At 71.2% G+C, this 56,172-nt stretch carries 48 protein-coding genes, 7 pseudogenes and 1 riboswitch (2 of these 56 only partly in view); of the genes and pseudogenes, 30 read left to right on the top strand and 25 right to left on the bottom strand.

The features are described from left to right. From amaB to ACTWP9_RS10600, 3 genes are all read left to right on the top strand, one after another. Positions 1–919, top strand: the 3' portion of a protein-coding gene (gene amaB, locus ACTWP9_RS10610) for an L-piperidine-6-carboxylate dehydrogenase (protein WP_443245786.1). The gene continues 611 nt to the left of window position 1, outside the view; only the last 919 of its 1,530 coding nucleotides appear in the window; its start codon lies beyond the left edge, outside the window; the stop codon is at positions 917–919. Between the two features lie 502 nt (positions 920–1,421). Next, positions 1,422–1,597, top strand: a riboswitch (cyclic di-AMP (ydaO/yuaA leader). Between the two features lie 4 nt (positions 1,598–1,601). Further along, complete coding sequence (locus ACTWP9_RS10605; RefSeq protein ID WP_443245785.1) at positions 1,602–2,378, top strand: transglycosylase SLT domain-containing protein; 777 nt, start codon at positions 1,602–1,604, stop codon at positions 2,376–2,378. A 424-nt stretch (positions 2,379–2,802) separates the two neighbouring features. Further along, positions 2,803–4,755, top strand: a complete 1,953-nt coding sequence (locus ACTWP9_RS10600) for a glycosyltransferase (protein ID WP_443245784.1) — start codon at positions 2,803–2,805, stop codon at positions 4,753–4,755. Between the two features lie 23 nt (positions 4,756–4,778). Here ACTWP9_RS10600 and ACTWP9_RS10595 read toward each other — a convergent pair. Beyond that, positions 4,779–5,138 (bottom strand): annotated as a pseudogene (locus tag ACTWP9_RS10595) (DeoR/GlpR family DNA-binding transcription regulator); the annotation flags it as partial. Positions 5,139–5,173: 35 nt separating this feature from the next. Continuing rightward, the gene (locus ACTWP9_RS10590) at positions 5,174–6,061 is read right to left on the bottom strand and encodes a helix-turn-helix transcriptional regulator (protein ID WP_443245783.1); all 888 of its coding nucleotides are present in this window, start codon (positions 6,059–6,061) and stop codon (positions 5,174–5,176) included. A gap of 212 nt (positions 6,062–6,273) precedes the next feature. Here ACTWP9_RS10590 and ACTWP9_RS10585 point away from each other — a divergent pair, with 212 nt between their 5' ends. The 3 genes and pseudogenes from ACTWP9_RS10585 to ACTWP9_RS10575 form a co-directional block, all read left to right on the top strand. Continuing rightward, positions 6,274–7,290 (top strand): zinc-dependent alcohol dehydrogenase family protein, encoded by a 1,017-nt coding sequence (locus tag ACTWP9_RS10585; RefSeq protein ID WP_443245782.1) that lies wholly within the window; start codon positions 6,274–6,276, stop codon positions 7,288–7,290. Positions 7,291–7,315: 25 nt separating this feature from the next. After that, positions 7,316–7,540, top strand: a pseudogene (locus ACTWP9_RS10580) ((R)-mandelonitrile lyase); the annotation flags it as partial. Then, positions 7,476–7,844, top strand: a pseudogene (locus ACTWP9_RS10575) (SDR family NAD(P)-dependent oxidoreductase); the annotation flags it as partial. The pseudogenes ACTWP9_RS10580 and ACTWP9_RS10575, both read left to right, overlap by 65 nt. On the opposite strand, the gene ACTWP9_RS10570 reads toward ACTWP9_RS10575, so the two are convergent. Then, positions 7,845–8,075, bottom strand: coding sequence for a hypothetical protein (locus ACTWP9_RS10570; RefSeq protein ID WP_443245781.1), 231 nt, complete (start codon positions 8,073–8,075; stop codon positions 7,845–7,847). It lies immediately after the preceding pseudogene. Here ACTWP9_RS10570 and ACTWP9_RS10565 point away from each other — a divergent pair. Both ACTWP9_RS10565 and ACTWP9_RS10560 read left to right on the top strand, forming a co-directional pair. After that, a complete protein-coding gene (locus ACTWP9_RS10565; RefSeq protein WP_443245780.1) occupies positions 8,068–8,415 on the top strand; it encodes a cyclophilin-like fold protein in 348 nt (115 codons plus the stop codon). The two genes, ACTWP9_RS10570 and ACTWP9_RS10565, sit on opposite strands and share 8 nt — an antisense overlap. A gap of 33 nt (positions 8,416–8,448) precedes the next feature. Further along, positions 8,449–8,646, top strand: a pseudogene (locus tag ACTWP9_RS10560) (SDR family oxidoreductase); the annotation flags it as partial. A gap of 201 nt (positions 8,647–8,847) precedes the next feature. Here the strand turns inward: ACTWP9_RS10560 and ACTWP9_RS10555 are convergent. The 4 genes from ACTWP9_RS10555 to ACTWP9_RS10540 form a co-directional block, all read right to left on the bottom strand. Then, the gene (locus tag ACTWP9_RS10555; RefSeq protein WP_443245779.1) at positions 8,848–9,222 is read right to left on the bottom strand and encodes a hypothetical protein; all 375 of its coding nucleotides are present in this window, start codon (positions 9,220–9,222) and stop codon (positions 8,848–8,850) included. A 78-nt stretch (positions 9,223–9,300) separates the two neighbouring features. Further along, positions 9,301–9,810: a roadblock/LC7 domain-containing protein gene (locus tag ACTWP9_RS10550; protein ID WP_443245778.1), complete on the bottom strand. Its 510-nt coding sequence runs from the start codon at positions 9,808–9,810 to the stop codon at positions 9,301–9,303. Between the two features lie 38 nt (positions 9,811–9,848). Further along, entirely contained in the window at positions 9,849–10,736 is an 888-nt protein-coding gene (locus ACTWP9_RS10545; protein ID WP_443245777.1) for a transcriptional regulator, read from the bottom strand. After that, the gene (locus ACTWP9_RS10540) at positions 10,736–11,176 is read right to left on the bottom strand and encodes a hypothetical protein (protein ID WP_443245776.1); all 441 of its coding nucleotides are present in this window, start codon (positions 11,174–11,176) and stop codon (positions 10,736–10,738) included. Before ACTWP9_RS10540 ends, ACTWP9_RS10545 begins: the two co-directional genes overlap by 1 nt. A gap of 358 nt (positions 11,177–11,534) precedes the next feature. Here ACTWP9_RS10540 and ACTWP9_RS10535 point away from each other — a divergent pair, with 358 nt between their 5' ends. Together ACTWP9_RS10535 and ACTWP9_RS10530 are read left to right on the top strand one after the other, a co-directional pair. Next, positions 11,535–12,494, top strand: a complete 960-nt coding sequence (locus tag ACTWP9_RS10535; protein WP_443245775.1) for a helix-turn-helix domain-containing protein — start codon at positions 11,535–11,537, stop codon at positions 12,492–12,494. Between the two features lie 492 nt (positions 12,495–12,986). After that, the gene (locus ACTWP9_RS10530; protein WP_443245774.1) at positions 12,987–13,742 is read left to right on the top strand and encodes a dienelactone hydrolase family protein; all 756 of its coding nucleotides are present in this window, start codon (positions 12,987–12,989) and stop codon (positions 13,740–13,742) included. Positions 13,743–13,772: 30 nt separating this feature from the next. Here ACTWP9_RS10530 and ACTWP9_RS10525 read toward each other — a convergent pair whose 3' ends face one another. The 3 genes from ACTWP9_RS10525 to ACTWP9_RS10515 form a co-directional block, all read right to left on the bottom strand. Continuing rightward, on the bottom strand, positions 13,773–14,972 hold the full coding sequence (locus ACTWP9_RS10525) for an MFS transporter (protein WP_443245773.1): 1,200 nt from the start codon (positions 14,970–14,972) through the stop codon (positions 13,773–13,775). A 179-nt stretch (positions 14,973–15,151) separates the two neighbouring features. Further along, a complete protein-coding gene (locus ACTWP9_RS10520; RefSeq protein WP_443245772.1) occupies positions 15,152–17,428 on the bottom strand; it encodes an SUKH-4 family immunity protein in 2,277 nt (758 codons plus the stop codon). A gap of 63 nt (positions 17,429–17,491) precedes the next feature. After that, positions 17,492–17,911 carry a CBS domain-containing protein gene (locus ACTWP9_RS10515; RefSeq protein WP_443245771.1) on the bottom strand — a complete coding sequence of 140 codons (420 nt, stop codon included), beginning with the start codon at positions 17,909–17,911 and terminating at the stop codon, positions 17,492–17,494. 259 nt (positions 17,912–18,170) lie between these two features. Between ACTWP9_RS10515 and ACTWP9_RS10510 the strand changes: the two genes are divergently transcribed. Both ACTWP9_RS10510 and ACTWP9_RS10505 read left to right on the top strand, forming a co-directional pair. After that, positions 18,171–18,524, top strand: a complete 354-nt coding sequence (locus tag ACTWP9_RS10510; protein ID WP_443245770.1) for a hypothetical protein — start codon at positions 18,171–18,173, stop codon at positions 18,522–18,524. A 17-nt stretch (positions 18,525–18,541) separates the two neighbouring features. Further along, positions 18,542–19,153 (top strand): archease, encoded by a 612-nt coding sequence (locus tag ACTWP9_RS10505; RefSeq protein WP_443245769.1) that lies wholly within the window; start codon positions 18,542–18,544, stop codon positions 19,151–19,153. A 28-nt stretch (positions 19,154–19,181) separates the two neighbouring features. Here the strand turns inward: ACTWP9_RS10505 and ACTWP9_RS10500 are convergent, their stop codons facing one another. After that, entirely contained in the window at positions 19,182–20,594 is a 1,413-nt protein-coding gene (locus ACTWP9_RS10500) for an RtcB family protein (protein ID WP_443245768.1), read from the bottom strand. Positions 20,595–21,559: 965 nt separating this feature from the next. On the opposite strand from ACTWP9_RS10500, the gene ACTWP9_RS10495 reads away from it, so the two are divergent. Continuing rightward, positions 21,560–22,129 (top strand): transglycosylase SLT domain-containing protein, encoded by a 570-nt coding sequence (locus ACTWP9_RS10495; protein WP_443245767.1) that lies wholly within the window; start codon positions 21,560–21,562, stop codon positions 22,127–22,129. An 83-nt stretch (positions 22,130–22,212) separates the two neighbouring features. Here the strand turns inward: ACTWP9_RS10495 and ACTWP9_RS10490 are convergent, their stop codons facing one another. The 4 genes from ACTWP9_RS10490 to ACTWP9_RS10475 form a co-directional block, all read right to left on the bottom strand. Next, positions 22,213–22,644: a lasso peptide biosynthesis B2 protein gene (locus tag ACTWP9_RS10490; protein ID WP_443245766.1), complete on the bottom strand. Its 432-nt coding sequence runs from the start codon at positions 22,642–22,644 to the stop codon at positions 22,213–22,215. Continuing rightward, complete coding sequence (locus tag ACTWP9_RS10485; RefSeq protein ID WP_443245765.1) at positions 22,641–22,895, bottom strand: lasso peptide biosynthesis PqqD family chaperone; 255 nt, start codon at positions 22,893–22,895, stop codon at positions 22,641–22,643. The genes ACTWP9_RS10490 and ACTWP9_RS10485 overlap by 4 nt, the downstream gene beginning before the upstream one ends. Continuing rightward, the gene (locus ACTWP9_RS10480) at positions 22,895–24,823 is read right to left on the bottom strand and encodes an asparagine synthase-related protein (RefSeq protein ID WP_443245764.1); all 1,929 of its coding nucleotides are present in this window, start codon (positions 24,821–24,823) and stop codon (positions 22,895–22,897) included. The genes ACTWP9_RS10485 and ACTWP9_RS10480 overlap by 1 nt, the downstream gene beginning before the upstream one ends. A gap of 112 nt (positions 24,824–24,935) precedes the next feature. After that, a complete protein-coding gene (locus ACTWP9_RS10475) occupies positions 24,936–25,052 on the bottom strand; it encodes a keywimysin-related RiPP (RefSeq protein ID WP_443245763.1) in 117 nt (38 codons plus the stop codon). A 271-nt stretch (positions 25,053–25,323) separates the two neighbouring features. Here ACTWP9_RS10475 and ACTWP9_RS10470 point away from each other — a divergent pair, with 271 nt between their 5' ends. Both ACTWP9_RS10470 and ACTWP9_RS10465 read left to right on the top strand, forming a co-directional pair. Continuing rightward, positions 25,324–26,400: an ATP-binding cassette domain-containing protein gene (locus ACTWP9_RS10470; protein WP_443245762.1), complete on the top strand. Its 1,077-nt coding sequence runs from the start codon at positions 25,324–25,326 to the stop codon at positions 26,398–26,400. Beyond that, entirely contained in the window at positions 26,397–27,332 is a 936-nt protein-coding gene (locus ACTWP9_RS10465) for an ABC transporter permease (RefSeq protein ID WP_443245761.1), read from the top strand. The genes ACTWP9_RS10470 and ACTWP9_RS10465 overlap by 4 nt, the downstream gene beginning before the upstream one ends. 11 nt (positions 27,333–27,343) lie before the next feature. Here ACTWP9_RS10465 and ACTWP9_RS10460 read toward each other — a convergent pair. The 3 genes and pseudogenes from ACTWP9_RS10460 to ACTWP9_RS10450 all read right to left on the bottom strand — a co-directional run bounded on the left by ACTWP9_RS10460 (position 27,344) and on the right by ACTWP9_RS10450 (position 30,936). Further along, positions 27,344–28,580: pseudogene (locus ACTWP9_RS10460) on the bottom strand (threonine synthase). Between the two features lie 89 nt (positions 28,581–28,669). After that, on the bottom strand, positions 28,670–29,860 hold the full coding sequence (locus ACTWP9_RS10455; protein WP_443245760.1) for a hypothetical protein: 1,191 nt from the start codon (positions 29,858–29,860) through the stop codon (positions 28,670–28,672). Positions 29,861–29,922: 62 nt separating this feature from the next. Beyond that, on the bottom strand, positions 29,923–30,936 hold the full coding sequence (locus ACTWP9_RS10450) for an FAD-dependent oxidoreductase (protein WP_443245759.1): 1,014 nt from the start codon (positions 30,934–30,936) through the stop codon (positions 29,923–29,925). A gap of 247 nt (positions 30,937–31,183) precedes the next feature. Here ACTWP9_RS10450 and ACTWP9_RS10445 point away from each other — a divergent pair, with 247 nt between their 5' ends. From ACTWP9_RS10445 to ACTWP9_RS10415, 7 genes are all read left to right on the top strand, one after another. Further along, positions 31,184–33,238, top strand: a complete 2,055-nt coding sequence (locus ACTWP9_RS10445) for a prolyl oligopeptidase family serine peptidase (RefSeq protein ID WP_443245952.1) — start codon at positions 31,184–31,186, stop codon at positions 33,236–33,238. A 148-nt stretch (positions 33,239–33,386) separates the two neighbouring features. Then, the gene (locus tag ACTWP9_RS10440; RefSeq protein ID WP_443245758.1) at positions 33,387–33,584 is read left to right on the top strand and encodes a hypothetical protein; all 198 of its coding nucleotides are present in this window, start codon (positions 33,387–33,389) and stop codon (positions 33,582–33,584) included. A 324-nt stretch (positions 33,585–33,908) separates the two neighbouring features. Then, positions 33,909–35,012, top strand: a complete 1,104-nt coding sequence (locus ACTWP9_RS10435; RefSeq protein WP_443245757.1) for a phytanoyl-CoA dioxygenase family protein — start codon at positions 33,909–33,911, stop codon at positions 35,010–35,012. Further along, positions 34,994–36,319 (top strand): DUF6271 family protein, encoded by a 1,326-nt coding sequence (locus ACTWP9_RS10430; protein ID WP_443245756.1) that lies wholly within the window; start codon positions 34,994–34,996, stop codon positions 36,317–36,319. Before ACTWP9_RS10435 ends, ACTWP9_RS10430 begins: the two co-directional genes overlap by 19 nt. Continuing rightward, positions 36,316–37,605 (top strand): type III PLP-dependent enzyme, encoded by a 1,290-nt coding sequence (locus ACTWP9_RS10425; protein WP_443245755.1) that lies wholly within the window; start codon positions 36,316–36,318, stop codon positions 37,603–37,605. Before ACTWP9_RS10430 ends, ACTWP9_RS10425 begins: the two co-directional genes overlap by 4 nt. After that, entirely contained in the window at positions 37,598–38,230 is a 633-nt protein-coding gene (locus ACTWP9_RS10420; RefSeq protein WP_443245754.1) for a GNAT family N-acetyltransferase, read from the top strand. The genes ACTWP9_RS10425 and ACTWP9_RS10420 overlap by 8 nt, the downstream gene beginning before the upstream one ends. A 4-nt stretch (positions 38,231–38,234) precedes the next feature. Next, a complete protein-coding gene (locus ACTWP9_RS10415) occupies positions 38,235–39,416 on the top strand; it encodes an MFS transporter (protein WP_443245753.1) in 1,182 nt (393 codons plus the stop codon). A 7-nt stretch (positions 39,417–39,423) separates the two neighbouring features. Here the strand turns inward: ACTWP9_RS10415 and ACTWP9_RS10410 are convergent, their stop codons facing one another. Then, on the bottom strand, positions 39,424–39,963 hold the full coding sequence (locus tag ACTWP9_RS10410) for a hypothetical protein (protein WP_443245752.1): 540 nt from the start codon (positions 39,961–39,963) through the stop codon (positions 39,424–39,426). A gap of 211 nt (positions 39,964–40,174) precedes the next feature. Beyond that, positions 40,175–42,265: a SpoIIE family protein phosphatase gene (locus ACTWP9_RS10405; RefSeq protein ID WP_443245951.1), complete on the bottom strand. Its 2,091-nt coding sequence runs from the start codon at positions 42,263–42,265 to the stop codon at positions 40,175–40,177. Between the two features lie 644 nt (positions 42,266–42,909). Here ACTWP9_RS10405 and ACTWP9_RS10400 point away from each other — a divergent pair. From ACTWP9_RS10400 to ACTWP9_RS10380, 5 genes are all read left to right on the top strand, one after another. After that, entirely contained in the window at positions 42,910–43,518 is a 609-nt protein-coding gene (locus ACTWP9_RS10400; RefSeq protein ID WP_443245751.1) for a hypothetical protein, read from the top strand. Positions 43,519–43,574: 56 nt separating this feature from the next. Continuing rightward, positions 43,575–44,192 (top strand): hypothetical protein, encoded by a 618-nt coding sequence (locus tag ACTWP9_RS10395; RefSeq protein WP_443245750.1) that lies wholly within the window; start codon positions 43,575–43,577, stop codon positions 44,190–44,192. Between the two features lie 190 nt (positions 44,193–44,382). Beyond that, on the top strand, positions 44,383–44,568 hold the full coding sequence (locus tag ACTWP9_RS10390) for a hypothetical protein (protein ID WP_443245749.1): 186 nt from the start codon (positions 44,383–44,385) through the stop codon (positions 44,566–44,568). A 573-nt stretch (positions 44,569–45,141) separates the two neighbouring features. After that, positions 45,142–46,527 (top strand): hypothetical protein, encoded by a 1,386-nt coding sequence (locus ACTWP9_RS10385; protein ID WP_443245748.1) that lies wholly within the window; start codon positions 45,142–45,144, stop codon positions 46,525–46,527. Positions 46,528–46,654: 127 nt separating this feature from the next. Next, the gene (locus ACTWP9_RS10380; protein ID WP_443245747.1) at positions 46,655–48,157 is read left to right on the top strand and encodes an MFS transporter; all 1,503 of its coding nucleotides are present in this window, start codon (positions 46,655–46,657) and stop codon (positions 48,155–48,157) included. A gap of 227 nt (positions 48,158–48,384) precedes the next feature. On the opposite strand, the pseudogene ACTWP9_RS10375 reads toward ACTWP9_RS10380, so the two are convergent. The 3 genes and pseudogenes from ACTWP9_RS10375 to ACTWP9_RS10365 all read right to left on the bottom strand — a co-directional run. Then, a pseudogene (locus ACTWP9_RS10375) lies at positions 48,385–48,486 on the bottom strand (hypothetical protein); the annotation flags it as partial. Between the two features lie 150 nt (positions 48,487–48,636). Continuing rightward, positions 48,637–49,836 carry a low temperature requirement protein A gene (locus ACTWP9_RS10370; protein WP_443245746.1) on the bottom strand — a complete coding sequence of 400 codons (1,200 nt, stop codon included), beginning with the start codon at positions 49,834–49,836 and terminating at the stop codon, positions 48,637–48,639. Between the two features lie 130 nt (positions 49,837–49,966). Then, positions 49,967–50,149, bottom strand: a pseudogene (locus tag ACTWP9_RS10365) (SDR family oxidoreductase); the annotation flags it as partial. Between the two features lie 413 nt (positions 50,150–50,562). Between ACTWP9_RS10365 and ACTWP9_RS10360 the strand changes: the two are divergent. Continuing rightward, positions 50,563–52,338 carry a 2-isopropylmalate synthase gene (locus ACTWP9_RS10360; protein ID WP_443245745.1) on the top strand — a complete coding sequence of 592 codons (1,776 nt, stop codon included), beginning with the start codon at positions 50,563–50,565 and terminating at the stop codon, positions 52,336–52,338. A 69-nt stretch (positions 52,339–52,407) separates the two neighbouring features. On the opposite strand, the gene ACTWP9_RS10355 is transcribed toward ACTWP9_RS10360, so the two are convergent. Then, entirely contained in the window at positions 52,408–53,316 is a 909-nt protein-coding gene (locus ACTWP9_RS10355; protein WP_443245744.1) for a universal stress protein, read from the bottom strand. 285 nt (positions 53,317–53,601) lie between these two features. Between ACTWP9_RS10355 and ACTWP9_RS10350 the strand changes: the two genes are divergently transcribed. Beyond that, the gene (locus ACTWP9_RS10350; RefSeq protein ID WP_443245743.1) at positions 53,602–53,997 is read left to right on the top strand and encodes an STAS domain-containing protein; all 396 of its coding nucleotides are present in this window, start codon (positions 53,602–53,604) and stop codon (positions 53,995–53,997) included. 211 nt (positions 53,998–54,208) lie between these two features. Here ACTWP9_RS10350 and bla read toward each other — a convergent pair whose 3' ends face one another. Continuing rightward, the gene (gene bla / locus ACTWP9_RS10345) at positions 54,209–55,162 is read right to left on the bottom strand and encodes a class A beta-lactamase (protein ID WP_443245742.1); all 954 of its coding nucleotides are present in this window, start codon (positions 55,160–55,162) and stop codon (positions 54,209–54,211) included. Positions 55,163–55,400: 238 nt separating this feature from the next. Between bla and ACTWP9_RS10340 the strand changes: the two genes are divergently transcribed. Continuing rightward, positions 55,401–56,172: the 5' portion of a B12-binding domain-containing radical SAM protein gene (locus tag ACTWP9_RS10340; protein WP_443245741.1), read on the top strand. It continues 602 nt past the right edge of the window; only the first 772 of its 1,374 coding nucleotides appear in the window; the start codon lies at positions 55,401–55,403; its stop codon lies off the right edge, out of view.

Here is a 56,172-nt window from a genome sequence, read left to right as displayed (position 1 = left end):
CGCGGACGAGGTCGGGGCGCCCCGCGATGTCCACCGGCTGCTGCTCGGCGATCGTGTCGTGGGTGAGCAGTTGGTGGACGACCCCCGCGTCGCCCTGGTCAGCGCCACCGGCTCGACCCGGATGGGCCGGGAAGTCGGTCCCCGCGTCGCGGCCCGCTTCGGCCGCAGCCTGCTGGAACTGGGCGGCAACAACGCCGCGATCGTCGCCCCTTCGGCCGACCTCGACCTCGCTGTCCAGGGCATCGTCTTCGCCGCGGCGGGCACCGCGGGTCAGCGCTGCACGACGCTGCGCCGCCTGATCGTCCACCGTGATATCGCGGAGACGCTGGTCGAGCGGCTGACCAGCGCCTACCGCAAGCTGCCGGTCGGCGACCCGTTCGACGAGAACACCCTGGTCGGCCCGCTCGTCTCCACCGCGGCCCTCGACGCGATGAACAGCGCACTGACCCGGGTCCAGGCCCAAGGCGGCAAGATCCTGGCGGGCGGCAACCGGCGGCTGTCCGAAACCGCTCCGAAGGCCGCCTACACCGAGCCGGTCCTCGTCCGCGTCGACGAGCAGAACGATGTCGTACGGGAAGAGACCTTCGCCCCCATCCTCTACGTACTCACCTACGACACCCTCGACGAGGCGATCGCGCTGCACAATGACGTCCCGCAGGGGCTGTCGTCCAGCATCTTCACCCGTGACCAGCAGGAGGCCGAGATCTTCCTCTCGGCCGCGGGCTCCGACTGCGGCATTGCCAACGTCAACATCGGCACCTCCGGTGCGGAGATCGGCGGGGCGTTCGGCGGGGAGAAGGAGACCGGCGGCGGACGCGAGTCCGGCTCCGACGCCTGGAAGTCCTATATGCGCTCGGCCACCAACACGATCAACTACTCCAGCGAGCTCTCCCTCGCCCAGAACGTCAGCTTCCTCTGAACGGACGCCGGGCGCACGGAAGAACGCACCGAAGACGCACCGAACAACGCCCGGGAGCCCGCGCCACCTTGCCGGTGGTTGCGGGCTCCCGGGCGTTCCCGGTGAGGTGGTGGCGCGTATGCCGAACAATCCACCGCCTTTACCGGTTCTCGGCACGTAATGTCCGGATATAGACGACTTACCGCTCCCACGTGGGCACTTCATAGTCGCTGTGTCAAGAAACACATCACCGCTTCGAGTGCGCGCGCAAGATCTTCTGTCGGGTCGTCAAGAGACTCTCCACGGCGAGCTTTTCGAAAATCCCGCCGGTTCGCCGCTTTACGCTCAGAAAATGATCCACAGCATAGCGTTGAATAATTCAGAGATCATTCTCCGCGGATACCCGGCATTTGAATCCGGCATCTTGCTCCCAACAATCCGGTGTGTTTCTGTGTCTTCGCTCCGGCCTCCGTAAACGGCCGGAGTTCCCGCTGCCGGGGCGCCGAATCCTGCCGCCCGGTGAGGGATATTCGCACCAGACCACGCCGGCAGGAGCGGGGGACCCAAGTAAGCGCCGTGCCGCATCCAGCGGCCCGGCTAGGGGTGAAGTCATGCCCGTTGCGCCTCGCGCACGGGTTATGGCCGGGCAACTCCAGCCCGAATCCGACAGCTCACCTCGCAGGCGCTAGGAGAGGACACCCCCATGTCACGTGGCCGTCATGCCCGTAAATCGCGCAATGCCCGCCGCTTTTCCCGGCTTTCGCTTGCCCTCGTCGCCGGCGGTGCGGGAATCGCCGCTCCCCTGCTGACCGCAGGTAGCGCGCACGCCGCCCCCGCGCCGGCCAAGGTGCAGGACCAGAAGCAGGCCACTTCCGCCAAGGCCGCCGCCCCGAAGGCGAAGACCGAGGAGAAGGCCGACTCCTACACCGTCGTCACCGGCGACACGCTGTACCGGATCGCCGTGGATCACGACATCAAGGGCGGCTGGTCCACCCTCTACAAGGCCAACAAGCAGACTGTCGGCAGCGACCCGGACCTGATCCGTCCCGGCCAGAAGCTGACCCTGGACGCCACCCCGGCGCCCGCCGAGCGGAGCAGCAAGCCCCAGCGGGCCGACCGCAGCACCGCCGAGCGGACCACCAGCGTGCACAAGACCCAGTCGACCAACCTGGACGGCTGGATCAAGGAGGCGCTGACCATCATGAAGCAGCACGGCATCCCGGGCAGCTACGAGGGCATCCACCGCAACATCATCCGGGAGTCCGGTGGCAACCCCAACGCCATCAACAACTGGGACATCAACGCCCAGAACGGCACCCCGTCCATCGGTCTGCTCCAGGTGATCAAGCCGACCTTCGACTCCTTCCACGTCAAGGGCACCGTCTACGACCAGCGCGACCCGGTCGCCAACATCGTCGCGGCGTGCAACTACGCCGCCAACCGCTACGGTTCGATCGACAACGTCAACGGCCCGTACTGAGCCGACGACCCGCAACGCGGCGGCTGCCCCTCACCATGCCGGTGACGGGGCAGCCGCCGCGTTCTGGGCACTCCGGGCACCCGCGGCCCGGCCCGTCGGCAACCCGTGGCCCGGCCCCGTCGGCCAGCCGCATTCCGGCCGGTCGGCCGCCCGTGGGCGTAACCGGCTGGCGACGGGCGTAACCGAGGACCAGCGGCGGGCGTAACCGAGGAGGACCTTGGCGTCTCCCTTGTGGAACCCGGTCGTGTAGTCGGTGTCCGCGCCCGCGCCGCAGGCCCGCATCTTGTGGTGGTAGCGACGATCTCCGCAACTCAGAGTGTGCAAAGACCTACTCTCCGTTCGAAATCTGTCGAGCGGAGCGCCCGATTCACCCGAACGCGGCACCCCCGTGGCAGGGGTACGTCCCGGTGGGCACCGTCTGTCCATGGATGACTCGAAAAATCTCGTAAGCGTCATAACTCCCGCCTACAATGCGCTCCCCTATCTCAAGCGCTGTATCGCCTCGGTCACACACCAGTCTCTCGACCCCGGTCGGATAGAGATGATCGTCGTGAACGACGGTTCCACGGACGGCACCACAGCCGAACTGGATCTCTTGGCCGAACAGCACCCGCGGCTGCTGCGGGTGCTCCATCAGGAGAATTCCGGCGGTCCCTCCGGCCCCCGCAATCGCGCCCTGGACCTGGCGAGCGGGCGGTATGTGTTCTTCCTCGACGCGGACGACTATCTGGCACCCGAGGCGCTGCAGCGGCTCACCACCACCGCCGAGGAGAACAGGGCCGATGTCGTACTCGGCAAGATGGCCTCGGTGGGACGCGGGGTGCCGCGCTCGATGTTCCGGGCCAACCAGCCCGACGCCGACCTGTTCACCTCACGGGTCTACTGGGCGCTCTCCGTTCAGAAGCTCTTCCGCAGAGAGCTGCTCGACCGGTTGCATCTTCGCTTCGACACCAGTCTGCGGATCGGCGAGGACCAGCCCTTCACGGCGCTCGCCTACTTGCGCGCACGCCGCATTTCCGTGGTCGCGGATTACGACTGCTACTACCTCGTGCGCCGCCCCGACGGCCAGCATCTGACCCTCACCAACAAGACCGAGCCGGTCCTCGACTCGCTCCACCGGGTGTGTGAGCTGCTGCGGACCGAGCTGGAGCCGGGACCGCGACGCGATGCCCTGCTGGAGCGGCACTTCCAGGTGGAGTTGAAGGGCGCCTTTCGATTCCTCGGCAATGAGACGGAATCCACGGTCCAGCAGCGCGAGTTCAGCCGCATGCAGAAACTCGTCACCGATCACGACTCGGACTCCTTCTGGCCCCGGCTCTCCCCGGTCCAGCGCCTGCGCTGTCATCTCACCCAGCACGGCGATCTGGAAGAGCTCCTGGACCACACTCACCGGGCCGACAGCCATATGCCGTTCCGCATTCATATCTCCCAGGGGCGGGCGCTGGCCCACTATCCCGTGGAACGTGAAGCCTGTGCCACAAGCCCCGCCGCATGCTTCGACGTAACGGAGCATCTCGCCGTCATCCACTACCTGTCCTCGATTTCCTTCACCGGCACCCGACTCCGGCTGCGCGGTCATGCGGGATTGAGCGAGGCCCAGCACATCGGCGGGAGGACCGTAGAGGTTTTTCTGGAGCACCGCGGAAAGGACAGCAGGACCCACCACGCCGATATCCGCGTCGAAGGGGATTCCTTCGAAGCCGACTTCGATCTCCTCGGCGGCGACGGGACCGACGAACCACTGGCCGACGGTTTCTGGGATCTGTATCTGCGCTACACCGTGAACGGGCTCGCCAAAACCGTACGGCTGGGCAATCAACGCGACCCCGACGCCGGTGAGTGCCCGGTCAGCTGCCTGTCCGACGACGGTACGGGCGGCATACGGACGGCCAGGCTCTACTCCACCGCCTTCGGCAATCTCACCGTGCGCCTCCAGCATGGCTCAGCGGCCCAACTCGGCGAAGAACTCCGCCTCGAACCGGAAACGGCTGCTTGGCGCGGCCCGGCCCTGCACATACACGGGACGACGAACCTCATCGCTCCGCCACCGGGAACCGCCGTCGTACGTCTGGAAACCGCCGATGCCACGTGCGACTTTCCCGTGGTCCTCCAGGACGACGGCCGGTTCTCGGCAGAACTGCCCCTCGACTCCCTGCCCCCGGGCCGGTGGACAGCAACACTCCTGATAGCCGCCGCCAATTGGCGCCGCGCCCTTCCCCTGGAGGACTCGGTCGTACCGCCCGGTGGGACACGCTGGCGACGCGGCCTGATGCAGATGTACGCCAAGCCCGAGTCCGGCCCCCCGCTCCTCCTCCACGTGGACCGGGTACGCCTCACCCGCGGCCTGCGCCGTAGACTCTTCCGACGGAAAGCCTGATGCCCGCCGCCGTCCGTGACGAGGGTCCAGCCGGACGGCAGGGACGCCCACGCATGGAACGGGGCCCGGCCCAGCTTCGCCGCGTGTGCCAGTACGTAGGTGTGCGCCGCCCGGCGCACCATCAGTTCCTTCAGCCGGGTCCGGCGCAGATCGGCCTCGCAGATCCCGTCCTCCGCGGTGACGCCGTCGGCGGACAGGAAGACCCGGTCGAACGTCATCCGCTCCAGCGCCGCCTCGGTCAGCGGGCCCACGAACGCCTGGCTGACCTGTCGCAGCGTCCCGCCCAGGCACTCCACATGGACGCTCTCGACATCGGCCGGCTCGTGCAGCGCCGTCAGTCCGGTGGTGGCCAAGCAGCAGCAGGACCTGGCCCGCCGCGGCACCCGGGCGCCTCCGCCCTTCCCTGTGCCCGGGGCAGTCAGTCAGCCGCCTGGTGGGAGGGACGCTCGGCTTTTGCGGTGGCGGCCCAGGAGGAGAGCAGGCGCAGCCCTTCCTCGGAGGCCGAGCCGGGTTCCGCGGTGTAGATGGTGAGCGTGAGGCCGGGTTCGGCGGCCATCTCCAGGCCCTCGTAGGCGAGGGTGAGGTCGCCGACGGCGTGGTGGTGGAAACGCTTGGTGCCGGTGCCGTGGTGGCGGACGTTGTGGGCGCCCCAGCGGGTGCGGAAGTCGTCGCTGCGGGTGGACAGCTCGCCGACGAGGTCGTGGAGTTCCTTGTCGTGAGGGTTGCGGCCGGCTTCGGTGCGCAGGATGGCCACGGCGATGTCGGCGGCCAGATCCCAGTCGGGGTAGAAGCGGCGCGAGGCGGGGTCGAGGAACTGGAACCGGGCCAGGTTGGCCTGGTTGCCGACCGAGGCGTAGACGTCGTCGTAGAAGGCGCGGGCGAGCTGGTTGGTGGCGAGAAGGTCCATGCGGCCGTTGCGGACGAAGGCCGGGCCGACGGTGACGGCGTCCAGCACCCATTGCAGGCTCCGGTGCGCGGTCCAGGTCCGGGTGGTGCGGCGGCGGGGCCGGGTGAGGGCGTCGGAGCCGTCGGCGGCCTGCGCCAGGTTCATGAGGTGAGCGCGTTCGGCGTCGTCGAGCTGGAGGGCGCGGGCGACGGCTTCGAGGACGGCCGGGGAGGCTCCGGCGAGGTTGCCGCGCTCGAGCTTGGCGTAGTACTCCACGCTCACATCGGCGAGCGCGGCGACCTCGCTGCGGCGCAGGCCGGGCACCCGTCGGCGGCTGCCGGAGGGCAGGCCCGCCTGCTCGGGGCTGATCTTCGCCCGCCGCGAGGTGAGGAACTCGCGGACCTCTGCCTGGTTGTCCACGCCTTCGACGGTACGTCCTGCCCGGCGTCCATAGGGATGTACTGGCAGTACACCCCTTGATGGTGTCTCGCTGCACTCGCGAAGTGCGGGTTACCTGGCTGACGTGGTGCTTTCCGCCCGCCCCGGCACGACGGGCGTGCACCCCGCCCTGCACACGGCGACGGTCCCGGATCCGGCGGCCGCACGCCTCGGCACGCAAAGGAACCCCACTCATGCGCGGCGCAGTGATCCACGCTCCCGGCGACGTCCGGTTCGAGACCGTGGACGACCCCAAGATTCTTCACCCGACCGACGCGGTCATCCGGACGGCCGTGACATGCGTGTGCGGCTCGGACCTGTGGCCCTACCGCGGCGCTGAGCCGATCGGCGACCCGCATCCGATGGGGCACGAGTACGTCGGCTTCGTCGAGGAGGTCGGCTCCGAGGTGACCTCGGTGCGGCCGGGACAGTTCGTCGTCGGCTCCTTCGCCACCTCCGACAACACCTGCGCGAACTGCCGCAACGGTTTCCAGTCGAACTGCCTGCACCGCGAGTTCATGTCGACCTGCCAGGCCGAGTACGTGCGCATACCCAACGCCCAGGGCACCCTGGTCGCCACCGAGGAGGTTCCGGGCGAGGAGTTCTGGCCGGGGCTGCTGGCCGTGTCCGACGTCATGGGCACGGGCTGGTGGGCCGCCGATGCCGCCGAGGTGCAGCCCGGCTCGACCGCCGTGGTCGTCGGCGACGGCGCGGTCGGCCTGTGCGCCGTGATCGCGGCCAAGGAGATGGGCGCGGAGCGGATCATCACCATGTCCCGGCACGAACCCCGCCAGAAACTCGCCAGGGAGTTCGGCGCCACCGACATCGTCACTGAACGCGGCGAGGAAGGCGTCGAGCAGATCAAGGAGCTGACCGGCGGGATCGGCGCCGACAGCGTGCTGGAGTGCGTCGGCACCGCCGAAGCGATGCAGCAGGCGCTGCGGTCGGCGAGGCCCGGCGGGAACGTCGGCTTCGTCGGCGTCCCCCACGAAGTCGCGATCGACGGACAGGAGCTGTTCTTCTCCCACGTCGGCCTGCGCGGCGGCCCCGCCCCCGTACGCCGCTACCTGCCCGACCTCATCGACCGTGTGCTCGCGCGCCGGATCGATCCGGGCAAGGTCTTCGACCTCAGCCTGCCCCTGGACCAGGTCGCCGAGGGCTACAAGGCGATGGACGAGCGCCGCGCCATCAAGACCCTCCTCAAGCCCTGACCGCCCACCGCCCGAAGGAGCGATCATGCAGATCACCCGCAGTTCGATCGACACCGCCAAGGGCCCGGCCGACTGGTTCACCGGCGACGTCTACATCGACGCCGTCGCCGCCGCACCGGCCCCGTCCCGGGTCACCGCATCCCTGGTGCATTTCATGCCCGGCGCCCGCACCCACTGGCACCGCCACCGCCCTCATCCTGGACGACCCGCCGGCCTTCTCCGTCAAGGGCCCGGTGACCTGTGTGAACGCTGTCCTGCCCGGGATGCGGGAGCTGGGCCGGGGCACGCTGCTGTTCGTCAACGGCGGCAGCGCCGTTCGCCCCCACCCCGAGCGGGCCGGCACCTCGATCGCGTTCGCCGCCGAGAGCGCCTACGCGGCGATGCTCCACGACGCGCTCGCGCCGGAGGACATCCACGTCGCACAGCTCATCGTTCCCGGTGCGATCCGCCCGGACTCTCAGCACTCCAGCCCCGACGCGCCGGCCGAACGGCTGTACGCCATCCATGCCGAGCGCGGCGCCTTCCGGTACTACGCCGAGCCCATGCCCACCTGATCACTCCGGGACGCCCCTCATGAACTGTGCGGTTCGCCGCCGTCTGATCCGTGCCGCTCCGGCAGCCGCCCTGCTGCTGGCCGTGACCGCCTGCTCCAGCGACGCGCAGGAAGCCGACTCGGCCGCCACGTCCTCCGGCTCCGCGTCTTCCGCTTCCGCGTCCCCGGGGCAGCAGGAGACGGCGGCCACCACCCCGTCATCCACCTCCGAGAGGAGCACTGCCATGGACATCCGGGTCACCCTCGACGGCCACCCCGTCGGGGTCTCCTTGAACGACAGCCCCGCCGCCCGCGACTTCACCGAGCTGCTCCCGCTCACCCTGGAGCTGAAGGACTTCCACAGCATGGAGCGGGTCGCCGACCTGCCGCGCAAGCTGGACACCTCCGGCGCTCCCGCACCGGCTGCGGCCAAGGTCGGCGACATCGCCTACTACGCGCCCTGGGGCAACCTGGCCCTCTTCTACCAGGACGGGCCCGCCCCCTCCGCCGACCTGCTCGTCCTCGGCCACCTCGACGTCAGCGCCGACCAGCTCGGCCGGGCGACGCGCATCACCATCGAAGCCGCTTCCTGACCCCTGCCTGGGCGAACGCCCAAGTCCCCGCCCCTCGCCCGCAACCCGAACCGGATCGTGGCCCAGCGCACCGCCCCGGCCCGCGTACCCAAGCACGGCGTGATCGGCCTGACCAAGAGCGCCGCCCTCGAATACGGCCCCCGCGGCGTGCGCGTCAACGCCGTCTGCCCCGGCGCCGGCTACGTCACGGGCATCGCCCTGCCCGTCGACGGCGGCTACACCGCCCAGTGACCATCAGCTGCTGAACACGCTCGAACCCGTCATGGCTGCGCCACGCGGAAGCCCTCAGCACAACTGCCCGGCGGAGCCGACCGAACGGCACCGAGGCCCGTGATCAGGTAACCGCCACGGGCAGCACCGACTCCGCCGTACGCGCCGCGCGCCTGAGCCGCGGCGCGTACGGCTGCCTGTGCCGGTTCACCCGCGAGTGGCTCACACCTCCAGGCTCGCCTCGATCTTGCGCAACTGATGCCGTGCCATGGCGAGGTTTGCCTTGGCGGAGTCCAACGCGATGTAGAGGAACAGGCCGTTGCCGCTCTTGGCCCGCAGCAGGCGGATCAAGTGGTACTGCCTGCCCAGGGTGATCAGGATGTCCTCGATCTCGTCCTTGAGACCGAGGAGCTCCATCGTGCGCAGCTTGGCGCGTACGACATCGGTGTTGCCGGCCGCTGCGACCTCCAGATCGAAGTCCTTGCCGCCGCCGAGCGTTCCCAGCGCCATACCGCTGGTGTAATCGACCAGGGCGACCCCGATCGTGCCGTCGATGCTGCTCATCGCTTCCTTGAGGGAGGCGTCGGTGTTCGACATGGTGGCGTGCTGTCCTTTCGTCGATACGTTGTCCGGCCTGGTGCGGTCGTTCGGTGGCCGTGCTCCGGGGCGGAGGGCTCACTCCGGGGTCGGAGAGCCGCGGCGGCGCCGTTCGAGCGGCAGCCGGCGGCGGTCCGGCGGGGGCCTGCCGTCGGGCGGCGAGGCGTTGGCGGTGGGGTGCGGAGGCGCGGAGAGCTGGGCCTCGGCCACGAGTTCGCCGATGCGGCCCGCCGTACGACGTCCCTCCAGGTGCAGTCGCCCCACATTGATGCGGTCGTCCGCGAGCAGCGTGAGCACGGCTGCCGGTCCGGCGGCGTAGGTGGCGACGTAGCCGAGCTCCCCGTGGATCAGCAGTTCGCGGAAAGCGCCGCGTCCCGTCGCCTCGTTCATCCGGAACGCGAGCCCGAGCGCGGCGGCGGTGAGGGCGGCCAGGGGCTCCGCCTCCGGACGCTGCTGCCCGGTCTGCGCCGGGGGGATGTCCTCGGCCAGGACCAGTCCGTCGACGGTCGCCGCCAACGCCCCGCCGACCTGCGGAACCCTGGCTCGTAACCCCCGGAGTTCCTCGACCACGGCCGCCTCCGCCGCCATCAGCACTCTCCTCTCGGCACGCTGACGGAATCCTCTGATCACAGTGCCTCCAGCGCGTCCCTGAGCCTGCGCAGCAGGGCGACGTCCGGATCCGGGAACCCGTGCACCGGCGGTGCGGCGACGGGCGTCCCGCCCTCGGCTGGGGCGGCGGGGGCGGCGCCCTCGGCGGCAGCCCCCTCCGGGCGGGCGGACCGGGCCGGGACGACCAGCCCGCCGGCCGCCAGCCGGCGCAGCTCCACGAGGGTGTGGAAGGCGGGCCGGCCCAGCACCCGCGCGATGTCGGTGGCCGTACGGGTCCCGTCGGCCAGTTCCAGGGTCCGCAGCTGCCGGTCCGGCACCATGTGCAGTCGATCACTCACGGCCGTCGGCGCAGGGGGCAGCACATCTGTGCGGGCGTCCGGCCAGATACGGTCCAGAAGCGCCAGGCGACGAACGGTCTCCCCCTGTACGGCCGTCGGCGTGACACCGCCGCCGGCACCCAGTGGGTCCCGCACCTTCCGCCGAAAACGGCCCGGTCCGCCACCGGGCGCCAGGACGAAGAACGCCGCGTCGTACAGGGCCGTGCGTCGGCACAGTTCCAGCACTCCGAGGGGCACATGGCCCGACGCCACGAGGTGCTGCGCCACACACCCCTCATGCGCGGCCTGGGTCAGCGCCGCCTCCCAGCACTCGTGCGACAGTGCGCAGCCACGGGTCAGCAACACGTCCAGCCCCGTCGCGGCCGGGCTCTCCGCGTGCACGACCTGGCCGTCGCGGAGGAAGAGGGTGCCGCCCGCCCGGGTGAAGGCGCCAGTGGCACGCTCCGCCGCCAGCCGGTGCAGTAGCGGAGGGTCCGGCGCGGAGTGCTCCGAGTCGGCCCTACGCGTTACGGGTTGAGCCGGTAACGGGCGCTCCGCGTCCCAGGGGACGGGGACGGTATGTCGCATCAGAGCACCATCCGCCCCGCCATCTCCGCCAGCCGGATCCGCGCCAGTGCGAGATTGCCCTCGTCCCGGCCGAGCCACAGGTGGAGAAAGAGGGTGCCGTCGAGTGCGCCGGTCACGAACCGCAGCAGGTGGTAGCTGTCGCTGTTCGTCGTGATGATGTCTTCGACGGCCGGTGCCGTCCCGGCATGCTGCGCGGTCGGATCAGGAGCCGTCGGTGTGGTTCCGGTCGGGGGGCCGGCAGCGGAGAGCGGGCCGAGTGAACGGTACTCGGCGACCATCCTGGCCAGCTCGGCGGTCTCGCAGGCAGTCGCCTCGTAGTCGCCGCCGGGTGGGTCCCCGGCGACACCCAGCGCCAGCCCGCTGACCCAGTCGACGACGGCGGCACTGCGTGCACCGGGTAATCGCATCGCCTCCAGGAGGCACTCGTCGATTCCGGGCACGCTGTACTCCCCTCCCCTGCGCGGTACACGGCATCGCCACCGGTACCGCCCGGCCACGGACAGTGAGGCTCAGACTACGCATCTGCCCGACGATCCGGGCCCGTTCCGGCATTTTCCTGGGGAACATGCCAAGACCACCGGGAGATTGACCAGAACCCTTCGAGAATTGACCGTTCGGTTGCCGAGCTGACAGAAAATGGAACCCGCTATGTCAGTTGGGGGCGCACCACCCGCCGACAGCCTCCCGTCAGGCCCACTTGCGGGCAAGCCCGCTTCCGGACAGGCCCGCTTCCGGACAGGCGCTACGAGACGGACAGTTGACGGGAACCGTCATAACGGAGGGGGACGGAGGTAGATCGTGGAGAAGGTCTTCGACAGCAAACATTTCCCGGAGGCAGACGCTCTTTCCGCATGGAAGGAGATCACCCGGGACGCGGTCATGCCGACCGACCTCCGACTCGTCGGCACCAAGACCTTCCGCGGCTCGTTCGCGACGGCATCACTGGGACCGGTGCAGACGTCGCGCATGGCCTACTCCAAGCTCCGCACGATCCGCACGCCGAGACTGATCCGTGTCTCGGACCCGGAATGCCTCCAGTTCGCCCTTGTCCGTTCCGGCCCTCACGTCATCGAACAGAACCGGCACCGCGCCCCCGCGCAGCCGAGCGAGTTGTTGCTGTTCGACAGCTCTCGTCCGTTCGACGGGTACGCCGACGGTGAGGCGCTCCTCCTCCAGGTCCCCCGCCAAGCGCTTCCCTTCCGCGTCCACGGACTCGATCGGCTCATCGCCCGCCCGCTTCCTGGGAATCAGGGGACCGGCCGGCTGTTGGCGGAGTTCCTGACCCGTACGGCACGGGACGGCTACAGCCGCACCACGCAGGACGCCGCCCGGCTCGGCACCGTCGCCCTCGATCTGGCCGCTGCTGTGCTCGCGGACCATCTGGACCGCGTGGCGGAGATCCCGGCCGACTCCCGGCAGCGCGCCCTGTATCTGTGCATCATCGCGTTCGTGCAGCGCCGGCTGGGCGACCCCGCTCTCACCCCCGGCGAGGTCGCGGCAGCGCACCACATCTCGCTGCGCTCCCTGCACCGGCTGTTCCAGCAGCACGGCACGAGCATCGGCTCCTGGATCCGGAGCCGGCGGCTGGAACACTGCCGCCAGGACCTCGCCGACCCCCGGGAACGCCGGACACCCATCCATGCCATCGCGGCCCGCTGGGGTTTCCCCCGCCCCGGGGACTTCACCCGCGCCTTCCGCGCCGCGTACGGCACCACCCCGAGCGACTATCGGCATCGAGCACACCAGGCCGACGGCTAGACCACCCCGGCATGCCAAGGTCGGGGTTGCGCCTGCGAGTTGGCACCGGCAATGGCAGACTTCGCCCAAAGTTTCGAACTTGGGATCTCGGGGTCTGGGGTATGACGCAGAAGCGGCGCGCATGGTGGTGGGCCGGCGGGATTTGGCTGGCCCTCGTCGTCACAGGTGGGACAGCCACTCTCGTACTGGAACCCGACACCCCGGAGCGGGACGGCCACTCGCACGGCGGGCAGTCGTCGCCAGGGGGTCAGAACGTGGACGTACCGGAAGGCTGCGAAGACGAGGCAGCGGAGGCCCGGCGGAAGGCCCTGAGTCGTGGAGACACGAGTTACGGCTACGTCTGCATCACGTCGTCCTCCCAGGAGCGGGATCCGGAGCCTGAGCCGGAGCCGAGCAGCCCTTTCCGACCCTGACCCGCTCGCTCCGGGGCTGCGGTGATAGGACGGCAAGCAACAACTGTCCGAAGCAGTTGTCCACAAGGAAGGGCCGCCCATGCATTTCCGGACCGTCGACATTCCCACCCCGGACGGCGCGGCCGACGCCTACGCCGCCTGTCCGAAGGAGGACGGCCGCTACCCCGGTGTGCTCCTCTACATGGACATCATCGGGCTGCGGCCGGTGATCAAGGAGATGGTCGCCGAGCTGGCCTCGCACGGCTACTACGTACTGGCCCCCAACATCTTCTACCGGCACGGCCGCGCCCCCGTGGTCGAGGTGCCCGATCTGAGCAGGACCGAGGAGCGGGAGGCGTTCCTGGGCCAGGTCTTTCCCATGATGGAGTCCCATACTGCCGACAAGGCCGTCCGGGACGCCGGCTCCTACCTCGACTTTCTCGCGCAGCAGCCGCAGGTGCGGAACGGGAAAGCGGGGGTGACCGGCTACTGCCTGGGCGGCATGCTCGCCCTGCGTACGGCCGCCGCGTATCCGGAACGGGTGGGCGCTGTGGGCAGCTTCCACGCGGGCCACCTCGTCACCGACGCGCAGGACAGCCCGCACCGGGTCGTCGGGCAGATCACGGCACGGCTGCATCTCGGGCATGCCGAGAACGACGCCTCCATGACGCCCGAGGAAGTGGCCACGCTGAACAAGGCGCTGAACGAAGCCGGTGTCGACTACACGTCCGAGATCTACCCGGGCACGGTCCACGGCTTCACGATGGCCGACACCGCCGCCTTCAACCCGGCAGCGATGGAACGGCACTGGAACCGGCTGCTGTCGCTCCTCTCCGGAACGCGGCCGACCGGCTGACGACGCTGCCGACCGGCTGACGCGGACGGATCAGGCGCGGGTCGGGCGGGAATCCGGCACGGCGGCCGGCGGCCGGGGCGTGAACGAGGTGGCGTACACGAGCGTGACCAGCACCAGCGCCATCGGGACCAGCATGGCGGCGCGGTAGTTCCACGCGTCACCCAGCGCCCCCACCAGCGGTGATCCGACGAGGAAACCGACGTAGTTGAAGATGTTGAGCCGCGCGACGGCCGCGTCCGAGGCACCCGGGAAGAGCCGGCCCGCCGCCGCGAAGGTCTGCGGCACCAGCACGCAGAGGCCGAGTCCGAGCAGGGTGAAGCCGAGCATGCCGGTCCACGCCCCCGGGGCCGCCGCCACCGTGGCGAACCCCAGCGCCGCCAGCAGCGTGCCTGCCCGGACGACGGCCGCGGCGCCGAACCGTCGTACCCCCAGATCCCCCAGCGAGCGGCCGATCAGCGTGGTCGCCATATAGACGTTGTACGGAACGGTGGCCAGCTGCTCCGAACTGCCCAGCACGTCCTGGAGGTACTTCGCGCTCCAGTTCGAGACGGTGGAGTCCCCGATGTATGCGAAGGTCATCACCAGACACAGCGGCAGCAGCAACCGGAACGCCACGGCCGCCTCCCCCGCCTTCGCAGGCCGCTCCCCCTCGGCCGTCGGATCCGGCTCGGCCGCGTCCACGTACCATCTGCTGCCCACCAACGCGGCGGGCAGCAGAACGGCGGCCACCGGCAGATACGACGCCAGGAGCGGCAGCTCTCCGTGTGCCCCCAGCCAGGCCACCGTCGCCCCGAAGATCCCGCCCAGGCTGTACGCGGCGTGGAAGCCCAGCATGATGCTGCGCCGGTACGTGTGCTGGAGGCTGACCCCGAGCATGTTCATCGAGGCGTCCAGTGCGCCGACGGCGAGCCCGAACACCCCGAGTGCGACCGCGAGTTGGACCACCCCGTCACCCGCGCCGACCCCCAGCAGCGACAGCAGCACCACAGGCTGCGACCAGCGCAGGACCAGGCTCGGCCGTACGCGCTTCACCAGTTGCTCCGCGCCCACGCTCCCGGCACCTGCGAGCACCGGCACCGCAGCGAGGAAAACGGGCAGCAGGGCGTCCGATATCCCGTACCGGTCCTGTACGGCGGGGATGCGGGTCACCAGCAGCGCGAAGGCGACGCCCTGCGCGAAGAAGCTGAAGGCGAGCGCGGCCCTGCCGTGGCGCATCCGTGCGTCCGTCATGGCCGGACAGCGTATGGCCCTCCACTACCCACCGGTAGACAGATCACCGCGCCAATTCGGCCGACAGGCCCGAACACGGCCCCGGCCGACACGGCCGACAGCGCCGCGCGATCGGTCACCGCGGGGCTCGCCCTCCCGGCCCCCTCTCCCGAGCGCCCCTCGGACACCCGCAGAAATCCTCACTCCTGTGTGCCCGGGCTCCAGATGCCGTCGGCCAGGTCGTCGAAGTGCCCCGCCCAGATCCGTTCCGGGTCCGCGAACGGCAGCGGATCGTAGGTGCGAAGGTCGAGTACGAGGTCATCGGCGACCCAGAACGTCGCGTCCGGGTGCGCGTCCTTCGCCCCCACGCGCCAGCGCCGCAGGCCGCGGTGGAGCGCGTACAGCAGATACGTGTAGGACTCCAGATCGCGGTGCGCGGGCAGTACCCGTTCGAACCCCTCGTCGACCTCGTGCACAACGCCCGTACGGCCGTCGAGAAGCAGATCGCCGTACGCCAGGAAGTCCAGATGGAAGAGGGCTTCGAGGGGGCCCGGCAGGCCCTCCGTCGCGTGCAGTTGCTCGGAGACCTCCTGCCAGGCCGGTTCCTCGCTGATCGGGATGTGGCAGCGCACCGGTGTGTCCGCCCAGAAGTACGGGTCGATGCCGCCGACCGGAATCCCGACCTCGGTCAGGAAGCGCCGGGTCGGCTCGTGGGTCATCCGGGGGTGGAGCAGAGAGGGAGGAAGTCTCAGCAGTCCCTCCTCGCCGAAGACCTCTTCCAGCAGCGCACGCGTCACCCGCACCGGGGGAGGGCAGGGCGCGCGGGGCGGTATGGCGCAGGGGTCGGTCAGTCCGGCGAGCCGCGCATGGGTGGGCAGATGCTCCGTGACGTAGTCGGCGGATCCGAGCCGTTCGGACACCGGCCAGCCCGCCATCACGGCGACGGCGTCGCGATGGTGCGCCGCGGTACCACCCGGGAGCGGCGGCAGCCAGCGGGCCGCCGCCTGCGCGAGACAGTCGGGGCGCAGCGCGTACACCGGGATGCCGGGCTCCACGGTGGGCAGTGCTGCGGCAGCCGCGTCCACCGCCGCGGACGCAGCCTCGGGGTCGTCCGGATGCCGAGCGCAGTGCAACAGCCGCCACACCGACCCGGTCATCGGCCCCTGGGCGAGGGAGAGCGTCGCCGCCGCGTCGCGGGCCGGTGCGCCGAGACCGTCGAGCCATGCCGCGCACACCTGCTCGGCCACGGCAGGGCGCGGTGCGCCGACGGCGGAGCCCCGCGCCCGGGCGGCGACGGCGGCCAGCCCCACGTTCGGGTACGTCTCGGCGGGGCCGAAAGGCGAAGTGCCGGGCAGGGTCGCCGCCTCCGCCTCGTACCACGCGGCGAAGGACGCGGGGTCGGTGAGCCGCGGATCGTCCAGGTCGAGCACCAAATGCCGGGTCGGCGCCAGGACCTCGGGATCACGGGCCTCCACCAGCACCCGTACCTCCGGCACTTGCGCGAGGGGGCGGATCAACTGCTCGACGAGCCGGGCGGATTCGGCGCAGGCGTCGAGGTCGGCGACCGTGACCATCAGAGGTTCGCCACGCCCGGCCACCGCGGCGAGCAGCGCCCCGCAGTCGGGGTCCTCGGAAACGGTCCTGTCGCCGGCGAACTGGGCGTGCAGGACACGGGCGCACTCGGCCGCATCACGGCCGACGGCGGAGACGGCAGCCGCACGGGCCGGGCCTCCGACAGGGAAGGGGCTCAACCACTCCTTGAACGTGGACTCCGTGAACCACGACAGCAGATGCGTCTTCCCCGCTCCCACGGCGCCCGTCAGCACACATACGGAAGGCCCGCACAGGTCCCCGCTCCAGCGCAGCAGAGCCTCCGCCGCGGGCCCGCGTCCCGCGGTGAGGGGGTGTGGACCGTCGTACGCACCCGCTGCCGCGGCGTGGTCGGGAAGCCAGGGGCAGGCATCCACGTCCGCGTAGTCGGGCACCGAGGGGACCGCGCCTGTGCCCTCCAGCAGTTCCACGGCCAGCGGCACATGCTCCGTACGCACCCGGGCTGCGTGCCCGACAGTGGCGGCAGCGTGCTCGCGCCAGCGTTCGCGCACCCCCGCCACACAGGGCGCGTCACTGTGCCGGGCGATGCCGAGCGGCCCGCCGTGTTCCTCGGTCAGCTCCTCCAGGGCCTCGTGGAAGGCGTTCTCCGTCTCCGACATGACCCGCACGAAGGTCTCCAGGACGCGAGCCTGGGCGGCAAGCTGACGCGCCGCCGTTCCGTCTGCCGCTCCGTCTGCCGTTCCGTCCGTTGTCCAGTCTGCTGTTCCGTCTGCTGTTCCGTCTGCTGTACGGGAACCGGCCTCACGCGCGGTGCGAGCGAGCGCCGCGTACCGCTCCAGCGGCAGGTCGGGCCATTCCAGGCCGACAGCACGGAAGGCGGCGTACAGCCGGCCGGGCAGCCTCTGCGGCGCCATGAAGGGGGTCATGGCGCCGCACTCTAAGGGCCGTCCTCGGCAGCTCCGCAGGCGGCCCGGCTCATGGGTGCGTTGTCAGCGGTTCGGCTGGGCGGAGCTCACGTCGGCGAGCGCGGAGTCGGGGTCGCGTTCGAGAGCGATATCACCGATGCTGACCGTGCCCACGAGTTCGTCGCCGTCCACGATGGGCAGGCGACGGATCGCGTGCTCGCGCATCAACCGCACGGCTTCGTCGATCCCCGCGTCCGGGGCACAGGTGACGACGTCGCTGCTGCACACGTCCTGGGCCCTGGTGGAGTGCAGGTCACGGTCGTCGGCCAGCGCACGGATCACGAGGTCCCGGTCGGTGACGACGCCGCGGAGGTGGTCCTGCTCGCTGACCAGAACCTCGCCGAAGTCCTCGTCCCGCATCAGGCGGGCTATCTCGTTGATGTCGGTCTGCGGCGTGACGGTGATCGGATCGGCCGTCATGATTTCGCTGATCTGCTGGGCCATGATCTCCTCCTGACTGCTTGCGCTACGGTGCGCGGCGGCGTGCTGCCGCCACGAGGCCGTCTTTGCCTCCCGTGCGTTGCCAGCGGGGCGGGGTCCTACACCTGATGGGGCTTCCCGAATGCGTTCCGCAGGTGTCCCGCATACGTCCCGGATGCCTCCGGAGTGCGGAGCTGGTGCACAGCCCCCAGCCTGGGAGGGAGAAGCCTGGAGAAGCGGTGCATGGGGCGCACAGGCGCACGGCAGAGGACGGACCGAAGCGATGGCACGGCTACTGATCAAGGGGGACGACCTGGTCGTCCGACCGTCCTGGTGGGAGAAGATCGCCACAGGACACCGCCAGATCCGGGTGCCGCTGTCCGCTGTGGCCCGGGTCGAGGAGGCGTCCGCCTGGTGGCGGCCGCTGCGGGGCGAGCCGAAGCGGACGAGTTACCTTCCCGGCATGGCGCACCTCGGCGTGTGGCGGCACGAGGACGGGCAGGACTTCGTCGCTCTCCATCCCTGGAAGCCCGTCGTGGTCGTCGAGACGTACGGAAAGGCCCCGTTCGCCCACATCGCGGTATCGGTACGGGACGCGCAGGCAGCGAAGAACCTCGTGCCGGATCACGGCCGCTGAGAGGACAGGCGGTACCCATGGCCGACGAGACGGCAGACGGTGACGAGATCTCAAACAGTGACAGGCGGCCCCGGCAACGGGAGGAGCGCGGTCATCGCGCCGTATCGCACACGGCTGACGTGCGTATCGAGGCATGGGGCGCCGACCGGGAGCAGTGTCTGGCGGAAGCGGTGCTCGGCATGGTCGACTGCTTCGCCGACCGCTCCGGGGCCGAGGCGCACTCCGTACGGCAGGTACGCGTGGCGGGAAACAGTGACACAGACCTGCTGGCCACGCTGCTGGACGAGATCGTCTACCGGCTGGAGGTGCACGGCGAAGTGCCGGTAGCCGTCGAGACGGACCTGCTGGCCATCGAGACGGAAACCGGCGGCGAGACGGAAACCGGCGGCGAGACCGAAACCGGCGGCGAGACGGAAACCGCCGGCACCAGCGGCACCGAGTCCGGCTCGGAGACGTCCGGCCCGGAGACCGAGTCCGGCCGGGAAGTGGCGGCGAACGTACGGCTGTCGGTGACAGACCTGGGATCGGTGCCGGTCATCGGTGCACCGCCGAAAGGCGTCTCGTGGAACGAACTGCGGCTGGCGCAGGACCCGTCCGGGTGGTCGTGCGCGGTCACGGTCGACGTCTGACGGAGGCCGCTGCCGGTCCCCCGGCGGCTCACCCCTTGACCACGCCGAGCGGGACCAGACGGGCCACCTTGCGGCACAGCCCCGCGCCTTCGCTCGCCTCCACCACCGCGGCGACGTCCTTGTACGCCTCCGGGGTCTCCTCGGCCAGACTGCGGGGGGACAGCGGGCGCACCGCGATACCGTCCGCCTCCAGCCGTGCCCGCAGTTGCTTGCCGCCGATGGTCCGTGCGGCCTGGTGCCGGCTGAGGGAACGGCCCGCGCCGTGGCAGGTGGAGTGGAAGGCGTCGCCCCCGGTGACGCCGGTCAGGACATAGGAGGCGGTGCCCATCGTGCCGGGGATGAGCACCGGCTGGCCGACGCCGCGCAGGTCCTCGGGCAGTTCCGGGTGACCGGGCGGAAAGGCCCGGGTGGCACCCTTACGGTGCACACACAACTGCCGTTCCCCGCCGTCCACGGCATGCTTCTCCAGCTTGGCGAGGTTGTGCGACACGTCGTAGACGAGGCTGAGCCCGGCGCCCGCCGTACGGCGGAAGACCCGGCGCGCGGCCTGGGCCAGCAACTGCCGGTTGGCGCGGCCGTAGTTCGCCGCGGCGGCCATCGCCCCCAAGTAGTCGCGGCCCTCGGGCGAGTCGACCGGAACGCAGGCCAGTTGCCGGTCCGGCACCTGGATGCCGTACCGGGCCATGACGTTGTCCATCGCCCGCACATGGTCGGTGCAGATCTGGTGACCGAGCCCGCGCGAACCACAGTGGATCATCACGCACACCTGGTCCGGGGCCAGTCCGAACGCGGCGGCGACCGGCTCGTCGTAGACCTCGGCGACCTGCTGGACCTCCAGGAAGTGATTGCCCGAACCGAGGCTGCCGACCTGCACCAGTCCGCGCTCGCGGGCCCGCTCGCTCACCTGGCCCACGTCCGCGTCGGCCACAGCCCCGCCGTCCTCGCAGCGCCGCAGGTCCCGCTCGTCGCCGTGGCCCTGCTCCACGGCGTACCGGGAGCCGCCCTCCAGCACGGATTCCAGCTCCCGTCGGCCGTCGGGCTCCCAGACGCCGCCCGGCCCCGCACCCCGTGGGATCGCGTGACCCAGCCCGTCCATCACCGCTTGCAGCGCCGGTTCGAGGGCCTGCCGGTCGCAGTCGGCGGCCAGCAGCCGCACCCCGCAGGAGATGTCGAAGCCCACGCCGCCGGGTGAGATCACCCCGCTGTCGGCAACGTCGGTGGCGGCCACTCCGCCGATGGGGAAGCCATAGCCCCAGTGGATGTCCGGCATGGCGTAGGAAGCACCGACGATGCCCGGCAGTGTCGCCACATTGGCGACCTGCTCCAGCGATTTCTCGGCGTCCCGCACCAGCTCCTGCGAGGCGAACACCACTCCAGGAGCCCGCATCCCGTCCCGTGGTTCCAGCCGGAAGCGGTAGGGGCGTTCCTGCACATACTCCATCGTGGCCTCCTGACCGGCCTGCCGATCCCCTCCGGTTCCCCCGCCCGCGTGCCCGCGCCCGCGGTGGGCGCCGGGTCCGTGTCGGCACAGCCTCGACAGCCTCACGGAGTAACCACCCCGCGCTGGAACATGCCCCCGGCGGTACGCGGCGCCCGTACGCACCCGGTTTCACGCCGCGCGCCCCCGGCCACCCGAAGGTGAGATATCGATGCTGTCCCGAACGGCTCGCGGCCGGGGCAGTCGATTCCCGGTCCGGGGCCACTTTCACGTTACGTGTCCGCTCAGTGATTGCCTGCGAGACCGCCATGTCCGCCCCGTACGAAGACCTCCAGCCGACCGGCCGAGAACCCGAGCCCCCCACTCCTGGGCCGGGTCCGGGATCGCCCGGGCCGGGACCCGGGCCCGTGCCGGGGCCGGCGCCCCCTTCAGGGCCCGACCCGGTGCCGCCCGAACCGCCGCGCCCCGAGCCCGACCCCATACCGCCGAATCCGCAGCCCCCCACCCCGGGCCCCGAACCCGGACCGGCCCCGGACCCGATTCCTCCCCCGGTGCCGACCCGCGACAAGAGGGTCTGCGACGCGGTTGCGAGGCGCTGGCGAGAGGGCTTGTGAAGCCGCTTGCGAGGCGGCTTGCGAGGCGCGGGAAACGGTAACTCTGCGCAAGCAGTAGCTACCGGTACGCATCCGGCAAGCAGGGTGCGGAGGCGCTGGATGTGAGGGCGCCCATAGGGCCCAGATCACTTACGAGGCAGCTTCGTATGTCTGCGCTGCTCTGACCTGGGGTGGGAGGGGGGATGGTCGACCCTCTGTCCGGTTTGTCACGATTCTGGATCGTACGTCACATATTTGCCGGGTGGGGGAGCCGGTTCCCAGGGTGGGTGCCAGGCCGCGACGAGACCGGGACAACGCACCGCTCCCCGGGGCGCGCGGCCGGAACGTCCCCCCACGAAAGGCTCCTCTGCTCGCATGCGTAACACCCTGCGTACCCTCAAGCTCGCCCGCCTCGCCACCACCGGCCTGACCGCGCTGGGCGCGGCCGGTATCGCCGCCACCGCACTGGCCGGCACCGCCCACGCCGAGGCCCCCGCCAAGCCCGCAGCCAAGCCCGCCGCCATCGAGAGCGCCGCCTCGACCGCGCAGCACGTGAGCATGCAGGCCGCGCACGCCAAGAAGGCGCAGAAGGCGGACGACCAGGGCACCGGCGCGAAGAAGTACGCGGACAACCTCGACGGCTGGATCCGTGAGGCCCGCGCCATCATGGCCAAGCACGACATCCCCGGCTCCTACGACGGCATCAAGCGCAACATCATCCGCGAGTCGGCCGGTGACCCCAACGCGGTCAACGACTGGGACATCAACGCCAAGAAGGGCACCCCCTCCAAGGGCCTGCTCCAGGTGATCCAGCCCACCTTCGACCGCTTCCACGTCGAAGGCACCCCCGACAAACTCACCGACCCCGTAGCCAACATCGTCGCCGCCTGCAACTACGCAGCCGACCGCTACGGCTCCATGGACAACGTCGACTCCGCCTACTAAGGCAGAACCACAGCCACACCCAGCACACACCGCATGCGAACAGGAGCGGGTGGGAGGAACACCTCCCACCCGCTCCTTCGCATTCACTTGTCCAGTCCGACGGTGAAGAAGGTGCGGAAGTAGTCGGGTGGATGGTCCTCGCCGACCGGGGTGCCCTCGGCCTCCACCCAGGCGTGCGCGGCGAACGGCGGCAGCCGTCGGGCTCCTACGTGCCATACCGGCCAGCGGCCGTCCACGCGGCACAGCAGTGCGGTGGCCAACGAGCGGGGCAGACAGCCTTCCGGGCCGGCGCAGGCGGGGCTCACGGCGTTGACCGAGTCGCGCGCAGCGAGCGTCTCGGCATACCGGGCAGGCCGGGCGCCGCGCCGCACGAGGGTGAGGACGGTGCGGATACGGCGAGGGGGCATGCGGGCCAGCAGCAGAGCGCAGCGGACCGCGAGCCGGGTGAGGGCGCGGCGCCGCCAGGGCGGGGGAAGCGGGTAGGTCCGTGTGGTGGGTGCCGGTCGCGGTGTCACCGTTCGACCAGTCCGGTGGAGGTGAGGGCCTCGATCAGCGCTTGCACGTCCTGATGGGCGCTCTCGTCGTCCACCTCGTACGTCTCGCTCAGCCGCTGTGCTGCGAGCTGTGGGCTGCCGCCGTCCAGCAGGGTGCGCAGGGCGAGTGCTGCGGTGAGGTTGAGGTTCCAGTACTGCCCGCTGTCCTCGTCGAGGAGGGCGATGCCGTCGTCGGTGTCGGCGCAGGACACGCCGGATCGCAGCTTGATCATCAGGGCCTCGCTTCCGCGTCGGTGACGGGTGTTCCCCCAAGCTCTTCGAGCAGGGGGTGCCCCCATGGCTGGTCGGAGGCCGCCGACCCCTCCAGCGAGCGCAGCCAGAGCTCGCAGGCCAGCGTCTGGTAGAGCCCGCCGTGCAGATCGTGAGCATGGTGGTGGAGCGGGCCGGCGCAGATCTCGCGCAGTGCTGCCGTGTCGATCAGTCCGCTGCGGGCCAGCCTGGAGTCCTCCCACAGGGTGGCCAGTTGGTCGCGATGTGCTCGGAGGGCCCCGTCCGGGTTGCTGTTGGTGACCGATTTGGTCCGCCCGGTGAGGCTCTCGTCGGGGACGATGCCGCGTACGGCTTCCACCAGGAGCGGCTTGTAGCTCCCGGGAGTGCGTCTGTGTTCGGGTCGTACCGCCAGTACGGCGTTGAGCACCGCGTCGTCGCAGTAGGGGGCGGCCAGTGCCGTCCCGTCACGCAGCGCGAGTTGACCGATCTGGCGGAGCGGTCGTGCCGCATAGCGCAGGCCGGTCACATCGTCGTGGACCCCGGGGTGGGCCGAGACCGGCTCCGCGTGGGGTGCCGCCTCAAGGATCAGCTCGCGTACCGCGTCGGCGGCGTCCGAGGTGGCCCAGGGCGCCAAGCGTGGTGGCTCGCCCCAGCTCAGTCCGGGACGGTCCAGGGGAGGCGGCGGATCGGTGAGCGAACCGGCCACCGACTCCAGCCAACTCCGGTAGGAGCCCTGAGTACGCAGCTGCCGCAGTACGTGTCCGCGGCACCATCGGTTGGCGGCCGCGTAGGTGCGCAGCATGCGCGTTGCTGTCCACGGGCTGCGGCGCAGCAGTGTGCGCAGATGGGCCGCGCTGGCGATGAGCAGTTCGTCCCCTCCGAAACCGGCCAGGTGCAGTGCCGAACCCGCCGCTGCCGCCCGGCGGGTGAGCGACAGCCAGCGAGCGTGATCCGCGATGACGGCACACGGCTCGTCGAACGGCTCCCGCATGCCCGGCAGTGCTTCGTAGATCGTCGGCATGTCCTGGTGCGGCACAAGGTGGTGCTGGACGCCGGGTACGGCAGCAGCCGTACGGAACGCCCACGTCACATCGTCGTCGAGGGGGTCCGGGGACGCCGCGGTGAAGGCCACCACGCGTGTTTCTTCTTGCCGGGCGGCCAGACAGCACAGCGATGTCGAGTCGAGGCCGCTGAGGTCCGAGCTGACCACAGTCCGCCCCGTGGTCCGGACCGCGACGGCGGCGTGCAGTGCCGCGCGCAGTGCGGGGGCGCCCTCGGAGAGCGGGAGGCGGGCCGCGGGCGGCGACCAGTGGCGCACTTGCCGGGCGCGGCCCTGTTGGTCGCACAGCAGGAAGTGATCGGGCGGGACGTACTGCACCCCTCGCCACACCGGGTGTTCGGTCAAGGGAGGCAGCAACGCCGGGGTGAGGAGGTGGAGGGCGAGGCGGCGGTCGTCGAGACCCGCGCCGGTGAGGTACGCCAGGACGTCGGCCCGGTCCGCGGCAACCGTGGCACCCGCCACCTCGGCCGCGTACACCCGGCGCAGCCCGCTCAGCGTGCCCTGTACCCGCACCCGCCCGGCTACGGAGGCCACCAGGTGGAAGCTGCCGGAGACGCCGGAAGCGTACGCCGCGGCTTCCTCGGTGGTACGGATACGGGCCGCGGCTTCGGCCAAGTCGGCTGACGCGCCGACCTGTTGGCCGATCAGTGCGAACACTGTCTCACCGGCCCATGCCGCACACACCGTCTCGGCGCCGGATCCGTGTGCGGCCGGCCAGCGTCCCAACAGGAAGGGACGGCCCGAGGGGTGGGACAGGCGGCGGTCGGCGAACCGACGCAACCGTGCGGCAGGCTCCGCGGCCGACGGACAGTCGGGGAACACCGCGAACCACAGCGGGGCTGCGGCGAATCCGGCTGGCTCTTGAACCATGTGCGCCCCCTCCTTCCGGCTCCGCCTCACAGTCAGGACGTGACGGCCATCTGACGGTGGCGGGCGGTTCTCGCCGCCCGTCACCACTTCCATGGCATTCCTCGGCCCTCGGTCAGCGCAGGAGGCTGTGCTGTCCGAGGAAGTCGGGCGATGCCGTTGACTTGGCCCCGGTGACCCGACGGAAGGAACCGACAAGCATCAGCGTCGGGCGCTCGTATGCGCGGCGCATCTCGCTCACCTCCTTTCCCTTTCCGTTGTCGACGGATCGCGGCAGTGCCGCATCGGAGGAACTGCCCCGGCACGCCGGTGACGAGACAGCGCGGCACGGGCGTGCGAGGTGGGCCGGAATCGAAGTACGACCGTCACAAGAGCGCTGTGTGCATCGACGCATCACTTCCGTATGACCATGACGAGTGTGTTTGCACGGCTGCCGGGATGCCTCCGGCCGCGAAGGGAAGTTCTCGCGTCATCCGCATGCAAGAGGAGGAGGGTGGGAGCCGGTGGGCGACAGCACGTACGCCGTTCAGGCACGCGGGCTGGGCAAGACGTACGCGGGAAGGGGCAGCGGCGGCGTACCGGTCGAGGCGGTGCGTGGGGTGGATCTGGAAGTCGCCCCCGGTGAGACCTTCGGGTTCCTGGGACCCAACGGTGCGGGAAAGACCACCACCATCGCCATGCTGTGCGCACTGGCCGTCCCCACCGCGGGCCGCGCGTGGGTGCACGGCGCCGAAGTGGCGACCGAGGCCCGGCTCGTACGGCAGCGTGTGGGGTACCTCTTCCAGACGAGCTCGCTGGACGACGGCATGACGGCGCAGCAGAACCTCTACGTGCACGCGCGCCTGTACGGGCTTTCCCGGCGGTACGCACGCCGACGCGTGGCCCGCCTGCTGGAGCTCGCCGAAGTGACGGAGCGGGCCCGGCAGCCGGTACGCACCTACTCCGGGGGCATGCGGCGCCGGCTGGAGATCGCGCGGGGGCTGCTGCACCAGCCCCGGGTGCTGTTCCTGGACGAGCCCACCGTAGGACTGGATCCGCACGCCCGGGTCCAGATCTGGGAACACCTCAACTCGCTCCGCGCGGGCCGGCGCACCACGCTGTTCGTCACCACGCACTACCTGGAAGAGGCCGAGCACTGCGATCGCATCGCCATCATCGACGCCGGCCGCATCGTGGTCTCCGGAACCCCGGACCGGCTGAAGGCGGCCATCGGGCGGGACCAACTGCACCTGCGGACAAGCGACAACGCCGCGGTGTGGGAGGTGGCGCGGGACACCCCGGAGCTGCGCGGAGCGCTCACCGTCCGCGGCATACCGGACGGCCGGTATGCCCTTGGGTACCCTCGCCCGCCCGAGGCCCCGCAGCCGACCGAAAGCGAGGGCGTCACCCTGCGCGTCCGTGAAGCGAGTGCCTGGCTCCCGCGGCTGTGCGGAGCCCTCGCTCGGCGGGGCGTCACCGTGTACGCCGCCGCGGCGACACCGCCGACGCTGGACGATGTCTTCTTCCACCACACGGGCCGCAACATCGGCGTGCGCTCCGCCGAAGCTCCGGCCGCGTGCGGAAGTGAGGAGCGACCATGAGCACCGAGCCCGCCTCCCGCACTCCCGCGTCCGGTACTCCCACTGCCCACACATCCGCTGCCGGCACCCGGGCCGGTGAGGGCTTCGAACCCGCCGGGTCCGTTGCCGCCCCGGATCCCGTGCCCGGTTCAGCGCTGCGCCGCGAACTGCGGGCGGCGCACGCCCTGGTGTACCGGGAGTGTCTGCGGCTGCTGTCCCTGCGCGTCCATACGGTGCTCATCGTGCTGGAACCCGCGCTGTACCTGGTGGCGCTCGGGAGCGGGCTCTCCGCTCTGATTCCGTCCCACACCGTGGGCGGCGACTACAAGACGTTCCTCTTCCCGGGCATGCTCGCACTCACCGTGCAGGCTCCCGCCATGTCCGTGGGCATCCGCCTCATCATGGACCGGGAGAGCGGCTATCTGCGCGAGACGCTCATGGCGCCGGTGCGCCGCTCGACGCTGCTGTGCGGACACTGCCTGGGCGGCACGCTGATGGCCACGGCCCAGGGCTGCATGCTGCTGTTGGTCTCCGGCGCGGTCGGCGTGCCCTACCGGCCGCTGTTGTTCTTCCTGCTGACCGTGGGCATGGTGCTGACCGCCTTCGCCTACACCACACTCACCCTGGCACTGGCGGTGCACCTCCGCACCGTCGAGACCTTCAACACGCTGCTCGGGGCGGTAGGGATGCCGTTGCTCTTCCTCTCCGGTGTCTTCTTCCCTCTCACCGCACTTCCGCAGTGGATGACCGTGGTCGCCTCGCTGAATCCGCTGTCCTACGCCGTCGACGCGATGCGCCGCTGCATCGCCGGCCAGGTGCCCGGACTGGCCGCGCCCGGGGGCCTGGAGTGGGCGGGCCGGCAGCCCCCCGTCCTCCTGGAATGGGGCCTCCTGGCGGCGGTGGGGGCCGGCGCACTCGGCTGGGCGGCGTACCGGTTCGGCCGCCGGGAATAGCGGGAGGGCTGTCAGGCTTCGATGCCCGCCGCTCGCAGTCGGGCCCGGACCGCCTCCCAGGCCGGATCTGCGGGTGGTGGGGTGTCCGTACCGGTTCCGGCGTCCTTGAAGCCGCTGGATGTGGAGATGCACACCACTGGCCCGTCGAAGCCCACGCCGTCCTCGCCGTCTGCGGTCTCCGGCAGGGTACGCAGTCCCGCCAGGCCCGCCGCTGCGGAAAGCTCCACCCACATGCCCTGCCCAGCGAGTTCGGCCTGCGCACGGCGCATCGCCGGGTCGTCGACGAGCAGGGCACGGCCGTTGCTGTTCCTGACGGCGAGTACGCCTCGGTAGCTGTTCACCCGGCAGTCGATGCCGTACGCGTCCGTGCCGCCCACCTCGACCCGGGTGGCGGGCACATCCGCGTGCAGTGCCGCCGCCAGCGGCCCGCCTGCTGCGGGCTCGCATGCGAACAGGCGCGGAGTGCGGTCGGTCAGGCCCAGCCGGTGCAGCTCGTCGAAGCCCTTCCATACGCCGAACAACAGCTCGCCGTAACCGGTCGGCACGAACACGGCTTTGGGCACGCCGAGTTCGGCCGCGATCTCGTACGCGACCGTCTTGTAGCCCTCGGGGCCGAAGGCATGGCCCGTATGGAACCTGGTCAGATTGCTGACCGGATGGAAGCCGAACTCCTCGGCGATACGCTCGGTCAGCGGCCACCGGTCCTCGACGGGAACGGGCAGCACCACGGCCCCGTACGCGGCGAGGAACGAGCCGACGGCAGGCGGCAGTCCCCTCGAGGTGAGCACCACGCAGCGCAGTCCGGCCCGTGCCGCGTACGCCGCGGCGGAGGGCTCCGTGGTTGCCCGACGACGCCACCACGACGCCGGGTGCCCCGACAGCCGAGGCGGCGCTGACAGCGCAGCGGTTGAGCCGGTCCTTGTGGCTCCATGTGGGGTTACGCGACTCGTCCTTGATGTACACCCCGTCGCCGATCTCCACCAGCGGGGTGCCGCCTTCGCCCAGGCCCGGCGCGGCGAGCGGCGGCAGCAACGGCGCCCAGCGGTCCAGCCCGGAGCCGCGCGGGGCCGGTGCGGTCAAGAAGCCGTCGGGCACGCGCGCGTAGTCGTAGTCCACCTCCACCGGGTACGTCATGCCGTCCGAACTCGGGCGCGGGCAGCCGCGCGTCAGCGGCGGCCACAGCGGACAGCGGATCTCCGGATCACCCAGGGAGCGTTGGCCGACGGCCAGCGAGGCGGTGGTGGTCATGATCCGGAGCCTAACGCGGGTGAATGAAGACGCGCCGCTTCCGCCCTGTCCAGGAGACCGGTGCCGACCGGACAGCAGCTGCGGGTGTGTCACTCGGGCGCGTACGGCTCCCAGCAGGCGAGGACGTCCTCCCACTCGCCGCACTCCTGCGCGGCACCGCGCCATACGCCGAGCCGCCGGTACTCCGTGGCGACGTCCCGCAGCCAGACCGTGGCGTCGGGCACCCATCCGGCGAGCATGGTGCAGCCGTCGTGGACGGGCTGGGCCAGGCCGCAGGACGACAGATAGCCGCCGACGGTGACATGCACCCCGTCGTAGTGCTCGGCCACGGCCTCCCAGTCGGGCAGGTACCAGGGGCCGTCCACGTCGCCCCAGTCGCGCCACTCCCCGTTGTGGGTCCCCGACACGTCGCGGGGGAAGCGGGACACGAGGTCCAGCCAGTCGTGGGGGCGCCCGATCTCCGCAACCCGGGCCCGTTCGCCGACGGTGAGGCTGCCGACGGTTGCCGTGGACTCCTCGAAGGGCGCGAACGTGTCGATGAAGTGGCCCAGTTCGAGCGCGGGCAGTCCACCCCGCGGGCCGGTGGTCCAAGTGCCCGTCGCGAAGTCCGGGGCCGACCACCAGGTCGCGCCGAGGCTGCGCTCGCCGGGACGCGGGAGCCGGCGCCGCCCCTTCTCGTTGGCGGAGCGCTCGCGTGCCATATCGCGCCGCACGGCCTCCTCGACGCCGGCCAGCCCTCCCCCGTCGCCGTTGCCCGCCCATATCAACTGCCGCTGGTCCGAGCGGTCGACCGGGTCCCACCACCAGGAGGCCGCCGGTGACGCGACGAGCGCCGCAGCGACCGGCCGCAGTTCCTCGGCCGCGAGCGCGGTGAGGCCCCACAGCACCGTGTCGCCGCCACCGAAACCGAACCCCTCGGTGACCCCGGACAGTTGCTCCATCAGCTCGGCTTCGGACAGCTCCCCCAGGCCGCGCCACTCCCCCCGGCCGACGGCGTCCCGCAGTGCGGCCCGCACCTCTCCGGCGGGTACGTCGCGCCAGTCCCTGCGCTTGCGCCGGCGGACGGTACGGCTACGGGGCTCGGAACCCGGCCCGTCGTCCTCGACGACGAACATCAACGTCCCCGGTACGTCCCCCAGACCGAGCTCGGCGAACAGGGTGTGGTCCAGGGCGAAATCGACGAACGTGCCCAGGAAGTCCCGCCCCAGCGGCGCACCCAGCAGCAGGTCCGTGCGCTCGGCAAGGGTCTGTTCGGCGGTTTTCCGGTCCACGTCGTCCACGGCACCACCTTAGGGACGCTCTGGAGCACACCGCGAACGGAATTTCCCGGCCGTCCACGCCGTCACCCGGCGAGTCCACGCCCCGCGTAGTAGTGGGTGAGCACCGCCTCGGCGCCGGAGCCCTGGGCCGTGACGATGCGCTGGTGGCGGGCCGAGCGGAGGTCGCCCGCGACGAGGATCCGCGGATGCTGGGCCGCGGGCGGACAGTAGCCGTCCGGACCGGACACGAGATCACCGTCGAGCAGCGCCGGGCCGGAACCGATGTTGCCGAACAGCGCGTGCGTCATGACCTCGCGGACCCCGCCGTCGGTACGTCGCGCCACAACTCGGAAACGGTCTTCCTCCGGGGTGACGGTGATGTGTTCGACCTCTGACAGCCGCACCCTGCTGTCGTCCGCCACCTCCGCCGTCTTGTAGGCGTCGCCCGGTGGATGCAGTACGTCGAGGCGTACGGCGGCGTCCGGATGGGCACGCAGCCAGGTGCCGAGCGGACGGTCCGCGCCGAGCACCACCGCCAAACCCCCATGTCCGACAGCCGCGGACTCGGCGTTCCCGCCTTCGCCGCCCTCCGGCCCGGCGCCCCCAGACCGCACGCCCGCATCCCCGGGGCTCCCAGGTCCGGCCGCCTCGACCGTCCCGGACCCGATGTCCTCGGGCCTCGCGCGCCACAGCGGCGGCGGGCACAGCTCCTCCGGCGCGTTGATCCACGTCACGTGCTCAGGCGTCAGCGGTGTGACGCCGGTGGCCACCACCACGGCGCCCGCGGCGAGGGTACGGCCGTCGGCCAGTACCGTGTCGGCCCGGTCCTCGTACGCGTGCACCCGGACGGCGCGCGCGCCGACGAACGTGCACCGGTCGGCGTCGCGCAGCCGCGCGACGTCCGCGGCCAGCGCGTCCGCGAGCGCTGCACCGTCCGACCAGCCTCCCGGAACGTTCTCCAGCGCGCCGATCTCCCATGGCTTCCCGCCGACCCGGTCGGCCTCGACCAGAATCGTGCGCAGGCCGAGGCTTGCCGCCATCAGCACCGCCGCGACGCCCGCCGGTCCTCCACCGACGACGACCAGCTCCGCCTCCACGCGCGACTCCCCTGACATCCGACCACTGACCTCCGGCCACCACGTGCCCCCTTCCCGGGCGTGCCGGGGCTCCACGATCGCACCGCTGACGCCGCCGCCCCGCCCCCGGCCCGCTCGCGCGTCGCGGCCGAGGGGCCGAGGGGCTGAGGGGCCGAGCCGCTGCCGGCCCCCGCCCGCGGCCCGCCGACGGCGTCTGACGGTCCCCGGCCATATGGGTGCGCAGCCGCGGGAGAGACAATGAGGTGTGATCGAGAACGACCCGTATCTATGGCTGGAAGAGATCGAGGGCGACGCCGCGCTCGCCTGGGTGGCTGAGCGGAACGCGGAGACACAGGCGGAGCTGACCGCCGATCCCGGGTTCGAGGAGCTGCGGAAGGAGGCGCGGGAAGTACTGAGCGACCCCGCACGCATTCCGTACGTCGTACGACGCGGCCCGCACCTGTACAACTTCTGGCGCGACGCCGCCCGCCTCAGGGGGGTGTGGCGGCGCACCACCCTCGACGAGTACCGCCGCCCCGGCCCGCGCTGGGAGACGGTGCTCGACGTGGACGCGCTGGCCGCCGCGGAGGACGTGCCCTGGGTGTGGTCGGGCGCCTCGGTGCTGCGGCCCGGCCACAAGCGGGCGCTGGTGAAGCTGTCCCGGGACGGGGCTGATGCCGTGGTCGTGCGGGAGTACGACATGGAGGGGCGCTCGTTCGTGGCGGACGGCGAGGACGGCTTCCAGCTGCCCGAGGCCAAGAGCTCCGTCAGCTGGATCGACGAGGACCAGCTCTTCGTGGGTACCGACACCGGTCCCGGTTCGCTCACCACCTCCGGCTATCCCCGCACGGTGCGGCGCTGGCGCCGCGGTACGCCGCTCGCCGAGGCGCCGGTCGTCTTCGAAGGGCGGGAAGAGGACGTGTCCGTCGCCGCCTGGCACGATCCGGCTCCCGGATTCGAGCGGGATCTGGCCGTCCGGCACCGGGACTTCTGGCACAGCGAGTACTTCCTGCTCAGGCCCGATGCACCGGCGGTACGGATCGAGGTGCCCGACGACGCGGAGGCCACCGTGCACCGGGAGTGGCTGCTGGTCCAGTTGCGCTCCCGCTGGCTGGACCGGCCCGCCGGAGCGCTGCTGGCCTTCGCCTTCGAGGACTTCCTCCGTGGCGATCGGGAACACCAGGTGCTGTTCATGCCCGATGAGCACACCGTCCTCGAAAGCTATGCCACCACGCGCCGCCGCGTGGTCCTGGAGACCCTCACCGATGTCTCCTCGCGGCTGCATCTGCTCACTCCGAACACCGGCGGCGGCTGGTCGCGCAGCCCGCTCGGCGAGGTGCCGCCGCTGTCCACGGCGACGGTGACCGCGACAGCGCCTGATGAGGAGGACGAGAACGCGGAGGAGGTCCTGTTCGACGTCAGCGGATTCCTCCAGCCCGCCACCCTGCGCCGCGCCGTGGCCGACGTACCGGGCGACCTGGAGACGCTGAAGCAGGCGCCGGACCGCTTCGCCGCCGAGGGACTCGCCGTCCAGCAGCACTTCGCCCTCTCGGCGGACGGGACCCGGGTCCCGTACTTCGTCGTCGGGCCGGAGCGGCAGGAGGGGCCGGCCCCCACGCTGCTGTACGCCTACGGCGGGTTCGAGGTGTCCCTCACCCCGTCCTACTCCGCCGTGACCGGCAGGGCGTGGCTCCAGCGCGGTGGCAGCTATGTGGTGGCGAACATCCGCGGCGGCGGCGAGTACGGTCCCGCTTGGCACCGCGCGGCGCTCGGCTCCGGGCGGGACCGGGCCTTCGACGACTTCGCGGCCGTCGCCCGGGATCTGACCGCGCGGGGCATCACCGCACCGGGCCGGCTCGGTATCGCCGGCGGCAGCAACGGCGGTCTGCTGATGGGTGTCATGCTCACCCGCTGCCCCGAACTCTTCGGCGCTGTCGTCGCCGAGGTTCCGCTGCTGGACATGCTCCGCTTCCACCGGCTGCTCGCGGGTTCGTCCTGGATCGCCGAGTACGGCGATCCCGAGGACCCCGACGACCGTGCCCAGCTGCTCCGCTGGTCGCCGTACCACAACGTGCACGCCGGACTCGCCTGCCCGCCGCTGCTGCTGACGACCTCGACCCGCGACGACCGCGTCCATCCGGGCCATGCCCGGAAGATGGCCGCCCGCTTGCGCGAACTGGCGCTGCCCGTCCGGTACTTCGAGAACACCGGCGGCGGGCACGCCGGTGCCGCCGATCACGAGCAGGCCGCGTTCGTCGAAGCGCTGATCCACACCTTCCTCTGGCGGACCCTGAGCGACGAGGGCCGGGTGCCGCTCACCTAGGACTTGTCCGGCGCCGGGCAGGGGCACCCCCTCACCAGAACGGGAGAGGGGGCAGCCGAGATGGGCGGTCAGGGCCCCGCGACGGGTAGCGCTGTCCGGGGCTTCCGCTGCCCAGGCGGCGGAGCCGTCGGGGCGCACCAGGAGTGTGGTGCGGCGGTCACTCGCCCAGTGCTCGACGGTCAGCCTGTCGGTGCAGCCGGCCGGGGTCTCGTACGTTTCCGTCTTCGGGGTGCAGGTCGGCGGCGACGGCCTCGGTCAGCTCCGGATCGTCGACGGTTCCGAGGGCGAAGTTGCCCGGCGGGACGAGCCGGTGGCCGACTCGATCTTGGTACGCCTCGGCAAGTAACACGCTCTCGCCCAGCGAGAGTTGACATTCCCTTTGGTCTAGTCCAACTATGGTGGGGCGCAAGGCAGCGGAGGGGCGGGTGTGGCACGCGTTCCGTTTTCCAGGCGGGCGCGGGCTCACTTCACCGCGCCTCCGAAGCCCCCACCACGAGAGCCGGCCCCGCCACCCCGCGCCGCAACCCGGACGCGAGCGGCGCCCCTGCCGGCCGCGCGACCCATCGCGCGCACCCACACATCCACCGTCGGTACAGCACCCGCACATCCACCGTTCGCACAGACTGCCGCTCCCCCGGCCCGGGGCGACAGTGAGCATCTGGAGCACCACATGGCGACGTCTGACCGCTATCTCCATCGAGCCGCAACGAACATCCCCTACTTCAGCGCGGACGGCGACACGTATCTGTCCCGGACGCCACTACGTGAGCTCCGCAAGACCCGCCCGCTGCGCGTGCTGTCGGAGGAGCAGTTCTCCTTCTGGCAGAGCTACGGGTACGTCATCGTCAAGGAGGCGATTCCGGCGTCCGCCGCCCGGCGTCTGCTGGACTTCGCCTGGGAGTTCCAAGGGCTTGCCCCCGACCGCCCCGAGACCTGGTACGAGGAGCGTGAGTTCCGCTCCGACCTCGAACGGGAGCTCCACATCTACGGCTTCGTCGAGGCGTACCACCACCAGCTCATCTGGGACAGCCGCCAGACACCGCGGGTGTACGACGCCTTCGTCGACGTATGGGACTGCGAAGAGCTGTGGGTCACCCTGGACCGGCTCAACCTCAACCCGCCCAACATCCGCAACCGCGACCGGGCCCTGATCGAGTACCGGGAGCGCGGCTTCGACATCGAACTGCACTGGGACATCGACACCTCGCTCGGCGTACCGCCCCAGCGGGTCCAGGGCATCCTCGCCCTCAACGACAGCGAACCGGAACGGGGAGGCTTCCAGTGCTGCCCCGAACTGTTCCGGCGGTTCGACCGGTGGAAGGCGCTCCAGCCGGACGACCGCGACCCGATCCGGCCCGCGATCGACCGGGACGAGCTGCCCGTCGTACAGCCCGAGCTGGAAGCCGGTGATCTGCTCATCTGGAACGGTCTGCTGGCGCACGGGGTGGCGCCCAACACCTCCGAGAACGGGGTGCGTTCGGTCCAGTACCTGTCCATGATGCCCGCACTGGAGATGCACCGGACGCTGCGGCAGTCGCGGATCGACTCCTGGCGCCACCTCAGCACTCCGGAGTGGAACGCCACGCTGATCGGTGACAGCAGGATGCATGAGTTTCTGCGGTACGGCCCCGCCGAACTCACCGAACTCGGCGCCAGGCTGCTGGGCCTGGAGTCCTGGGACACGGAGTCCTGGCACGGGGAGGGCGCCCCAACCGGCGCCGAAGCGGACGCGGTCGAGGCCACCGGGGAAGAGACATGCGCAGTATCTGCCTGACCCTCCCCACCAACAGGCCCTGTGCGGCGACGATAGCCGCCGTCGGCGAGGAAGCGGCCTACGCAGCCGCGCACTTTGACAACGATGTCCACCTGCTGATCCTCGACTCCTGCGCGCCACCTGTTTTCGCCGAGCACGCTGAGGCAGTCCGGCGCCTGCCCGCCTCGCCGCGCCTCACGGTGCACCACCTCGACGAGGCGCAGCAGCGGGACTTCCTGCGGCGGGTGACCGACCGCACCGGAAGCGCCAAGCCGGAACTGCTGCGCGACCTGCTGCTTCCGGAGGGCCTCTCCTACGGGGCCTGCACCAACCGTGCCTTCCTGATCGCGACCGCGCTCGGCTGCGAGTCGGTGCACCGCAGGGACTCCGACAGCCGGTACCAGAGGGTGGACGGCCGCCCGGTCTTCCCCGTCCACCACGAGCTGATGTCCCTCGGCAAGCGTGCCGCCGACGCCGCGCCCGGCGTCGGTGAGGCGGCGCTGGCGGCGGAGCTCATGGACCGCCGGGTCGCGATGGTGGGCAGCTCGTTCATCGGCGAACTGTCCGTGGACATCGGCGAGATCCTGGCCATCGACCCGAAGGTCTACCACGACGTCGTCAGCCTCTGGGCACCCGCGGGCTGGTCCGCCAAACAGAAACGGGAGCTGGTGGACGAGTCGTTCCGCGGCGCGGGTACGCAGCCGTTCGAGCGGGACCACTCGGTGCTGACGGTGGTCGACCCGATGCGGGTGGACATGTGCAACATCAGCTTCCATGGCGTGTACGAACGGGTGCCGCTGCCGCCCGCGCGGGACACCATCGGCAGCGACTACTTCCTGTTCCACCTGCTCCACGCCGCCGAGCTGCCCGGTGTCCTGCACAACCGGAACATAGTCAACTACTACACAGCCGAGCGCAGAACCGGCCCGGGCTTCATGGCCTACCAGAGGCGCTTCGCCAAGTTCCTGCTGTCGATGCGCTACTTCCACTTCGTCTACGACAGGTTGGCCGGGGCCGGCGACTCGCTGCTGGACGACCAAGGGCAGCCACGCGCATCCGCCGTCGCCGCGTACGCCAGGGAAGCCACCGGGCTCGACCGGCGGGAGAACGTCCAGCGGCTCGACGCCCTGGACACCGCCTATCGGCGGCTGGGCGGCCGGTACACCGCCTTCGCCGACCAGCTGGCCGCTCACCGGGAGCGTCTGCTGGACGAGGCCCGCAGCGACGTCGAGGACTTCGCGCTGCTGACCGAGGCATGGGCCGAGCTGATGGCCGCGGCCCGGAACACCCCCCTGGGCCCGCCTTCCGGCCGGGTGAGCGGGCGATGAGCGCAGGCGCAGGGACGGCGCCGCGGCCGGGCATCGAGGCCGCGGCGGGCATCGCAGGCATCACGGGCGTCAAGAGCGGCCCGGGGCTCAACGCGCCCCTCGCCGAGGCCCTCGCCGGGGCGGCCGGGGACCGGCTCGTCCTCGACCTGGCGGGCGTCGAGGAGCGCTACGAGGCGCTGGGCCGGGAACTGCCCGGAGTCCGGGTCCGGTTCGCGATGAAGGCGTGCCCGGTGGACGAGGTGCTCGCCGCCCTGGCGCGCAAGGGCGCCGGAATCGACGCGGCGAGCCCGGGCGAGGCGGAACAGGCGCTGCGGGCGGGGGTGCCGGCCCGCCGGATGCACTACGGCAACACCGTCAAGTCCGACCGGGACATCGCCGCTGCCCACCGGCTCGGCATCCGGGACTTCGCGACCGACAGCCTGGAGGACGTGGCGGCCATCGCCGCCCATGCCCCCGGGTCCCGGGTCTTCTGCCGGGTGACGACCGGCGGGACCGGTGCCGTATGGGGCCTCCGCGACAAGTTCGGCTGTCCGCCTGCCGAGGCCGTACGGGTGCTGGAGCGGGCCCGGGTGGCCGGGCTGGTGCCCTCGGGGCTGTCCGTGCACGTGGGCTCCCAGCAGATGGCGCCCGAGGCGTGGCACGGCGCGCTGGAGAGCCTGGGCGATGTCCTGCACGCCCTGGTCCGCCGCGGAATACGGCCGGACCACGTCAACCTCGGCGGCGGCCTGCCCGCGCTCGGGTATCTCGACCGGCGCGGAGAGCCCCTCGATCCACCCCTGGACAAGATCTTTACGGTGATCCGGGAGGGGATGGCCGGCCTGCGCCGGATTCTGGGCGGCGGCCTGGCGTTCATCGTCGAGCCGGGGCGGCATCTCGTCGCCGACCACGGGGCGATCCGGGCGCACGTCGCCCGTCTCGCGGAGCGCACGAAGCCGAACGGCGAGCGGCAGCACTGGCTGTATCTGAGCTGCGGCAAGTTCAACGGGCTGTACGAGATGGACGCGTTGCAGTACCGGCTGGTGTTTCCGGGGCACGCCGGGGGCGAGTACGTCCCGGCCGTGCTCGCGGGCCCCACGTGCGACAGCGACGACGCCTACTCCCCCGACCACGCCCTGGTCCCGGTGCCCAGGGCGCTGGTGTCGGGCGACCCGGTCTGGGTGCTGTCCTGCGGCGCGTACGCGCTCAGCTATACGACCCGCGGGTTCAACGGCATCGCGCCGCTTCCGTACCTCACGGCGGGAGCGCGCGGTGGTCCGGCCATGGGTGGGGACGGCCGCGATGGGTGAAGTCGTCCGGACTGAGGAAGCCGTTCGCACGAAAGCCGTTCGTATATGTCCGTATGAGTCTGTTCGCATCCGCGGCATCGTCGAGGGCGACTGGGACGCCATCGTGGAGCTGGAGCGGGACGCCTACGCCGGACTGGGTCTGTCGGAGGGGCGGGCCGCACTGCAGTCCCGGGCGTACGCGTCACCGGGCACATGCTTCACGCTGGACGTCGGCTCCCGGGCGGCGGGCTACGTGCTGGCGCTGCCCTATCCGGCGTTCAGCTGTCCGGACCTGGAGAGGACGGAGCACACTGCCGCCCTTCCGGCGGGCAATCTGCATCTGCACGACATCGTGGTCGCCCGGCCCCTGCGTCGCCGGGGACTGGCGCGGCTCCTCCTGCACCACCTCACCCGTACCGCACGGGCGCGCGGGGACGAGCGGATCTCCCTGGTCGCCGTCGGCGGCAGCGACCGGTTCTGGTCGGCGCGCGGGTTCGTCGCGCACCCGAAAGTCCTTCCCTCGGGCAGCGGTTACGGCACAGACGCGGTGTACATGTCCAAGCCGGTGCTCTCCGGCCCGGGCGGACGGCCCGGTCCGGGAAGCGCGACCCGGCGCGGTCCGTTCTTGCAGCACGAAGTGAGCTGATCCAGTGTTCCCTGTCCGCGATCTCCCCACCCGCAGCGCCTACTTCCGCAGCCAGTCGGCCATCGCGGCGCTGTTCTGCTCCCTCGGGTTACAGTACGCCACCTGGGCCGCACGGATACCGGCCATCAAGGAAGACCTCGGCCTGACCGCCGCGGAGGTGGGAGTGCTGCTGATGGCGGCGGGGGTCGGCGCCGCGGCGTCGTTCCCGTTGGTGGCGATGCTGATGAGACGACTTGGCTCCCGGCGGCTCGCCGTGCTGTCCCAGCTGTGCCTGACGCTGCTGCTCCTCGCGCTGGCCGCGGCCACCAACTACCCCGCCGCCCTGCTGGTGATGTGCGTCGACGGGGTGTTCGTCGGGTGCCTGAACGTCGCCATGAACGCACAAGGAGCGGCGCTGGAGGCCGGCTACGGGCGGAACGCCATGGCGAGACTGCACGCGACCTTCAGCGGCGGTTCGCTGCTCGCGGCGCTGCTCGCCTCCGGTGTGAACGCGCTGACCCCTTCGGTCGGGGTGCACTTCGGGGCGGCGGTCGCCGTCCTGGTGCTGCTGGGCGCTTACGCACGGACCGGACTGCTCGCGGACGGCGTATCCGCCGAGGGGGCGGAGAAGCAGGCCCGTACCCGGTGGGCCGTGCCGTCGCGGGTGACGCTGTGGATGTGCTGCGCCATGGTGTTCGGCACCGTTGCCGAGGGCGCCATGAACGACTGGTCCACCCTCTATATGAGGGACATCGCGAAGGCGTCGGCCCAGATCGCGCCGCTGGGGATCGCCGTCGTCTCCGGAACGATGGTCCTCGCCCGCCTCTTCGCCGACGGCCGACGCAACCGCTGGGGCGACGGCCGGGTGGTCCTGCTGGGGAGCGCGCTCGCCGCCGCCGGGCTCGCCTGCGCCGTGGTGGGCGGCGGTGTGGTGACGGCCCTTCTCGGGTTCGCCTGCGTGGGACTGGGGATCGCTGCCGTCACCCCGTGCGTCTACGCGGCAGCGGCCCGAGAGGGCTCGGACGCGCTGACGCTGGTCGCCGCCATGGGAACGACCGGACTGCTGGCCGGGCCGCCGCTCATCGGCTTCGTCGCGAGCGCGAGCAACCTGGCCTGGGGGATGGCGGCCGTCGCCGCTTCGGCAGCCGTGGTGTCCCTGTGCAGCACCCGGATCCGGTGGACCCCGGTGGCCACCGCACCGCGCTGAGGACCTTTCAGGCAGGCCGCTGCCGGCAGCGGCGCCGGTAGTAGGAGACGGTGACTGCGCCGAGCAGCGGGCCCCAGAGGATCAGCGGCTGGTAGAGGATGCCGACGACGAGGTTCCCGGTGTCGGTCATGTCGTCGTGCGGATACATCCACCACCAGGGGACGCCGGCCCACAGCGCGATCAGTACAACCGCGCCGAGTGCGGCCGGGACGACGGCGGCCAGGGGGCGGACCGCGCGCCCGCCGATCAGCGGTATCCAGCGCGGCACGACCTCGCCCCACGGCCGTACCAGGCCGACCGTCAGGACCGCCAGCAACTCGCAGACGACGCTCAGCGTCAGCATCCAGACCTTCGCGCCGAACGACTGGAAGCCTGTGAAGCCCTCGTCCGTGTAGCCGGCCGGATATCCGAGAACCAAAGCGATGCGCCACAGCCCGCTCGGCAGCACGACCAGCGCGGTCGCATGTGCTGCCCAGACCGCCCAACGAGGCGCATCGGCGGCCGTACTTGAAGCTGTGGTGGTCGTCTGAGTGCTCATGCGCCTCATCCTGCTGGGATCTTCCTGCCATCCCGTCAGCCTGGGAGCTTGATCCGCTCTTCCTGGGGGATGACCGCAGGACCGGTCCCGCTCAGCCGTGGGGCGTAACCCTCAGGGAACGGGCAGCTCCGAGGTCCGCACTCCGGCGGGGTCGCCGACGACCGTGGCTGCTCGCTCGATCTTCATGAGCCGTCCACCGTCCGGCGGCTCCTGGATACGGTCATACAGGACCGGTCCCCTGCTCCCGGTCGAGCCGACCGCCGGTGGGGCGCAACAGGAGCAGGGCGATGTCGTCGCTGGGCGGGGTGTGCTGGACGGTGGGTGCGATGAGGGTGTCGGCGAGGTCTTCGAGGCTGCGATCGGTGGCGTCGGCGAGTTGCCGGGCCAGCGCCGAGGTGGACACGCCGATGTCGACTCCCGGGGCCTCGACGAGCCCGTCGGTGTAGAGGGCCAGGACGGAGCCGGGTTCGAGGGGGATGTCGGTCGTGGTGTAGTCGGCGTCGGCCTCGATACCGAGCAGCAGACCGGGCGGCAGGCCGAGGACCTCGGTGCGGCCGTCGGGGTGGCGCAGCAGCGGCGGAGGGTGTCCCGCGGAGGCGAGCCTGACCTCCTGCCGTGACAGGTCGAGATGCACGTACAGACAGCTGGTGAACAGGCCGGTGTCCAGGTCGATGAGGAGCCGGTTGGTGCGGGCGAGGATCTCGCCGGGGGGCGCGCCTGCGGTGGCGTGGGTGTGGACGGCGGTCCGCACCTGGCCCATGAGCGCTGCGGCAGTGGTGCTGTGCCCCTGGACGTCGCCGATGGCCGCGGCAGCATCGGTGCGGTCGCAGCGGATGAGGTCGTAGAAGTCGCCGCCGATGTCCAGCCCCCGTGCCGCGGGCAGGTAGCGGACGGCCACTTCCAGCGCCGGGACGGTGGCCAGGGTGTGCGGCAGCAGACCGGTCTGCAGACTGTGGGCCAGCTGCCGCTGGGTGTCGTAGAGGCGGGCCCGGTCCAGCGCCTGCGCGATCAGCCCGGCCAAGGAGGTGAGCAGGGCTCTTTCGGGAGGCATGAAGGCGTGGGGCTGCTCGTAGGCGAGCACGAGGGTGCCGATGGCGTGGCCGGACGCGGTCAGCGGCAGGAACGCCCAGGCGCCCATCTGATCCTGATGGACAGCGGGCGGATGGGCGCGCTGCAACTCTTCGAAGTTGGCGAAGAAGGCCGGGACGCCGGTCGAGACGACGCGCGCCGCAGGCGAGTCGGCGGAGATGGGCTCCGCGTCGAAGCAGGCCATCAGCTCGGCCCGGTAGCCGCGGTGGCCTGCGATGCGGAGGCGGCCGTCTTCCACGGTCATCAGGGCCAGCGCGTCGGGGCCGAAGGCGGGTACGAGCTGGTCGGCCACGAGTTCCACCACGTCGGTGACGCCCACCGCCTCGGTGAGGACAGCCGCCAGGTGGGTGAGGTGGTAGAGGGCTGCCGCACCTCTCGGTCGCTCGGCCTCGGACGGGCGTCGGTCGGAGGACGGGGGAGCCTGCTCGACCGCGGCGGGTGTGATGTGGACGCTCACACCGCTCTCGCCGGGGAACAGCCGGAACGACAGCCACGTATCAGGCGGTCGCCGAGCGGTGAAGGTGGTCGGCTGCCGGGCGACCATGGCTGCCCGGTACCGGTCCTCGAACACCGGGTCGTGCAGCCAGGGCAGCGACTCCCAGGGCCGGGTGCCCAGCAGCGTCTCCGCATCGGCTCCCACCAGGTCGGCGGCCGCCGAGTTGAGGAAGGCGATCCGGCCCTCGATGTTCAGCGAGCAGCACCCCTCCGGGAAGCGTTCGGCGAACTCGAAGGCCGCACTCGCCTGAGCCGGATCGGGCTCGCCGGACCCCCGCGGGTGCAGCAGCCGCGGCTCGTCCTGCGGCAGCAGCGGACGGCCACTGTCGGCGGCCTGCCGGAGGATGCGGGCCGCGTTACGGCTGCTGCCTCCCATGACGTGGCGTTCGCGGGGGCTCAGCCGCGGCGGATGTTCGGTCGGCCACAGCAGGACGATGCCGCCTCGTGCCACGCCGCCGCTGACGATCGGAGCCGCCGCCAGCCGGAACTCGTACGGCAGCACCAGGCCGATCCTGGGGTACCGGCGGGCCATCTCCTCCTGGCTGGCCAGCCATACGATCCGCTGCCGCCGCATCGCGACCGCAACGGGGATGGGGGCGTCCAGCGGGATCCGGGCCCACGGCGCCGCGATGCCGCGGGAGACCCCGGACAACACCGCGAGGCGGAGCACCCGTTCGCCGGGAGGCAGCAGATACATCAGGCCCACCGAGGCTCCGGTCGAGCCCATGACATCGGTCAGCACAGCATCCAGCTGCCCCCAGCCGGGGTCGTCCGAGCCGGCAGCCCGCGCCGTACCGCTCTCACCGTTCACGCCGCTCCCGAAGCTGGACCAAGGTGGGCCGCCGGCTGTCGGCAGCCCGACAGCCGGCGGCCGGCGGCCGTGCGCGGTGTGCCGCCCGCACCCGGCCGCCGAGGGCCATGTTCCGGTACGAACCCGCCGACACGGTGGCGGCACACCGACGGGCGGGCCGGGTGACGGCCGGCCGAGCCGGGAACGCGGTGCGAGCCGTGTCCGGGGCTCGGCCGAACGGGGGGCGTCACGGCGATCGCGCCGGGCCGCTTCCCACGGCGTAGGCGGACTGCTTCGCACGGCGTAGGCCCGCCCGCTTGCACGGCGTGGATCCGGACCGCTCTTCACGGCGAGCCCGGACCGCTGTGCACGGCGTACGCGGCGACGGGGCCGGGCGCGGGCGCGCTCCCATGCCGCGCTGGGGATCCCACATTCTCGGGCATGCCCGCCACGTCACAGCTGTTACGCCCGGTAACTTCCGGTCAATAACGGGCTTGTTGTTTCAGCCTGGGCCGAGCGAGCACGCGTACTGCTGTTCCACGTCCAACTGGACGTGCCCCACGAACACTTGGAGGCTCCACATGATCTCCCGGCCCAGACACCGCATCAGGCGTACGGTCACCCTGACCGCCTCCGTCCTGCTGGCCGGCGCGGTCACCGCGCCCGCGGCACAGGCCGCCCCGACGGGCCCGGCCGCGCCCGGCGAGGGCGGGCAGCCGCGGCACTGCACCCTCGACCTGAGCACCGGCGCCGAACGCTGCTACGCCAGCTTCACCGAGGCCGTCGACCACGCCAGCGGCGGGCACATCGACGACGCACCGGCCTCAGCGCGTACGGCGGTGCACGACAGCCGGTTCCGCGCGGAGGCCAGGTCGCCGGCGGCGGACGGCGACCGGCAGGCCGACAGCGTCATCCAGGGCACCTTCTTCGACGATCCCGGCTTCGGCGGGGACTCGCTGACCATCAGCGGCGAGGGCCTGTGCGAGAAGGACGGCTGGGTCGACTACCAGCACAATCTGGAAGACGGCTGGAAGAACCGGATCTCCTCGGTTCAGCCGTGGGGGAACTGCTGGGTCTGGCTCTATCCGGAGCCCGACCTCGGCGGGGACCGGGACGGCCCGTTCAAGGAGAACACCTCCGACATCGGTGCCTTGATGAACGACCGCACCCAGTCCATCGGCTTCAGCTGACGCCGCACACCGGCGCCACTTCACCAACCCCCCACCTCCTGTGAGGAGAACCCCCCATGAACCAACGCGTCAGGTGGTCCGTCCTGCTGGCCGCCCTCGTGACCGCGAGCAGTGCCGCGCTCACCCCCGGCGTGGCGCAGGCCGACGACGACCCGCCCACCACGCGGGAGCTGCTCGACAAGTGCGACAACGGCACCGACGTCTGCGAATTCCACCCCGACGGACCGCCCCGTGACTCCATGGGCGAGGCCCACCAGGTGGGCGACAGCGCCTACAATTGCACGCAGGACCTCCAGCGCTCCTCCGTCGGCTGGTCCGACACCACCGGCGAGTCCAACAGCGTCGGGGTCTCGCTGAGCGCCGAGTACGGCTTCGCCGAGGCGTTCAAGGTCAGCATCGAGACCAACTACCAGCACACCTGGGAGAGTTCCCACACCGAGACGGACCAGACGAACATCGACGTCCGGCCGGGCGAGGTCGGCTGGGTGACACGCGAGGCGCAGCTGCAGACCGTCAGCGGGAAGTACGAGCTGCACTTCCCCGACCGGTTCCACGGCCACTACATCTGGTACGTGCCGTTCGAGGCCACCGGCCCCAAGCCGGACGCGCCGAGCACCAAGACCCAGCACACACGTGCGATGACCGAGGACGAGAAAGCCCAGCACTGCGGCTGACACCACGGCCGAGGAGCCACCGCGCTCCGCCCCTGCCGGACTCGGCAGCCCGAGGCATCTCCCGGACGAAGCCGGAGGGTGAGCCCGGCAGGGGCGCTGGGGAGGGGCCGGAATGTGTGACGTACCGCAGCACGAGTGGTCTTCCGGGTGTGGCTGCCTGGTCGCCGGCCGGCGGAGGTAACCGTCGGTCATGACCGATCCCGAGCACTACGCGCTGGCCATGAGGGGCGAACCGGCACCCGGGCACTCCGTACCGCCGGCAGAGCTGCGGCCGGGGGTGGCTCGTGCTGCCGCCGCGCCGGACGAGGACGCCCTTGCGCCGACCCGCCCCTCGGCCCTTTTCACTCCCGGCTCCGGCACGCCCGGCGCACCGTAGGAGCCGGGCGAACGCGAGCACCACGTTGTGCCCTCCGAAGCCGCAGGAGTTGCTGACCGCCGGCCCGGAGCGGACCACGGAGTGGTCACGGGCGGCCGTACCAAAAGGGGAGACGGCGAAATCTCCCTGCCCGGGGAACAGCTGGACGGCGACCTCGGGAGACGGCGGCCGCGGGAGGGGCACACCGCTGGATTCCATGCGGCCGGTGACCGCGGTGGAGCGGCGCCATTTTTTGGACTTTTTTGGAAACGGACCCCGCAGCCTGCCTCTCCTCGGGCAGCCGGTTCTGGCGGGCCCCCTGTGACGTGCGGCGCAGCGGTGCACCTCGCCGGCCTGTGCACTGGTGTTGTCGACGGAACGGCCTCACCGGACGCACGGGCAACGCCGGTCCGTGGCACCCCCGTGCGTAGAGTCCGGAAATGCCCCCGGTCCAGGCGGAAAGGGTTCCGACCGGGTATGCCTCCACCGAAGCACAAGCAGAGGCGCGATGCTGACCGGTTCCGGTCACCTAGGCGTGAACGCGTTGAAAGCCCCGGACCTGCGTGACCGGGCGGAGTGAGCCAGGAGACTCCCATGAGCCCTCGCAGTCCGAACCGGCAACTTGCCGCGCTGCTCGCGGAGTCCGGGTGGAGCGCCGGTGAACTGGCCCGCGCGGTCAACGCCCTGGGGACCAAGTACGGCCTGCGGCTGCGCTACGACCGGACGGCTGTCGCCCACTGGCTGGAGGGGTCCCGGCCCCGCCCGCCGGTTCCCGGCCTTGTGGCCCAGGTGTTCGGGCGGCGCCTAGGCCGCGCCGTACCCCTCGGCGAGACGGGGCTGGAAAGCACCACCGCTGCCGGGACCTCGACCGACGCGGTGCTGAGAACCGGCGACCTGGTGGAACGGCTGTCCGCGCTGTGCGACGCCGATGCGGACCCCGCCCGGCGACTGGCTCTCAACCAGGAGATGCTCACCGCCGTCGACAGCCGGCTGCCCGCCTGGGCGCCTGCGACCGGGCCGCAGACCGACCGGCCGGTCGGTGTGGCGCAGGGCGGGACTCCGTACGCCGACGCGCGCCTGGCGGACATGGTCACCGTCTTCGCCGACCTGGCCGAGAAGTACGGTGGCGCACATGCGCGTTCGGCGCTGGGCGCCTACATCGCCGACGACGTCACCCCGCGTCTGGTGCCGGCCCCGGACGGTGAGGCGGCCGATCCCACGGTGCTGACCGGCAGCGCCTGCCTGATGCATCTGCTGGGCACGATGGCTGCCGATGCGGGGCTGCCGAACCTCGGCTACCACTGCTACCGGTCAGCGCTCGACCTGGCGCACCGGGCGGACGACCGGAACATCTACGCGATCACCCTGCGCACCATGGCAGTGCTCGCCCTGCGCCGGGACGACATGGCACGCGCCCGGCAGTGGACGCAGGCGGCCTTGGAGGTGGCGGCTCCCACCGCGACCTCCCACGTGCGGTGCTATCTCCATGCGGGGCGCGCGGTGGTGCGGGCAGCCGCCGGGGAGCGCAATGCGGCACTCGCGGATCTGCTGGCCGCCGAGCGCTCCCACGAAGCGGAATCCGACGCCGTCGCCGCACCTCTCGGCCCCTTCACGCGGTATCCGCCGGCCGGGTTCCAATATCAGCGCGGGGAAGTCCTGCTGTCACTGGGCGACCGGGCCGAAGCCGTCGCCGCCTTCCGGGAATCGCTGGCCGTACGCCCGCCCGCCCACCACATCGCACTCGTCCTCACCCACGCGCGGCTGGCCGAGACCTTGCTCGCCCTCGGCGAGCTGGAGGCCGCGCTGGACCAGTGCCGGCAGCTGTTCGTGCACTACCCGCACACCGCCTCCCGCCGTACCACCGCGGCTCTGACCACCGTCCGCCGCTCCCTCGCGCCCTACCGCCGGCACCCACAGGCCCGCGAGGTCCGTGGTCACATCGTCCACCTGACGCGGCACACCTCGGCCGCTGCTCTCTGAGGGCCGGACGCACTGACATGTGCGAGGCCCAGGCAGGCGGAGGCCCGATTACCTAGGGCGAAGGTGCGGTGGAAGGCGGGACCTTGTTCCGATGCCCACGCGCGGCCCCGCACCCAGGATGGCTGTCATGTCATCCAGAACGTCACCGTCATCGAGCATCCCTGCGAAGGAGGGCCCGGCGTCCGGGCGCGCCGCCGGGGCGTGGGCTGTCGTGCTCGCCTCCAGCATCGGCCAGTTCCTCGTCGTCCTCGACGTGTCCGTCGTCAACGTCGCACTGCCCAGCATCCGGGACGGACTGTCGCTGAGCAGCACAACGCTGCAATGGGTCGTGAACGCCTATGCGCTGACCTTCGCGGGTTTCCTGCTGCTGGGCGGGCGGGCCGCCGACCTCTTCGGCCGCAAGCCCGTCTACCTCGTGGGCCTGGGCCTGTTCACCGTTGCGAGCCTCGCGGGTGGACTCGCGCAGGACGCGGAGATGCTGATCGCCGCGCGCGCGGTGCAGGGTATCGGGGCCGCCGTCCTGGCACCTGTCACGCTCTCGCTGCTGACCTCCACGTTCCCGGAGGGACCGGCGCGGACCCGGGCGATCGCGACCTGGGCCGCTGTGGGTACGGCGGGCGGCGCAGCGGGCGGGTTGGTCGGCGGGCTGCTGACGGATCTGCTGTCCTGGCGGTGGGTGCTGCTGGTCAACGTCCCCGTGGGGGTGCTCGTCGTCGCCGTGGTCCTGCTCGGGCTGCGGGAACGGCACGAGAAGACCGCCCGCCGGGGCCTGGATCTGCCCGGTGCGGCGCTGGTGACCGTCGGCGTCGCGGCACTCGCGTACGGCATCGGCCGCACCGAGTCGCACTCCTGGGGCAGCGCCGGGGTGCTGGTGCCGCTGGTCGGCGGGCTGCTGGCGCTGGGCGCCTTCGTGGCGGTCGAGGCGCGCACCGCCGAACCGCTCGTGCCGCTCCGGCTGTTCAGGCTGCGCGCCGTCGCGGCGGGCAACGTGGTGACTTTCGTCGCGATGACCGGCGCCTTCGCGATGTGGTACTTCCTGTCCCTCTACATGCAGAACGTGCTGGGCTACTCCGCCGTCCGCGCGGGGGGCTCCTTCCTGCCGCACACCGCGGGGGTCATCGTCGGCTCCAAGGTGGCGCCCCGGCTGATGTCCCGGTTCGGTACCCGCACGATGGTGGCCGTGGGCGGCGTGGTGACGACGGCCGGCTTCGGCTGGCAGGGGCTCGTACTGACCGCGGACGGCACCTTCCTCGGCGCGATCCTGGGCCCGGGCCTCCTGATGGCCACCGGGATCGGCCTGCTGATGACCCCGCTGACCGACGCCGCGACCACCGGTGGCGCCGCGCGGGAAGCCGGGGTGGTGGCCGGGCTGGTCAACACCTCGCGGCAGATCGGGGGCGCGCTCGGCCTCGCCGTACTCGGCGCCGTCGCCGCCGGTGCGACCACCGCGCACAACGCCCGGCCCACCCCGGGGCAGCTCGCCGACGGCTACGCCGCCGCCTATCTGGCCGCAGCCGCGCTCACCGCCGCCTCTGTGCTGCTCGTCGGCCTGCTGCCACGGGCCGAGCAATCGCCGCCGGAGCGGCGGGCCACCGAAGCACCGGCGGAGACCGCCGAGGCCCTGGTCTGAGCCCCGCTTTCCGGATCCGCCTTCCCCTCGTCCACGAGGCCGGGGGCGGCAGGGAACGCGGCTGAACCCTGCCGCCCCGCGGCTGCCGCGTCAGCCGGTCCGGCCCAGGAGGCTCCCCAGCGTCTGCCGCAGAGAGGTTTCCGGCGCCGAGCCGGGAGCCTCGGCGCACCAGGCCACGAACCGTCGGGGCGCACCAGGACAGCGCCGCATTCGTTCCCCGCGCGCGGGGGCGCCGAGGCGGGGCCCCTCTTGTCCACCACGAGCGGGCGCACTCTCCAGCGGGTCAGGAACAGCGCCGTGGACAGACCGACCGGTCCGCCGCCAGCCACCAGCACCGGCACATGCCGGGTATGCCGGATGCGCGGGCCCGACGCGGGACGCGGCGCCAGTGCAGATAGCTGCGGGCCGAACTCGACCAGGCGGTGGACGAAGCACTGGGCTGAGGGGCCGCCGCCCGCGCCGGTGAGCGAGCGCCGGGCTCACGCCCTTGCACGGCGGCGGAGGGCGACCGTGTTCGCGGTCAGGGTCGCAGCGACGGCCAGCCCCATGCCGAGCACCGCGCCGCCCAGGCCCAGCGCGGGTGAGCTGAAGCCGAGGGCCAGCACGACGAGGGCACCGGCCACCACCAGCAGGCCGTGCCCCACGGCGCCGGTGCCGGTCAGCGGGTGCAGTACGCCCAGCACGAGCTGCACGGTCACCACGGGTACGGCCACGGCCAGGCCGGCGGCCCGCTCGGAGAGATGTGCGTGGTGCTCGGTCGCATCGAGGGCCACCTCCAGCCCGGAGCCCAGCGCGGCGAGCGCGGCGAAGACGACGTAGTGCCCGTAGCCCCACACCAGCGCGGTACGCAGGTTGGCCAGCACGGCGTCGCTGCCGGTGAAGTAGATCCACCACAGCGCGAAGACAAGCAGCAGCCCGCCGAGGGCGATCAGCAGCACATGGGCGGACAGGCCGTGGTCGGTCACGGCCGACTGGACGGCGTTGAGACTGGCGAGGATCACCTCGCCGAGCACGATGATGGTGAACAACCCGTACCGCTCGGCGATATGCCCGGGGTGCCAGCTGGTGGCCCGGCCCCGGGACTCTGCCCATGCCGGTACCGCCAGCTCCACCACCACCAGCAGCACAAAGGTGACCGGTGCCCACACGCCGGACGCCCACAGCCGGGCGATCCAGCCGCACTGCACCACGGCGATCCCCGCGGCGTAGCGCAGCGCGGCACCACGGCCCGCGGAGTGCTCGGCCGCGGCCCGGAGCCACTGGGCGATCATCGCGATGCGCATGATGACGTAACCGACCACGACCACCGAGAAGTCGCCGTCCTGGAATGCCTCGGGCACCCCCGCGGCCAGCACCAGCACGCCCGCCATCTGAAGCAGGGTCAGCAACCGGTAGAGCACGTCGTCGGTGTCGTAGGCGGAGGCGAACCAGCTGAAGTTCATCCACGCCCACCAGATTGCGAAGAACACCGCGGCATAGCCGATGAGCCCGGACCCGACGTGCCCCTCCGCCAGGGCATGGTGAAGCTGGTCGGCGGCCTGCGCGACCGCGACCACGAACGTCAGATCGAACAGCAGCTCCAGCGGGGTGGCCGCCCGGTGCTCCTCGCCCGGGTCCCGGCCCCGCATCACCCGCCGCAGCGCCCCGGTCCGCTCCGCGAAGCTGTCGCCTCCGCTCATCTGCCTCTCCCGCCATATGTCCTGCGTACTGTGTGCTGTCACCGCGCCGTGGGCCGCATTCGGGACGTCATCGCCGCCGGCTGCCGGGGCGGCCGTCTCCCGGCGGGCCGTGCTGGGAGGCTTCCGTGCGGAACTCCACCCGCTCCGGGGTCTCCTGCGGGTGGAAGAACGGCGTGTCCATCGGCCCGGGCGCCACGACGTTCACCGAGATCCTGCGGTCGGCGAACTCCTTGGCCGCGGCCCGTGTGAAGTGCTCCAGCGGCGCCTTGCCACCGGCGTAGGTGGAGTAGCCGTCGGTGAAGGCCGCGAGCAGGCCCAGGTTCTTCTCTTCCCGCCGATGAGCGCGACCTTGTTCGGCAGCGTGTTCTCGGCCATGCCCGGCGCTCCTTCACGTCATCGCTGGTGACCGACCTGATCACAGCTATCGACGAGACTAAGCAGACATTTCGGGCATCGGGCCCGAGGCAGGCCGGAGGGACCCCCTACCCGGTCGTCGTTCGCCGCGACGCCGTACGGCCCACAGCACGCACCATCGCTTTCGCACAGGAATCCGCACGGAGAAAGCCTGTTGCAGGCGAGGCGCGAGGTGTGCTTGCATGCCCGGCATGATCGTCTGCGGGCTTCTTCTTCTCGGCTGCCGCGGCGGGGTCTGACCGACCGGCACCCCGCCGTGGGGTGCCGTGCTGCCGGTCTCCCAACGACCGTGCCGAGGAAGGCCGCAGACAGATGCACACTCGTCATACCCCCTCACCCGTCGCCCCGGCCGGGGCACCCTCCTGGAATCCGCAGCGCCCCAGCGGTATGCCGTTCCACCGCTACCGTCCCGCCCACGAGCGGGTCCAACTCCCCCAGTCCGCTCCCGGCGCACAGCGCGACTGGCCGAACGCCCGCACCGAACAGGCCCCGCTGTGGGTCCCGGTCGATCTGCGGGACGGCAACCAGGCGCTGGCCGAGCCGATGGGGACGGAACGCAAGCGGCTGATGTTCGACATGCTGGTCCGGCTCGGCTTCAAGGAGATCGAGGTCGCCTATCCGTCGGCGAGCCGCACCGACTTCGACTTCGTCCGCCATCTGGCCACTTCCGGCGCGGTGCCCGACGATGTGACGGTCGTCGTCTTCACCCCCGCGCGGCAGGAGCTGATCGAGCGCACCTTCGCCTCCGTCGAGGGGCTGCCGCGCGTCGTCGTCCACCTCTACACGCCCACCGCGCCGGTGTGGCGGGACGTCGTACTCGGCCGCGGGCGGGGAGAGGTGCGGGCACTCGTACGGGAAGCGGCCGAGCAGCTGGCGCGGCTGGCGGACGCGCGCCCGGCGCAGCACATCCGGTTCGAGTTCTCCCCCGAGGTGTTCGTACTGACCGAGCCCGACTATGTGCTGGGGTTGTGCAACGAGCTGACCGAGCTGTGGGACGCGTCGCCGGACCGGCCGGTCATCCACAACCTCCCGGCGACCGTCGAGATCGCCACGCCCAACGTCTACGCCGACCAGATCGAGTACGCACACCACAATCTGTCCCGCCGTGACGCCGTCATCCTCTCCGTCCACCCGCACAACGACCGCGGCACCGGCGTCGCCTGCGCCGAACTGGCCGTGCTGGCGGGTGCGCAGCGCGTGGAGGGCTGTCTGTTCGGCAACGGGGAGCGCACCGGCAACGTCGATCTGGTGACGCTCGCCCTCAATCTGTACACGCAGGGCGTCGACCCGATGATCGACCTCTCGGAGCTGGACACCGTCCGCAGCACCGTCGAGCACTGCAACCAGCTCCCCGTACACCCCCGCCATCCCTACGGCGGTGAACTGGTGCACACGGCGTTCTCCGGAACCCATCAGGACGCCATCAGCAAGGGCTTCGCCCACCACGGGCGGCAGGCCGCCGAGTTGGGGGTGTCCGAGGCGGAGGCGCCCTGGGAAGTGCCGTATCTGCCGGTGGACCCGGCGGACCTGGGCCGCAGTTACGAGGCCGTCATCCGCGTCAACAGCCAGTCCGGCAAGGGCGGGATCGGCCATCTGCTGTACACCCATCATGGTGTGGAGCTGCCCGCCCAGCTGCGCGCCGACTTCTCCCGCATCGTGCAGGAGGCCACCGACCACAGCGGACGCGAGGCGACGCCGAAGGAGCTGTGGGAGCTGTTCTCGGCGGCGTATCTGGAACCCGGCGAGGCGGGGTCGCTGCTGCTGGAGTCCTGGAGCACCGAGGAGACAGCGCCCGGCGAGCACCGGTTCACCTGCTGGCTGAGCGGCCATGGGGTACGGCCCGGCTGGTACGAGGGCACCGGCAACGGTCCGCTGTCCGCCTTCACCCGCGCCCTGGAGGGCGCCGGGATGTCCGTCACCGTGCTGGATTTCGTCCAGCACGCCACCACGGCCGGTCCGGACAGCCCCGCCATGGCCTACGCGTCCTGCCGCACCGGCGACCAGGAGCGCTGGGGCGCGGGCCGTGACACCTCCGTGCTGACCGCGTCCGTACGGGCGGTGCTTGCCGCGGTCAACCGGGCCCTGTGACGGGCGGGGCGGTCGCCGCACCGAGTGTGCGGGCGACCGCCCCGGAGCCGGACTCTGCCGAAATGCGCCTCAGCCGTGTGCGACCACGGCCACCGGCACGGCGGCGTGGTGCAGGACCGCGTGGGTGACCGAGCCGACGCGGGCGCCGGCACGGCCGTGCCGGGTGCGGCGGCCGACGACGACCAGCGAACCGTCGTACGAGGCTTTGACCAGGTGGTCGGCGGGGCTGCCGATCCGGGATTCCTCGATGACCTCCACATCCGGGTACTTCTGGCACCACGGGCGCAGTGCCTCGGTGATCTCGGCCGCCTTCTCGCGGGCGAGCTCCTTGTGCAGACCGAGCACCGCGGACATGCCGTAGACGTAGTAGGGCGGCAACTTCCAGGCGTGGACGGCCCGTACGGCGGCGCCGCGCCGGGCGGCCTCCTCGAAAGCGAAGGCGAGCACGGCGTCGTTGGGGCTGTCGGCATCCAGCCCGAGGACGACCGGGCGGAAGGCGGTCGCGGCGGACGGGATACCGGCGGGGTCCATGTCGTGCTCGTCGGACGCCTGTTCTCGGGCCCGTACGAAGACCACAGGCCGCTCGACATCCGCAGCCACGGCCAGTCCCACCGAGCCGACCAGGAATCCGCCGATCCCGCTCAGTCCGCGGGAGCCGAGGACCAGCAGTTCGGCGTCCTTCGCCGCGGCCGTCAGCAGCTCGGCGGGCGGGCCCTCGATCTGTTCGACGGTCACCTCCGGTCCGGAATGGCGCAGTCGGATGCCGTCGGCCGTCTCGTCGGCCATCCGGTCGGTCCAGCGCTGCCGCGGCTCGGCACCGACCAGCAGCCGGGTCTGCGTAAAGGGTGCGGGAGCCGGCTCGCGGACGTGGAGCAGCCGCAGTGGCAGACCGAGCAGCTGAGCCTCGCGCGCGGCCCATTCGGCGGCGGCCCGGCTTTCGGGCGAGCCGTCGAGGCCCACGGTCACATTGCGGGACATGGCGTCCACCTCTCGTATCGGGGTCTCCCCCAGAGTCGGCAGGGAAGTGGCCGCAGGACAGGGGCCGCAGGTCCCGGAGAGAGCCCGTCCGGCCACCTCATGGCCGCACTCCGCCCCGTGGTGGGCAACTCCGGTGAGCGGGACGGCGCCGGCCGGCCGATGCGGCGCGTCCCCGGCGGAGAAAGCCGCCTGCGGCGGAACTGAGCGCCGTCCGCCTCATCCGAACACAGGCGCGGTACCGACCGGCCCTACCGCGCGACCTGCCGGCACGGCTTTCCTTCGGTCATGTGCGAGAACATCCTGGAGTCCGCGCCCGGCCACACGGAACGCCTCGACGGCGGCGTGACTGTCATGGAGCTGCGCGGCGAGATCGACATCCGTACGGCGCCGTTCCTCGCGGCCCGGCTCGACCGGCTGACCGCGGGGCCGCATCCCGATCTGGTGCTCGATCTGCGGTCCGTTTCCTTCATGGATTGCAGCGGGCTACGCCTTCTGTGCCGGGCGAGAAACCGTACCCTGGCGCGAGGAGGGCGACTGCGGCTCGTCACCGGCAGCAGCCACTTCCTGCGCATCCTCAAGCACACCGGCCTGGCCGGTCTCTTCGAGGTGCATCCGCGCCTGCCCGAGGCCCTGAGCACCAACCCCGGCGAGAACATACGTCCCCCCGCCACCACGAGTTGACCGGCCACTGCGGCTGCTCGTCCGAGGGCGAGTTGGGACAGGCGCGGCAGTGCGAGGCTCCCGGGGTGGAGGTCGATGTGCCGGCGGCTGAGGAGTGCGGCGCGCAGCGCCCCGGAGGGCCACGCCTCATGCCCCGCCCGGTGACCCGTACGCGTCGGCCGGGGTACGCAACCGGCCGACTTGTACGTACACATGCAGCGAGCGAGCGCTCTCAGCTGAGACCGCGCACGAGCTGCTCGGCGGTCTCGGCGATCAGGGCGTCCTTGGGCGAGGAGTCGTATCCGGGCCGGTCGGACAGGACAGCCATCACGAGCGGGGCTTTGTTGGGCGGCCACACGACGGCGATGTCGTTGGCCCTGCCCCAGTTGCCGGTTCCGGTCTTGTCGGCCACCTTCCAGCCCCGGGGAACCCCGGCCCGGATGCGCTTCTCGCCCACGCTGGTGGTGTTGCTCAGGAGCCAGTCCTTGAGCAGGGCGCGTTTGTCGCCGGTCAGCGCGTCACCCAGCACGAGTTCGCGGAGGTCGGTGGCGATCGCCTCGGGCGTGGTGGTGTCGCGCGGGTCCCCTGGCCGGTCCCTGTTCAACTCGGGCTCGTAGTTGTCCATACGGCTGACCTTGTCGCCGAGTCCGCGCAGATAGGCGGTCAGTTGCTTCGGGCCGCCGAGGTCGCGCATCAGCAGATTGCCGGCGGTGCCGTCGCTGTAGCGGACGGCGGCATCACACAGCTGCCTGATGGTCATCCCGGTCGCGATGTGCTTCTCGGTGACCGGCGAGATGGAGTCGACATCGGCCTTGCTGTACCTGACACGTTTGTCCAGGTGACCGAGGGGGTTCCGGTGCAGGACGGCCGCCGCGGCGAACGCCTTGAAGGTGGAGCAGAACGCGAACCGCTCGTCCGCGCGGTACGCCATCGTGGCGCCGGTGCCGGTTTCCAGGGCGTACACACCGAGCCGGGCGCCGTACTTGCGCTCGAGCGTGGCGAATCGCGCGCGGTGCGCGGACGCGGACGGTGCAGCCCGAGAGCGGCGAGTGGGCGTCGGGGAGGGCCTGGAGTCCGAGTCCGGACGGTGGTCCGTCCGGCATCCCGCCAGCGGCAGCAGGGCGGCTGCCAGCACCAACGAGCGGCGGGACAGGCCGGGCTGTTCGAGAGACGTACGGAAGGGCATCTGCCTGGCTCCAGCGGGTCAGCTTCGCCATGAAGGACGGCGTCGAGAGTTCGCTGCGCAGGGCGACTTGCGCCTTGATCAGCAACTTCGCCAGTATGCCGCGCGATATGACCCGGCTGCTCAGCGCGGTCCGGCGGGACGAGGGTGCACCCTCTGAGCTCCGCGCCGCCGGGCCGGCACCTCACCGCTTCGGAACCGGGGCGGTGGCGGGCGTTGTCCATGGGTTATGCGCGTCACGATGATTCTTCCCGCTCTGACGGAGGCGACCAGCCCGCTCTTCCGGCCCGTCAAGTACTCCCTCTTCCCGCCGCTCGGCCTGGCCACCCTGGCCGGCTACCTCGGCCCCGACGACGAGGTGGAGCTGTACGACGAACATGTCGAGCGGCTCGACCTCGCCGCCCTGGAGACCCCCGAGCTGCTCGTTCTTCAGCCGTACATCACCTCGGCGCGGCGTGCGTACGAGATAGCCGACCACTTCCGCGCCCGGGGCGCGCACGTGGCGATGGGCGGGCTGCACGTCACCTCGCTGCCCGACGAGGCCGCGGCGCACGCCGACACCGTCTTCACCGGGCCGGGTGAGGACGCCTGGCCGCGGTTCCTGAAGGAGTTCCGGGACGGTGTCCCCGCACGGCGGTACGACTCCGGGCCGCAGCGCACGCTGGAGGGCCTGCCGCCGGTGCGGCGCGACCTGATCAAGCGGCAGCTGTATCTGGTGCCGAACTCCCTGGTGGTCTCACGCGGTTGCCCGCACCACTGCGACTTCTGCTACAAGGACGCCTTCTTCGAGGGCGGCAAGTCCTTCTACACCCAGGCGGTCGACGACGCGCTCGCCGAGATCGACCGGCTGCCGGGGCGGCATCTGTACTTCCTCGACGACCATCTGCTCGGCAACCGCCGGTTCGCCACCGCTCTGTTCGACGGCATGGCCGGTATGGGCAGGCTGTGGCAGGCGGCCGCCACCGTGAAGTCCGTACTGGAGCCGGATCTGCTGGAGCGGGCGCAGGCCGCCG

Origin of the sequence: Streptomyces sp. 3N207, assembly GCF_052246355.1 — a bacterium.
Taxonomy (GTDB): domain Bacteria; phylum Actinomycetota; class Actinomycetes; order Streptomycetales; family Streptomycetaceae; genus Streptomyces.
The sequence above is the reverse complement of the archived record's forward strand: the minus strand, read 5'-3'. Positions and strand labels throughout refer to the sequence as shown.

Coding starts and splice junctions, on each gene's coding strand:
- ACTWP9_RS10585 (WP_443245782.1), top strand. CDS start 6,274: ATGCGCGGCGCAGTGATCCACGCTCCCGGCGACGTCCGGTTCGAGACC.
- ACTWP9_RS10530 (WP_443245774.1), top strand. CDS start 12,987: ATGCATTTCCGGACCGTCGACATTCCCACCCCGGACGGCGCGGCCGAC.
- ACTWP9_RS10545 (WP_443245777.1), bottom strand. CDS start 10,736: ATGCGACATACCGTCCCCGTCCCCTGGGACGCGGAGCGCCCGTTACCG.
- ACTWP9_RS10370 (WP_443245746.1), bottom strand. CDS start 49,836: ATGAGCGGAGGCGACAGCTTCGCGGAGCGGACCGGGGCGCTGCGGCGG.
- ACTWP9_RS10605 (WP_443245785.1), top strand. CDS start 1,602: ATGTCACGTGGCCGTCATGCCCGTAAATCGCGCAATGCCCGCCGCTTT.
- ACTWP9_RS10425 (WP_443245755.1), top strand. CDS start 36,316: ATGAGCGCAGGCGCAGGGACGGCGCCGCGGCCGGGCATCGAGGCCGCG.
- ACTWP9_RS10350 (WP_443245743.1), top strand. CDS start 53,602: ATGTGCGAGAACATCCTGGAGTCCGCGCCCGGCCACACGGAACGCCTC.
- ACTWP9_RS10565 (WP_443245780.1), top strand. CDS start 8,068: ATGGACATCCGGGTCACCCTCGACGGCCACCCCGTCGGGGTCTCCTTG.
- ACTWP9_RS10485 (WP_443245765.1), bottom strand. CDS start 22,895: ATGATCAAGCTGCGATCCGGCGTGTCCTGCGCCGACACCGACGACGGC.
- ACTWP9_RS10555 (WP_443245779.1), bottom strand. CDS start 9,222: ATGTCGAACACCGACGCCTCCCTCAAGGAAGCGATGAGCAGCATCGAC.
- ACTWP9_RS10570 (WP_443245781.1), bottom strand. CDS start 8,075: ATGTCCATGGCAGTGCTCCTCTCGGAGGTGGATGACGGGGTGGTGGCC.
- ACTWP9_RS10405 (WP_443245951.1), bottom strand. CDS start 42,265: ATGGGCTCGACCGGAGCCTCGGTGGGCCTGATGTATCTGCTGCCTCCC.
- ACTWP9_RS10420 (WP_443245754.1), top strand. CDS start 37,598: ATGGGTGAAGTCGTCCGGACTGAGGAAGCCGTTCGCACGAAAGCCGTT.
- ACTWP9_RS10410 (WP_443245752.1), bottom strand. CDS start 39,963: ATGAGGCGCATGAGCACTCAGACGACCACCACAGCTTCAAGTACGGCC.
- ACTWP9_RS10465 (WP_443245761.1), top strand. CDS start 26,397: ATGAGCACCGAGCCCGCCTCCCGCACTCCCGCGTCCGGTACTCCCACT.
- ACTWP9_RS10430 (WP_443245756.1), top strand. CDS start 34,994: ATGCGCAGTATCTGCCTGACCCTCCCCACCAACAGGCCCTGTGCGGCG.
- ACTWP9_RS10495 (WP_443245767.1), top strand. CDS start 21,560: ATGCGTAACACCCTGCGTACCCTCAAGCTCGCCCGCCTCGCCACCACC.
- ACTWP9_RS10435 (WP_443245757.1), top strand. CDS start 33,909: ATGGCGACGTCTGACCGCTATCTCCATCGAGCCGCAACGAACATCCCC.
- ACTWP9_RS10360 (WP_443245745.1), top strand. CDS start 50,563: ATGCACACTCGTCATACCCCCTCACCCGTCGCCCCGGCCGGGGCACCC.
- ACTWP9_RS10395 (WP_443245750.1), top strand. CDS start 43,575: ATGAACCAACGCGTCAGGTGGTCCGTCCTGCTGGCCGCCCTCGTGACC.
- ACTWP9_RS10380 (WP_443245747.1), top strand. CDS start 46,655: ATGTCATCCAGAACGTCACCGTCATCGAGCATCCCTGCGAAGGAGGGC.
- ACTWP9_RS10515 (WP_443245771.1), bottom strand. CDS start 17,911: ATGGCCCAGCAGATCAGCGAAATCATGACGGCCGATCCGATCACCGTC.
- ACTWP9_RS10520 (WP_443245772.1), bottom strand. CDS start 17,428: ATGACCCCCTTCATGGCGCCGCAGAGGCTGCCCGGCCGGCTGTACGCC.
- ACTWP9_RS10550 (WP_443245778.1), bottom strand. CDS start 9,810: ATGGCGGCGGAGGCGGCCGTGGTCGAGGAACTCCGGGGGTTACGAGCC.
- ACTWP9_RS10600 (WP_443245784.1), top strand. CDS start 2,803: ATGGATGACTCGAAAAATCTCGTAAGCGTCATAACTCCCGCCTACAAT.
- ACTWP9_RS10525 (WP_443245773.1), bottom strand. CDS start 14,972: ATGACGGACGCACGGATGCGCCACGGCAGGGCCGCGCTCGCCTTCAGC.
- ACTWP9_RS10355 (WP_443245744.1), bottom strand. CDS start 53,316: ATGTCCCGCAATGTGACCGTGGGCCTCGACGGCTCGCCCGAAAGCCGG.
- ACTWP9_RS10400 (WP_443245751.1), top strand. CDS start 42,910: ATGATCTCCCGGCCCAGACACCGCATCAGGCGTACGGTCACCCTGACC.
- ACTWP9_RS10475 (WP_443245763.1), bottom strand. CDS start 25,052: ATGCGCCGCGCATACGAGCGCCCGACGCTGATGCTTGTCGGTTCCTTC.
- bla (WP_443245742.1), bottom strand. CDS start 55,162: ATGCCCTTCCGTACGTCTCTCGAACAGCCCGGCCTGTCCCGCCGCTCG.
- ACTWP9_RS10385 (WP_443245748.1), top strand. CDS start 45,142: ATGAGCCCTCGCAGTCCGAACCGGCAACTTGCCGCGCTGCTCGCGGAG.
- ACTWP9_RS10480 (WP_443245764.1), bottom strand. CDS start 24,823: ATGGTTCAAGAGCCAGCCGGATTCGCCGCAGCCCCGCTGTGGTTCGCG.
- ACTWP9_RS10510 (WP_443245770.1), top strand. CDS start 18,171: ATGGCACGGCTACTGATCAAGGGGGACGACCTGGTCGTCCGACCGTCC.
- ACTWP9_RS10505 (WP_443245769.1), top strand. CDS start 18,542: ATGGCCGACGAGACGGCAGACGGTGACGAGATCTCAAACAGTGACAGG.
- ACTWP9_RS10500 (WP_443245768.1), bottom strand. CDS start 20,594: ATGGAGTATGTGCAGGAACGCCCCTACCGCTTCCGGCTGGAACCACGG.
- ACTWP9_RS10390 (WP_443245749.1), top strand. CDS start 44,383: ATGACCGATCCCGAGCACTACGCGCTGGCCATGAGGGGCGAACCGGCA.